Origin of the sequence: uncultured Anaerococcus sp. (assembly GCF_963512375.1) — a bacterium.
Lineage (GTDB): Bacteria > Bacillota > Clostridia > Tissierellales > Peptoniphilaceae > Anaerococcus.
On sequence record NZ_CAUPMI010000001.1, the window covers coordinates 56,785 to 114,455 of the forward strand.

Here is a 57,671-nt window from a genome sequence, read left to right on the forward strand (position 1 = left end):
GAGCTTACATATTAGGAGGCCTTTGCAAATCTTATCTGATTTTTTTGGGTAATTGCGAGGGTCTTTTTGTATTCTTAACTTTTATATTCCTAGTAATTAAGTATAATATATTAGGTTAAAAAACCATAGGAGGAATAATGATACATCAATATAAAGCTAAGGGTTTTAATATTGTTTTGGATATATACAGTGGTTCTGTTCATCTAGTAGATGACCTTACATACGATATTATAGAATCTTACAAGGATTCTGACATAGAAAAGCTAAAAACAGATTTAAGCCTTAAGTACAATGTGACAGATGAAGAATTAGAAGCTGCCTTCAATGAAGTAAGCGACCTTATTGAAAGCGGCCAATTGTTTACAGAAGATAATTTCAAGGACCTTGCCATAGATGTAACAAAAAGACCTACAACTATTAAGGCTCTTTGCCTAAATGTGGCCCATACCTGCAATTTTACCTGCGATTATTGCTTTGCTAAGGGTGGAACCTATCATGGACCTGATGCGATTATGTCAAAAGAAGTTGCCAAGGCTGCTATTGACTTTTTACTAGAATATTCTGGAAGCCACTATAATTTAGATATAGACTTTTTTGGTGGTGAACCTTTGATGAACCTAGGCGTTGTAAAATACACAGTAGACTATGCAAGAAGCAAGGAAGAAGAGTTTAATAAACACTTTAACTTCACCCTTACAACCAATGGCCTACTTCTAAATGACGAAAATATAGACTACTTAAATGAAAATATGAAAAATGTAGTCTTATCCCTGGATGGAAGACGCGAAAAGCACGACCACTTCAGGAAAACTATTAAGGGAACAGGTTCCTTTGACCTTATAGTTCCAAAATTCCAAAAACTTGTCGAAAGACGTGGTGATAAGGAATACTATATGAGAGGAACCTATACAGCCAATAACCTTGATTTTACAGAAGATATCAAGACTTATCTTGACTTAGGTTTTAAGAGGACATCCCTTGAACCAGTTGTTGGCTCACCTGATAATGAATATGCCCTAAAAGATGAGCACCTTGATACCCTATATGATCAATATGAGAAACTTGCTGACATGATGATGGAAGCAATTGATAAGGATGATAAATTTATTTTCTACCACTATATGATTGATCTTGAAAATGGGCCTTGTATCCACAAGAGACTTTCTGGATGCGGTTCTGGTACAGAATATATGGCAGTAACCCCTACAGGAGACCTCTATCCTTGCCATCAATTTGTAGGCAATGAAGACTTCATAATCGGAAATATCTATGATGGAGTCAAAAATAAGGACCTGGTAAATCGCTTTAAAACATGCAACTGCTATTCTAAGGAAGAATGTAGGTCTTGCTGGGCTAATATGTATTGTTCAGGAGGCTGTGCGGCAAATAATTATAATGCCACAGGCGATTTAAACCACACCCACGAATATTCTTGTAAATTATTTAGAAAAAGAATTGAAATGGCTCTCGCCGTGAAAATTTATGAATTCCTTAAGGAAGCTGAAAAAGAAGAAAGTCTTGCTTAAAGACAAAAGTAAAGCCAAGCTTGCGCTTGGCTTTTAGATTACCCTTTTTTCTGAAGCAAGGGCCAATACTTTTATTTCTTTGGCATGAGATGCTTTTAATACTTTAATGATTTCCTTGGCCGTATTGCCTGTTGTTAAAATATCATCGATGATAAGAACAGACTTATCTGTCAAATCTTTTTGGCAAACAAAAGCATCAACTAGGTTGAGACTCCTTTCCTCCCTGCCTAGATTATGCTGAGCCTTGGTGTCTTTTACCTTTATAAATTCATCCAGATAGCTTGGCCTTATCCTTTCTATAAAGTCATCTGTAATCATCCTTATTTGATCAAATCCCCTATCTATTAGGGTTGATTTTGAAGACGGAGATGTCAAGATATAATCAACTTCAAATAAGCCCTTCCTAGTCCCATATTCATAGAGAAATTCAGAAAATACTCTAGAAAGGGATGTATTTCTTTCAAACTTATAATTCCCTATTAGTATTTTAAAAAAATCATCATAAAAAAACATGGCATAAGCCTTGGTATTTCCTACTAGAAACTCATTGTCTACATAGTCTAGTTTATCAAAGCAATCCCTACAGATATGGTATTTGTAGATGTATTCTTCCTTGCAAATATAACACTTGTTTGGGTCTAAAAATAAAAAATCAATCAGCAAGTATAGACTCCATTTCCCCTATCCAATATGCTAGGTTAGTATTTCTCTTATTTGACCTATTATTGTCAACCATTGTCTTTATAAATCGCTTCTCACCCAATAAAATTACCAGACTCTTAGCTCTTGTGATACCAGTATAAAGTAGGTTTCTTGTTAAAAGCATAGGCGCTACCTGCATCATAGGAATTATCACACACTTAAATTCTGAACCTTGTGACTTGTGGACTGTAATAGCATATGATAGGTCTAGATCTTTTATGTCTTCTTTTTTATATTTTATGACCTTACCATCTTCAAATTCTACCTTAAGACTTTCTTCATTTGTGTCTATTTCTTTAATAATGCCAATATCTCCATTATAAACCCCATCGTCATTTTCAACTATATTAATAGCCTTTAAATCATAATTATTCCTAACCTGCATGACCTTATCATAGAGTTTAAAAGTCTTATTATTGATCTTCAAAAAAATATTTTGCTTATTTATAGTTTCTTGGATGGCTTCATTTATAGAATCAACTCCCCAAGCTGTCTTTCTTGATAGAGATAGGACCTGGATATCATTTGTCGGGTCAAGTTTATAGAAATTAGGCAGCCTATCTTTTATTAATTCTAGGAGACTTTCTTTAAAATTTCTAGAATTTGCATTTATAAAGAAAAAATCCTTGCCTGGTTGGTTTAAAAATGGATATTCACCCTTATTTATCCTGTGGGCATTTAAAACTATATTAGATTCTCCTGCCTGCCTAAATATTTTTTCTAGCCTCACTGAATTAATATTGGTTTCTAAAATATCTGATAAGACATTACCAGGGCCTACTGATGGAAGCTGGTCGCTATCTCCCACCAGGATTAGGGCTGTATTTTCCCCTATAGCATCGAGAAGACTTTTCATCAGGTAAATATCAACCATACTCATCTCATCTACAATTATATAATCTTTTTCGATTGGATTTTCTTCATTATATTCAGCTATAGGCATATCTGGCCTGATCCCAACAAGTCTATGGATGGTGTAGGACTCCTTGCCAGTAGATTCTTGCATTCTTTTGGCCGCCCTGCCTGTTGGTGCTGCCAAGGCATAGGATAGGTCATTATCATCAAGAATCTTTGTTATGGCATTGATTATGGTTGTTTTACCAGTACCTGGACCACCAGTTATTACAAGTAGCATATTCTCAAAGGCCTTATTTATCGCTTCTTTTTGTTCCTTGGAATATGGGTCTAAGTCTTCATTTATACTCACATCAAATATGTATTTAGCTTTGATTTTTTTAGCTAAATTCATTGCCACCGATTTTTCTGACTTATAAAGGCTTTTGGCATATACATAAGAATTATCATCTATAACAACAAGCTCAAGTTTTCCAGAAAGCAAATCTTCTTCAACTTGTCTAGCTATTAGGTCTTTATCTACCTTTAGTAAATTTTGAGTTTTAATAATCAAATCATCTAATTTTAAGCTTGTGTGCCCGTTAAAATCAGCCTCATAATCGATCACATAGGAAAGTCCTGCTGATATACGAAAAGATGAATTGACTTTCATTTCCATACTACGAGCAAGGCTATCTGCCATGTTAAAACCAATTCCCTTTATATCTTCTATGAGCTTATAAGGATTTGCCTTTATTATGTCTCTGGTATTTTCCCCGTATTTGTTATAGATTTTCATAGAAAGATTGTAAGAAATCCTAAGCTTATTTAGAAATTCCATAGTTTTTCTAGAATCTCTACTATCTTCTACTGATAAGCTTATATCTCTTAGTTTTTTCTTGCCTATACCTTCTACTTCTAAAAGCTTATCTGTGTGATTATACAAGATATCTAAGGACTCATTTCCAAATTTTTGGTAGATGGCCTTGGCAGTTTTAGGCCCAATTCCTCTTATATTTGAATTTGATAAAAATTTAATGATTGATTCCTTATCAGATGGCTTTTTAAGACTTACATTTCTAACATTTATCTGCTCGCCATACTTATCGTGATAGATCAAATCGCCATCGACTTCTATCCTATCTCCCTCATTAAAAATAGGCATAGTACCAACAATGGTAATATCTGAATCAGCGGTTTCTAGTGTCATCACACTATAACCACTTTCATCATTTCTATACCTAATGTTTGTAACTATGCCTTCTATTTTCATTTATTTTACTCTTACTCTCTTAATATCTGCTCCAAGCTTTGTTAGCTTTTCTACTAAATTTGAATAGCCCCTATCTATGTGGTAGATATCAAATACTCTGGTAGTTCCTTCTGCAACAAGACCAGCCATGACAAGAGCTGCTCCTGCTCTTAGATCTGTTGCCTTAACATCTGCTCCATGAAGCTTTGTTACACCTGCTATAGTTGCCCTGTTGCCAGATGTTGCAATTACTGCCCCCATTTTAGAAAGTTCGTTTACGTGCATAAACCTGTTTTCAAAAACAGTTTCTTGTATTCTACTTTCACCCTCACAAACTGTCATTAGCGCCATAAATTGAGCTTGAGCATCTGTTGGAAAACCTGGATATGGAAGGGTCTGGATGTTTGTTGCCTTAAGCTTGCCCTCGTTGGCCCTTACTATTATCTTATCCTCATCTTCTATTTCTTCGACTTCAACACCCATTTCAACTAGCTTTGCAATAACTGGTCTGATGTGGCTTCCGATAACATTGTTTATCAATACCTCTCCCCTTGTCATTGCTGCAGCTGTCATGTAGCTTGCTGCTTCTATTCTATCTGGAATTATGGTGTGTCTTGTTCCCTTTAGCTTTTCAACTCCACTTATTACAATGGTTGATGTACCAGCTCCCTTGATACTTGCTCCCATTTTTGATAGGAAGGAAGCTAGGTCAACTATCTCTGGCTCCTTAGCAGCATTTTCTAAGGTTGTCTTACCTTTTGCAAGGCAAGCTGCCATCATTATATTTTGTGTAGCTCCTACTGATGGGAAGTCTAGATATATTTCTGTACCTACTAGGCCATTTTTAGCCTCGATTGATATTTCATCATCATTTATAGAGTTAGAAGCTCCTAGGGCCTCAAAACCCTTTAGGTGAAGATCTATTGGTCGACTTCCTATGTTACATCCACCTGGAGCCTTGGTGTAGGCTGCATTAAACCTAGATAAAAGTGGTCCCATTACTACAAAGGATGCCCTCATCTTATCCATAAGTTCAAATGGTGTCTCGCAGGTATTTATTGATGCGGAATTTATACTTAGGGTGTTTGTATCTAAGTATTTGACTTCGCTTCCTAGGTGTTTGAGAACTTCCACCATTATCTCTACGTCCTTAAGCTCAGGAACCCCATCTAATATTATTTCTTCTGTACCCAAAACACAAGCAGCAAGAATTGGAAGGGCAGAGTTTTTTGCCCCCGATATATTTACTTCTCCCTTGAGTGGTCCATTAGAATTTATTACTAATATTTCTTTTTCTGCCATAATTAATCCTTACTTAGTACCAAACAGCCTATCCCCAGCGTCACCAAGTCCAGGTACTATATAGCCATTTTCATTTAATTTCTCATCAAGCTGTGCAATATAAACCTTGACATCTGGATGCTTTTCTTCAAGCAATTTGAAAGCTTCAGGTGCTGCTATAACGCTTAGTAATTTTATAGATTTACAACCATATTCTTTTAGTCTATCTATAGCATCACAAGCTGAACCACCTGTTGCAAGCATTGGATCTACTACAAGGATATCCCTGTTTTCAACATCACTTGGAAGCTTGCAATAATATTCTACAGGTTGAAGAGTTTCTTCATTTCTATACATACCAATATGGCCAATCTTAGCTGCTGGTAAGACTTCTAATACCCCATCAACCATTCCAAGACCTGCTCTTAGGATTGGAACGATACCGATTTTTTTGCCTGTAAGCCTATAGCCCGTTGTCTTTGCAACTGGAGTTTCTACTTCATATTCTTCAAGCTCTAAATCTGAAGTAGCTTCATAAGCTAACATCATAGCTATTTCTGTAACTAGAGATCTAAACTCGTTTGAGCCTGTATTAATATCTCTTAAGATGGAAATTTTATGTTTGATTACTGGATGGTCTAATACTTTTACATTTTTCATATTTCTTATCTCCTATATATAATTCACATCGCCTGCTGCCGATTTTTTCATCCTATTCATTATACTCTTACCCAAATGATTTTCCTTAACACCTTCTGCTAGAATAATATCTACATCCATCCTATCCATCTGCCTTAAGGCAGAAAATAAAACATGGCTCATTGTAGATAAGTCACTCCTATCACCAAAGCTTATAAAATCAAAATTTTTAAATATTTCTTTAGAATCCTCAAATCCTAATATTCCTACCCTATATAATTTTTCTTTATAAGAATTTGCAAGATCATAAATATAATCTTTTGCTCCATCCCCTACAAATACTCTCATCTTAGCCTTTGGAGCGTAATGCTTATATTTTTGTCCTGGAGACTTTGGTCTGACACTTGCATCTACAAGGCTATCATCTAGTCTCACATCAGGGATAATCTCTTTTAGAAACTCATAGGTATAAAAACCAGGTCTAAGTATTACTGGTATATCTTCTGATAGGTCAAGAACAGTAGATTCTATGCCAATATTAGATTCCCCACCATCTAAGATCATTGGTATAATACCATCCATATCAAAAAAAACATCAGCTGCATTAGTTGGTGACGGTCTACCAGATATATTTGCTGATGGGGCTGCAATTGGTGTATTTGCAAAAGCTATAAGCTTATTTGCAATCTTATCTGACGGAAATCTGATGGCTACAGTATCTCCACCTGCTGTTGCTGCATCTGGTATTAGCTTAGATTTCTTAAAAATAAGTGTTAATGGCCCTGGCCAAAGCTTAAAAAGAGCCCTATCCCTATCTCTTATTTCATCTACTAATTTTTCAAGCATTTCTAGGTCTGAAATGTGTAAAATCAAAGGATTGTCGGCTGGTCTATGCTTGGCCTTAAAAATTTTCTGACAAGCCTTATCACTTAGACCATCTGCTCCAAGCCCATAAACTGTTTCAGTCGGAAAGGCTACAAGTTCTCCCTCATTTATCAAACTTGCTGCCTTTTTTATTATTTTTTCATCAATGTTATTTCTATCTAACTCTAAAACTTCTGTTTTCATTTAGCCTTCTTTAATCTAAAATACAATAAGTCGGATCAGCGTGAAGTGTAAGTATCACTCCCGTTTCCTTCCTAATAATTTTTTCAATCCTGTCTATTTCATTATGAAGTTCACTGACAGTCAAATTTCCTGGAACCTCAACATGACAAGACCCTATTATCTGTCCTCTGCCATATTGGTGGATATCCAAATGATGAATGCCCTTTATATATTGGCCAGATAAGAGTATTTCAGAAATCTTTTCTTCTATATTCTCATCAATTCTTTCACCTAATAAATATTTTACTGTTTCATTAAATAAGTCTATGCCAGGTTTTATAACAAAAAACGCCACTACTATACCCATTGCAGCATCAAGGTTAAAGCTTACAAATCTTTGTAAAAATACACCTAAGATAATAGCGCTGGTTGAAATTATATCATTTCTAGCATCAAGCATTACACCTAAGTTTAGGTCTGATTCTAAATCCTTATATAATTTTGCATTTAGTCTGTAAATATAAAGTTTTATCAAGATTCCGGCAAATAATATAATAAAGCTTAGTAAATTAAGGCCATTAGGATTACTATCATTAAAAGACTTTGCAGAATTTATAAAAAGCATAAGTCCCACATAGATAATCACTATCGAAACAAGTAAGGATACCACATATTCTATCCTACCATGACCGAATGGATGTTCTTTGTCGGCTGGTTTTTTGGAAAAACTAGATCCGACCAAGGCCATGATTGAAACTACTGAATCAGAAAGATTGTTAAAGGCATCATTTAAGATAGCTGTAGACTTACTCACAAAACCTAAAATAATCTTACTTATAAAAAGTATAATGTTCATTATTATGCCTATGAGTGATGATACGCTTATTAAATCAAGCCTTACATCTGGATTATCAATATTTTTATAATCCTTTACTAGTCTTTTAGCAAGAAAATCAAACAACTATTCTTCCTCACCTATTTTTTCTAACTTTCTAGTTTGATCTTCTGCTATTAGGGAATTAATCATATCTTCTATGTCTCCATTTAGAAAATCATCTAGTTGGTAAACTGTTTTATTAATCCTGTGGTCGGTGATTCTTCCTTGAGGGAAGTTATAGGTTCTAATTCTTTCAGACCTATCACCAGTACCTACCTGGCTTTTTCTATTATCTGCTATTTCCTTATTTCTTTTTTCTTCTTCTAACTCATAAAGTCTAGCCCTAAGAACTCTCATGGCCTTATCTTTATTCTTTATCTGGCTCTTTTCATCTTGGATGGCTACAACTAGGCCTGTTGGTATATGGGTAAGTCTTACAGCAGAGTCGGTTGTATTTACTGATTGGCCACCATTACCACTTGACCTATAAACATCTACCCTAATATCATTAGGATCTATGTGAAGCTCTACTTCATCAACTTCTGGAAGAACTGCAACAGTTGCTGTGGAGGTATGAATTCTACCACCTGATTCTGTTTCAGGTACTCTTTGAACCCTATGAACTCCTGATTCGTATTTTAATTTAGAATAAGCTCCCTCGCCTCTTACAACAAAGGTAGCATCTTTGATTCCACCCACTCCTTGGGTGTTGACCTCAATATCTTCGGTCTTAAAACCAGCCTTGTCTGCATACATGTTATACATTCTATATAGATCACCAGCAAAGAGGCCTGCCTCATCACCACCAGCACCCGGTCTGATTTCAACGATTACGTCTCTTTCATCGTTAGGGTCCTTTGGTATTAGAAGAATTTGCATCTCATCTTTAAAGACTTCAAGGTTTTTCTTGTTTTCATCAATTTCTTCTTTGAGCATAGCGATCATATCTTGATCATCTGTTTCATTTAAAAGCTCTTGGTTTTCTTCTATTGTATCTTCTGCGTTTTTAATTTCTTCGTATTTTTCAACTACTGGTTTTAGTGAATTATACTCTTTAGAAACTTTTCTAAATTGATCCATATCTGATAAAACTGCTGGATCTGCGAGTTTTAATTCAAGTTGTTTGTAATTTTCTCTAACATGTTCTAGATTTTCAAACATAATTTATCCTTTCTGTGCAATAATAAATCTATCAAAATCGTTAAAATCTTTAATGTTTTTTATATTGATAAAATTTTCTTTCTTTAATAAATCATTAATCTCATCTTTTTGATCATAACCTATTTCAAAAATTAGGTGTCCGTCATCATTTAAATAATTTGAAGCCTCTTTTATAATTTGCCTATAAAAATCCAAACCATCGACTCCACCATAGAGGGCTGATTTTGGCTCGTAAAAAAGCTCCTTATCAAGATTTTTATAATCAACCTTATTAATATAAGGCGGATTAGATACTATCAAGTCAAATTTCCCATCTATATTTTCAAACAAATCAGATTTAATAAAGTCGACATTTTTGATAGCCAAAAGGTCCTTATTTTCGATAGCTAAGCTTATGGCCTTATCTTCTATATCTGATCCGATGACAAGAGAGTCCTTTAGATTATAGGCAAGACTTAGGGCTATAGCACCACTTCCTGTTCCTATATCAAGGATTTTTTCTTTTCTGTAGGGAGATTTTATTATATAATCTACTATTATCTCTGTTTCAAATCTTGGTATGAGAGCCCTAGGATCAACCTTAAGCCTTAGATTATAAAACTCCCAATAACCTATGGCATATTGAAGGGGAATAGATTCTTTCCTCATATTTATTATATCGTTTAATTTTCTAGATTCTTCTTCTTTTAGGTCTAAATTTTGATTTAAGAGTATAAAAGATTTAGGTTTATCTAGAATGTAGGTTAGGGCTATGAGTGTTGTGTTGTAATCTTTTTTTAAAAATTCTGATATCTTCATTATTTTACACAAAAATAAGGTAAGTTGCCTTACCTTATTTTTCTTTCTATTATTTTCTACCGTATTTCTTGTTAAATCTTTCTACCTTACCACCACGTTCAGCAGTTCTTTGTTTACCAGAATAGAATGGATGGCAATTGTTGCAAACTTCTACTTTGATTTCTTCTTCTGTTGAACCTACTGTAAACTCGTTGCCACAAGACACGCAAGTTACCTTAGCTTGGTGATATTCTGGATGTAATTCTTTTTTCATAATTCACCTCTATCTTCCATTTCAATAAGCAATTAAAATTATACCTGCTTTGTATACTTAAATCAAGTTATTTAAGGGATGAATTTATCAGTCTGACAAAATCTTGGTTGGATTTTGTTCTTTTCATCCAGTCAATTAACTCTAGAATAGATTCTGTTGTATTTAGGTCGGAGTTTCTTAGCTTATAAATAGCTTCCATTTCTTCTTTTGAAAGAAGGAGATCATCACGTCTTGTTGATGATTTTTCGATGTTGATTGCAGGGAAGATCCTGCGGTTTGATAGGCGTCTATCAAGGTGGATTTCCATATTGCCGGTTCCCTTAAATTCTTCAAAGATCATGTCATCCATCCTTGAGCCAGTATCTACTAGGGCTGTGGCAAGTATTGTAAGTGACCCACCATTTTCTATATTTCTAGCTGCACCAAAAAATTGCTTTGGACCGACAAGGGCTAGTGGATCTAGACCACCTGATAGGGTCCTGCCTGATTGAGGAGTCATGATATTATAGGCCCTTGCAAGCCTTGTTATAGAGTCAAGAAGTATTACCACATCTTTCTTTTCTTCAACAAACCTCTTGGCACGCTCTAAGACCATTTCTGCTATGTCTATATGGTTTTGTGGTGGCATGTCAAAGGTTGATGCAGCTACCTCAGTCCTCATTAAGACATTTTCTGGATCCCTATATTCATTTACAAATCTTATAAAATCTGTTACTTCTTCTGGTCTTTCATCGATTAAAAGGACCAAAATTTTAAGGTCATCATAGTTTTTTTCTAGGGCTCTTTCTATTTCTTTGATGAGTGTTGTCTTTCCGGCCTTTGGCTGGGAAACTATAAGACCCCTTTGGCCCCTACCTATCGGGCTTATTATATCAATTATTCTGCCAGATAAGTGTTTAGAATCTGTCTCCACACTTATTCTCTCATTTGGATAAATTGGTGTTAAGTCTTCAAAAGGCGGCCTATTAAAGGCATCTCCTGGCTTTATTCCATTTACACTTGATACAAATATTAAAGGAGAAAACTTGTCCTTGTCGTGTTTTTCTCTGGCTATTCCTTCTATGTAGTCACCTGTCTTTAGCCTAAACATCTTTATTTGCTTAGGTGGGACATATATATCATCATCACCAGATTCATAAAGCTGGGTCCTTAAAAATCCAAAGCCATCTGGTAATATTTCAAGTATTCCATCACAATCAAATTTGGATCCCAGGTCATTTTCTCTTGCTTCTTGGTTTTCTTCTTCTTTATTTTTATTTTCTTCTTCTATGAGCTTTATTAATTCATCTTTTCTATATTTACTAATTGATTCAATTCCTAAGTCTTTTGCAAGTTCTCTTAATTCAACTAGTTTTTTATCTTTTAAATTATCCATAATTCTTATAAAAAATCAAGGGGCACGAGGCCCCTATTATTTTTCTACTAATATCGGTATTTAGTTTTGAGCACTATTTGTGCTACCAAACATCTCGATTTTTTCTTCTACTAGGGCTTGTACTGCATCTGTACCGTCTTTTAGAAGTTTTCTTGGGTCAAAGCCCTTGCCTTGTTGGTCTTTACCAGCTTCTATATAAGCTCTTGTTGCCTTAGCAAATTCGATTTGGCATTCTGTGTTTACGTTGATTTTTGATACTCCTAGGCTGATAGCTTTTTTGATTTGATCACTTGGGATACCTGTACCACCGTGAAGAACTATAGGCATTTTAACTGCATCAGAAATTTCTTGTAGTCTTTCAAAGTTAAGTCCTTGCCAGTCAGCAGGATATACACCGTGGATATTACCGATACCGGCAGCTAGGAAGTCTATACCACATGCTGCAAGATTTTTACATTCTTCAACATCTGCAAGTTCACCAGCTGATGTAACTCCATCTTCTTCTCCACCAATTCCGCCTACTTCACCTTCTACTGAGATTCCTTTTTCGTGAGCAAGTTTAACAATTTCTCTTGTTTTTTCAAGGTTTTCATCTATTGGGAAGTGTGAGCCATCAAACATTACTGATGTAAAACCAGCTTCTATACAAGCTTTTGCACCTTCATATGAACCATGGTCTAGGTGAATTGCCACAGGAACAGTTATATTTAGAGCATCGTGAAGATTTTTAACTAGGTCAGCTACAACTTTGAAGCCTCCCATATATTTTGCAGCACCTTCACTTGATGCTATGATAACTGCAGTTTTCTTTGCTTCTGCAGCAAGTAGGATTGCCTTTGTCCATTCAAGGTTGTTTGTATTGAAGTGGCCAATTGCATAACCTTTCTCATAAGCTAAGTCTAACATTTCTTTTGCATTTACTAACATTATTATCTCCTCCGGGCTTATGCCCTATTTATTAATCCATTCATTATTATGATACCCATTTTTGCCTTAGTCTTGCAAATCTTTATGGATATTTTCTATAATTCTTTCAATTGATTCGTTTTTATCTAGTTTTATATTTTCAAGATCAGATCTTTTTGAATATTCAACTATTCCTTCACTTGCATCCTTACCTACTGTTATCCTATATGGAATTCCTATTAGGTCCCTATCATTAAATTTAACACCTGGACGCTCTTTTCTATCATCAAGTAGAACATCTATCCTAGCATCTTTTAGTTTTTTGTAAATTTCTTCACCTAAATCTTTTTGCTCTTCCTTGTTTGGATTTACAATTGTAACAATAGCTTCAAATGGTGCTACAGATGTAGGCCAGATTATGCCCTTATCATCGTGGTTTTGCTCTACAATTGCTGATACAGATCTTGATACACCTATACCATAAGAGCCCATAACGAATGGTTTTGAAACGCCATTTTGGTCTAGGAAATTTGCCCCAATTGCTTCTGAGTATTTAGTTCCTAATTGGAAGATGTTTCCTACTTCTATACCACGAGCTGCTAGGTATTTTCCGCTGCCATCATAGGCTTCATCACCTTCTTTGGCTAGTGTTAAATCTTCTGCAATCTCCCCATCAAAATCTCTCTTATAGTTTGCATTAATATAGTGGTATCCAGCCTTATTAGCTCCAACTACAAGGTTATTTATCTCTGTAAGTGACTTATCAATTATAACCCTTACATCCTTTAAGCCGATTGGTCCTGTATAGCCAGGCTCGGTATATTTTTCTATACTTTCATCATCTGCCATGAAGATTTCATGCTCTGGCACACCTAGGTAGGCAATAAGTTTAGCCATATTTAAGTCCCTATCACCAGGGATAAATACAAATACAAGCTCTCCTTGAACTATTAGGTCGACTGCCTTTGCACATTTGATTTTTTCTTCATTTAAGAATTCGCTTACTTCTTCTATGGTTTTCTTATCAGTTGTTTTTACTAATTCTAATTCTTTTTCTTCTTCTTTTATAACCGGAACTAGGCTTCTTGCCTTTTCGTCTGTATAGGCCTTATCTGAATTTTCTGTATAAAGGATGACTCCTTCACCACTTTCAGCAAGAGCCATAAATTCGTGACTCTTTCTACCACCCATAGCTCCTGTATCACCTTCAACAATCCTGTAGTCAAGCTTCATTTTGTCAAAGGCATATTCATAGGCCTTCCACATATTGTCATAAGCTTTTTCCAGTCCTTCAAAGTCTTGGTCAAAGGTGTAGGCATCTTTCATAAGGAAATCACGGGACCTATTTATACCAAATCTAGGTCTTTTTTCATCCCTAAACTTATCTACTATTTGGTAAATATTAAGTGGAAGTTGCTTATAAGAATTAAGCTCATCTTTTACTAAATCTACGAAAGATTCTTCAGCTGTTGGACCTAGGGCATATTCCCTATCGTGTCTATCTTTAATCTTAAACATCTCAGGACCAAATGTTTCCCATCTACCTGATGCATCCCAAATTTCTCTTGGTTGAAGGATTGATGTTGAAACTTCAATTGCTCCATGGCTATCCATGGCATCTCTTACTATTGCTTCAATTTTATTTATAACTTTTTTACCAAGTGGTAGGAAAGAATAAATTCCTGAAGCTTGACGTCTGATAAAAGCACCTCTAGTTAGAAGCTTGTGGCTTGCTGTTTCAGCATCCACAGGATCTTCTCTTAGGGTTGGCATATAATAATTTGATAATCTCATTTAATTTAAACTCCTCATTGAAAGACCAATTCTTTCTTTTTTCTTATCTATTTCTATAATTTTTACTGTCACTACCTCAGAGTTTGTTAAAACATCGTGAGGATTTTTGATAAACTTATCGGAAATCTCTGAGATATGAACTAGGCCATCTGTTCCTACTCCAATATCTACAAAAGCTCCGAAATCAGTTATGTTTCTAACTTTCCCTTTAAGTATCATACCCTCTTTTAGGTCATCAAGACTCATAACTTCTTTTTTTGTTAAAACCTCGGGGTTATCATCTCTCGGGTCCCTTCCGGGCTTTTTAAGCTCTTTTATGATATCTCTAAGGGTCGGTTCTCCAACTTCTAGCTTTTGGGCAGTTTCTTCTATGTTTATTTCATCTAAGTTTAAGCCTTCAAGTTTTTTGGCTATCTTGTAGCTTTCAGGGTGAACTCCTGTATTGTCCAAAATCTCGGGTGATGATGGAAATCTCAAAAAGCCTGCAGCAAGCTCGTAGGTTTTCTTGCCAAGTCCCTTTACATCTAAGAGGTCCTTCCTATATTTAATCTTTCCATCCTTGAAATCTTCTTCAATTCTTTTTGCAAGATTTTGATTTAGACCTGATACATATGATAAAAGCTTATAGGAGGCATTATTTATACTAACTCCCACCTCATTTACCGCATCTTCTACAACCTTGGCAAGCTCTAAATCAAGCTTTTTACCATCAAGATCGTGTTGGTATTGGCCGACTCCAATATGTTTTGGTTCAATTTTTACAAGTTCTGCCATAGGGTCTTGGAGTCTTCTTGCCATTGAAATAGCCCCTCTTATGGTTACATCAAGGTCTGGAAATTCTTCCTCTCCAAGGGCTGAAGCTGAATAAACACTAGCCCCTGCCTCATTTACTATAGCATAACTTACACCTTCTACTTCCTTAAGAAGTTTGTTTACAACTAGTTCAGTTTCCCTAGATGCTGTCGCATTACCAAGGGCTATTAGGCTAACACCATATTTTTCTATAAGACCTTTAAGGGTTGCTATCGCTTCTTTTTCTTTCTTATGGGGTTCTACCGGATAAATCACTGCCTTATCCAAATATTTTCCATTCTTATCTACAACTGCTACCTTACAACCTGTCCTAAAACCAGGGTCAAGGCCCATTACAACTTGGCCTTTGATTGGCCTTTGCAATAAATAAGGCTTTAGATTGTCTCCAAAGACTCTAATAGACTCATCACTAGCTTCTTCTGTAAGCTTATTTCTAAGCTCTGTTGTAATTGATGGGAGCATCAGCCTCTTGTAGGCGTCATCTATAGTAGCCTTTACCAAGCCTTCTTGGTAAGGATTATAAGTCTTATCCTGACTTATTAGCTTATAGATTAAGTTTTTGTTATATTCATCTGTAAATTCAATTTTAACTGTCAATATTTCTTCTTTTTCAGCCCTATTTATAGCTAAAATTTGGAAAGATTTCAAATCCTTAAGCTTTTTAGAAAAATCATGGTAATTTTCGTAAAGATCATCTTCCTCTGCCTTAAGTTTAGTGATAAGACTTGCCCTAACAAGTCCATCTCTTCTGATAATATTTCTTGCTTCTATTGAATTTGCAATATCTTCTGCAAGTATATCAAGAGCTCTTGTAATTATTTCCTTTTCATCTTCTAGATTTTCTTGCTTATAAGTAGCTGCTTCCTTTAGGGCTTCTTCTTCATCGCTAATCTCTGTAAGAAGCTTATCTAAAAACTTATCAAGTCCAAATTCCCTAGCTATATCAGCCCTAGTCTTTCTTCTAGATTTGAAAGGTGCGTAGATATCTTCTAGAATTGTAAGGGTGTTGGTTGCTAAGATTTTTTCTCTTAATTCATCTGTCAGCTGGCCCTTATTATCGATGGCATTTATTATTTCTTCCTGCCTTTTTTCGATATTTCTAAGCTTGTTGAGATTTTTTTCTATATCTCTTATCTCAACATCTGTAAGATTTCCTGTAACTTCCTTCCTATATCTAGCTATGAAGGCAACTGTTGAGCCTTCATCCAAGAGTTTGATAACATTGTCGATTGATTCTTCTTTAATATTTAATTCTTTTGATAAAATTTCTGTAATATTCATAAATTCCTTATAATAAAATAATTTTTAATATATAAATAATTAATAAATGTGCTGGATAAAATATATAAAATCCCCACTTGCTTGACCTTCCTTTTTGCCCATTATACAAGGATATGAAGGGTATAGATAAGTAAACTATATAGGGAATATAAAGTTCATAACCACTAGTAAATCTTGAAAAGGCAAATGATAAGAAAATCGCAAGACCTGTCATTATTTTACTATTTCTAGCAAAATATAGTAAGCCTATAGCTGTAATTACCCTATAATCATAGTCGCATTTTATGGCTATGGCAATAAAGGATATACATACAAATGATATTCCTATTAGAAAAATTTCTATAGGCTTATTCATTTTCCTTGCCCATTGCCAAATACTAAGCATCAGCCCTCCTAGAAAAAGTGTAAAAAATACATTTTGACTTGTAAAATCAAAGGCCATATCTGAAAAAGCAAGATCATAAAATATTTCCGAAATAAAGGCAAAGATTAATAATCTAGCCAAATATTTTTTTACATCACTTGTAAAGATGATTCCCTGGACCAAGAGGAAGGAAAATATGGGCATGGCTATCCTTCCTATTAGCATGAAACTATCAGCAAGACTTATATATCCCAATCCATAGAGTAAGTTTGTCTGAGCCAGGTGACTTAAAAGCATGGCAAGGGCTGCTATTATTTTAAGTCCACTAGTGCTAAAAAACCTTCTTTCAGAAAACCGGGTCTTTTTTAAATTGTCCTTATCTGTCATTAGCAATTTCCTTTGATGAAGTTTATCTTATATTTTGGGAAAATCAAAGATATAGTTTTGCCAGCCAAATCATGGTCATGTGCCTTTAAATTATAAATATCGCTTGGATCAAAGAAAACCATCTTTAGTTCGCTTGTTTTATTTGTCACAATGCTTAATTCAAACTTATATCTTTGCCTATCCTTATCGTAAGCTAGGAGAATATCCATAAACCTTCCATAATCATAGTCATTTAACATCTCAAATTCCAAATCAACCCTATAATTTTCATCTTCTATAAGCTTAAATTTAGCTTTTTCGCTCTTATAGGATACAAGCTCTTTTGTCTTTAGATCTGTAAGTGTCATAGTAGCTAAGATTTTTTGAGAATTACCAATAAGCTCAATCATATCAGTATTTGATAGGTCTTTTTTGATTTCTTCAAGTGATTCATCAACTTTTTCCCTATTTTTTAAATCTGATATATAAATAGCCTCATTTGGAAGGTCCTTTTTCTTGTGATTATCTTTCCTTTTAGCTTTTTTAATCACTTTCCTAGGTTTAGATTTATTTCTATCTGAAGATAAGTATGCCTTTATATCAGAAAAATTCATCTTATCATCAATAACTATAGACTCCTTTTGGCTTAGATAAAGATAGGTTGAGTATAAAGTCCTAAATACCATATATAGAAAAGACAGGCTTGTTAATAAATTCAAAATCTTTTTGGGAATTATGTTGTTATAGTTTATTAAATTTACTATAAGCATCAAAAAGAAAGGTCTAATTCCTGTAAATTTCATGAAATTTGTAAGGGATGAATCTTTCTTTTCCCTTTTGTTAAGCTTAACAAGCATTATCAAAACCCTTACAAAAAAGTCTATAAAGCCTACTATATAAAGACCTGTAACTATATTAAATACATAAGGGTAGTATGTATATATTTCAAAAGGCAAACTCCTTATGCTTAAGTCAATCAAAAAACTTGTAGCAAGTAAAAATAGGCCGCTCTTTCTAAAGGTTTTGGATGCAATAAATAGGATAATAAGGACCAAAAATGCCCCTATGGCAAATCCTATAAATTGATTATTCATAATCGTGGTATAAATTTGCTCTAAAATAAATGAATAGTTCATATTAGCTCCATTCTGATTATACTAAATTATATAATCCTAATACTATATATTATATAGACGAATTAAAAAAATACTAGTAAAATGTATTTATGCTAGAATAACTCAATGGTAGAGTAACGGTATCGTAAACCGGAGGTTGCAGGTTCAAGTCCTGTTTCTAGCTCCACCTATAAAGGCTAGCTATTTAAAGCTAGCCATATTTTTTTATAAATTTTCTAGATATGCCCCATCCAAATCAAGCTTTAATCTCTTTACTTTCCAATTTGAAAAATTACTTGCCATATATTTATTAATACCATCATAAATATCATCTCTTTTATCAGCTATTAGCATTACAGTAGGACCTGCTCCGCTTAAGTAGACTCCTAGAGCACCACTATCTATAGCCATATCATAAATTTGATCATAGCCTTTTATAAGACCCTTCCTATATGGCTGATGAATTTTATCATCTAGGCATATTTTTATCAGGTCCTTGTCTAAATCTTTTAAGGCATACGATAAGACCGATGCCCTCTGGATATTATTTATAGCATCCTTTAATAAAAGTTTATCAGATATTACATTTCTTGAATCTTCCGTCCTTAGCTTAAAATCTGGAATTAAAGCTATGAATTCTAAATTTTCATCAGGGATGATTTTTTTATGATAAACCCTAGCTCCTTCCATTACGCAAAGCAAGAATCCTCCAAAGATGGCTGGTCCAACATTATCTGGATGACCTTCAATCTCTACAGCTATGTCTAAGGCTAAGTCTTTATCTATTTCCCCATTTATGAAATAAAGGGCTGCATAAATTCCTGCGACTATACAAGTTGATGATGAACCAAGGCCTCTTGTCATTGGTACTAGGCCATCAATTTCTACTTCTACGGGAATCATTTCTTTTTCTAAGTAGGAAAAAGTATACTTATAGGCATCTATGACTAGATTATGATCTCCAAAACCATCACTTTTCTTAAAGCTGAAAGTATTAAAAAGATTAAGTGATAGGCCATAGCTATCAAAGCCACATCCTACATTAGCACTTGTTGCAGGCACCCTTATTATTAATTCATTCATTTTAATTTCCTCAATACTTCCTCTTTTAAGTCTAAAGGATTGATGACATCCTTATGGATTATCTTCATATCTTTTAGAGCTGCTAAGTTATCAGGAACATCCTTACCCATGAGGTCTCCTATTTTTCCCAACTTTTCAAATTCATCATCCCCACCATCAATTCCTAGAGAATTTAGGACCTTATCAGGAAATTTAAGTGGGTTAGCGGTTGATGCTATGATTGTTTTTGTTTGATCCCCTGTTTCTTTTTTATATTTTTCATAAACGCTCACTGCTACTGCTGTATGAGGATCAATCAAATATTTGTTAGACTTGTAGGTATTTTTAATAGCAGCTTTCACATCTTCTTCACTTGCAAAATTTGCATATATTAAATCATCATAGGTCTTATCCCAAAGATAAATTTTATCCTTATTTAAAGCTTCCATGGCTTCGGCTACTTTTTTATAGTCTCCATCAGATAGGTGATATAAAAGTCTTTCTAGGTTTGATGAAATCAATATATCCATTGATGGAGATGATGTTAAAATCAACTTTCTATTTGAATCATAAGACCCAGTTTCGAAAAAATCTGTTAAGATTTTATTGTCATTTGATGCAATGATTAATTTATTAACAGGTAAGCCCATGTTTTTGGCATAAAAAGCAGCTAGAACATTTCCAAAATTTCCTGTTGGAACTGCAATATTTACCTTATCCCCAAGCTTTATTTTCTTATTTCTTACTAACCTTAGATAAGTATAAACATAGTAAACAATCTGAGGAATAAGTCTACCTATATTTATTGAATTGGCTGATGATAGTTCATAGCCCTTATCTAGTATTTTTTTATTAAATTCTTTATCGTTAAAGGCATCTTTTACAGCTGTTTGAGCATTGTCAAAATTGCCTTCTATGGCAAATACATTTAGGTTTTCTCCCTCTTGGCTTACCATTTGAAGCTTTTGTATGGCTGATACCCCATCTTTTGGATAAAAGACCATTGCCCTGACCCCATCTACATCCTTAAAACCTTCGAGAGCTGCCTTTCCGGTATCACCAGATGTAGCAACTAAGATTAAGACCTTCTTATCATCTCCATTTACTTCTAAGGAGGCCTTGAGTAAGAAAGGAAGAATGGATAATGCCATATCCTTAAAGGCATGAGTCCTTCCGTGATAAAGTTCCATTATGAAAGCATCTGTTTCTTCTATTTTTACTACCTCTTCTGGGAATTTTTGGTCATAGGCCTTTTTGACAAGGTCATCTAACTTATCTTCTAAATCATCAAAATACATCTTTAAAATAAAGCTAGCAAGTTCCCTGTAGTCTAGATCTATAAGCTTTGATAAGTCACCTAAAGCTGGGAATGCTTCAGGTACAAATAAGCCCCCGTCATCTGCTATGGACTTAATTATAGCCTGACTTGGTTTTATTTTATTTCTGTCTATTCTTGTGGATACGTATTTCATTAATAATCCCTATCTTCAAGTCTAACAATAAGAGAATTAGGATCAGCCTCTAATTTATCCTTTAAATCTACATACTTGGCATCTTTTATTAAACTTGCCTTTAATTTATCATCTATAACTTCTTCATCAAAATCATCAAGGTTTACAAGATTTCCATCATATCTAAGGTAAAAATCTGCCCTTATATCACTAGAATCTATTTGTCTATCTAAGCCTTCGCCAAGTCTTACCTTAGATTGCCTATCAAAAATAATATCTATGATGTCATTTATGATGGCATTGGCTGTAGGAAGCATGCCTGCGCCTTGGCCATAAAATTTAAGCTCTCCAACCATATCACCAAAGACTGTAACCGAGTTAAATGCACCCCTTACTGATGCAAAATAAGAGTCTGAGTATACTCCTACAGGTGCGACACAGGCTTTAATCTTTCCATCTTCAATATAGGCATCTCCTATTAATTTTATAGTCCTTCCATTATCTTTAAGAATTCTAATATCATCTGCTGTAATTTTTGAAATACCATCTACGAGTATATCATCCTCACTAACTTCTTGCCTAAAAGCCATTGTAGATAAGATTCTAAGCTTTCTATGAGTATCAAAGCCTTCTACATCTGCACTTGGATCAGCCTCAGCATAGCCAAGTTCTTGGGCTTCTTTTAAAACATCGTCATAGTCAAGTCCTTCTTCAGTCATCTTAGATAGAATATAATTGCATGTACCATTTAAAATTCCCCTAACCCTAGTGATTTCATTTTCCATTACAAGGTCCCCAAGAGGTTTTAAAACAGGAATTCCTCCAGCAACTGCTGCTTCGTGAAGGAAGTGAAGATTCATATCCCTAGCAAGATCATTTAATTCAGGAAAATACTTACTAATAGCAGCCTTATTAGCAGATACTACATGCTTACCATTTTTCATCGCCCTAAGCATCATATCCTTAGCCTCATCGACAGATGATGTAACTTCTACTACTATGTCTATAGATGGATCATTTAAAATCTTCTCAAAGTCATTTGTAAGTAACTTTTTATCAATATCGACCTCGTAAGAATCTCTAATTGTCCTTACCAAAACTTTTTTAATTTCAATTTCTGCATTAGTATAAAATTTAATTGAGTCTTCTTTTTCTCTAATTAGCTTTACTATCCCCTGTCCAACTGTTCCATATCCTAATATAGCAAGTCCTACTACTCTTTTCACATCTTACTCCTTAATGTATGATTATTTTCGCTTAAATTTATAAATAAACTATTTTTATATTAAACATCTAAAAATAATTTTTTCGACTTAGGTATTTTTTATAGATAATACTATAATATTATGCTTTACTCAAGTATTATCTTAAGCTATTATTATCAAAAATCAAGTCATCTAAAAATTAGCAAGTAAAAAGACCCCCGTAGGGGTCTCTTATTCTTTATGTACTATAAAATTATTCTTGGTCGATTGCTTCTACTGGGCAAACTGCTGAGCAAGCACCACAATCTATACAAGCATCTGCATCAATTTCAAAAGCTGCATCGCCTTGAGAGATTGCTCCTACTGGGCATTCACCTTCGCATGAACCACAAGAAATACAAGTATTTTCATCTATTCTGTATGCCATAATTTCCTCCTATGTTTGTTATATGATTAGTATACAATGATATTCATAAAATGTCAAATAAAATATGAAATTTTATTAAAATATCTTAAAAAATTTGATTAATTATTCATAATGATAATTATTATCATCTATCCTTGCTTATCTCTTCTAAGCTATAAAACTCTTCAATTTCCTCATCGCTATCATCAAGTCTTGTTCTAACTTTACACAGACCTCTGATATAGTCATTGTCAATTACGATGCCCTCACCATCTTCTGTAATAACTTTGTGGCCCTTTTTAGGATGCTCTTTTTTAGCCCTTAGGTAATTATCTTCTTCAAAATCTAGACAGCACATAAGCCTGCCGCATACTCCTGAGATCTTATTTGGATCTAGGGTTATACCTTGGTCTTTTGCCATCTTTATTGAAAGTGGATTAAATTCAGTCATGAAGCGAGAACAACAAGTCTTCTGCCCACATGTTCCATGAAAATCTTTAAGCTTGGCATGATCTCTTACCCCTATTTGTCTAAGTTCTATCCTATTTTTAAATATTGATGCCAAATCCTTTACTAATGCCCTAAAGTCAACCCTATTTTCTGATGTAAAATAAAAGGTAATCTTGCTTTTATCAAAGCTATATTCACTTTCGACAATTTTCATATCGAGCTTATGATCTCTTACCTTTTTTATAGCAAGGTCCATAGCCTCTTTTGCTTCTTCTTTATTTAGTCTATCTATCTCTAAATCTCTTGAACTTGCCTTTCTTATTACATCTGATAAATCTTTATCAAATTTATCCTCATCAATATCAATATTTGCAAGCGCAACTTCTGCTAGTTCAAGTCCATTTGAGCTTTCAACTACCACCTTGTCTTTACAAGTAAGGTTTAGATCGTTGGCCTTAAAATAGTATATTTTGCCAGCATTTTTAAATCTTATTCCAACTACATTCATTTACCCTGCCTACCTTCTCTATATATATTAAAGAATATATTTTCTATACTCAATTCAAAGTTAATATTATTCCTATAAGAAATTTGAATTTCCTCAAGTTTACTAATTAGCCTTTCTATAGAATTCAAATCCATCATACTAAGCTTTTCTAGATTATATGCATAGCTTGACCTATATGGCTTATTATCCTTATATTTAAAATCAATTAGTCCTCTAAATATTTCAATGATGCTTGAAATTAATTCATCTTTATTTTCCTTATAGGCTAATAAATAATCTCTTTCTTTATAATAAAAGGAGAGATTCCCTTCATAAATCTCTCTAATTATATCGGAAAGTCTCTCAAAATCAATATCTTTTTTATAATTTCTATTAGTTAAGGAAATTATTTGACATCTAGACCTGATAGTCGGAAGAATTTTCCCACTATTATCTGTTGTAAAAATTACTAGTACATAATCTCTTAGCTCTTCTAAGCTCTTTAGCATGGCATTTGCAGCTTCTACCCTTAGGTTTTGGGCATTATGAATTATGTAAATTTTAATTTTCCCATTTGTTGGTCTAATTACCATATCCTTAATCAAGGACCTGATAGTTGTTATATCAATTATTTCCTTATCTATTACAGATAAGTCTGGATTTATATTTGACTTTATAGCATAGGAATCAAACACTTCCTTAGCAAATTCTAAGGAGTAGTCTAGATTGTATCCTATATCCTCTCCTTCTATTATATAGGCATTAGATAAATTATTATTTGCTAATTGCCTTTCTAATATTGTCATATTTGTACATATTTTTCGACATCAATTATAAACACTGTTGCCCCACCTACACTTATTTCTATAGGTACTGTTGTGCTTATTAGTGAGCTTTCACCTGTAGGATTGATTATTGTTGTAGTGGTATTTCTCTTCTTGCAATTTTTTTCTATTATGCCAAGTGCTTCATCTAATTTAACTTCTTCCACACCTATTAAGAGGGTAGTGTTGCCTTTTTTTAGAAATCCACCTGTTGTTGAAAGCTTTGTTATCCTGTAACCTTCATCTGTTAGGGCATCGATTAAAAAATTAACGTCTGCATCTTGTACTATTGCTACTAATAATTTCATTTTATTCCTCCAATAAGCTATAAATAATTTTGATTACATCTTCTGTTAAATCTTCTATAGACTTTCTAGCATCTACCTTCACTATTTCATCTTTATAAAGATCTGCCATTTGCATATAGCCATCAAATATTTTTTTATGAAAAGAAAAGTCTTCATTTTCTAGTCTATCAGCAGAAAAATTCGCTCTTTTTCTTTCTAGAGCTGTCTTATAGTCTATATTGAAAAATATATTTAAATCAGCCTTTAGACCCTCTGTAGCAAAATCATTTATACTCTTTATCTTATCTATACCCAAATTTCTACCTAGTCCTTGATATAATAAAGAACTTAATACGAATCTATCGCAGATTACAATTTTACCATCTCTTAAATCCGGCTTTATTTTTTCTTCTACAAGTTGGGCACGACTTGCCGCAAATAGGAGAGCCTCAGTCTTTGCTGACATTTCTCTATTATCATTATCAATTATTATCGATCTGATTTTTTCTGAAATAGGCGTTCCACCTGGCTCCCTATAGAAACTTACAGGATGAGAGTCATTTTCTAATATCGTCTTAACTTTTTCTAATATGGTTGTTTTTCCAGACCCATCCGGTCCTTCAAAAACTATAAATTTTCCGTTCATGTTATTATTATACTATATTTTCCTAAGATTAGTCTAGGAGTATTTTTTCTCTAAAATTTCCCAATAAAAAAACCATTGTCTATAATAAAGAGCAATGGCTTTAATTATTATTCGTTATCTTCAGATTCTTCAGTTTCATCAACTGTTGGTACATCAGCAGCATCTGTTGCTTCTTCATCGTCGATGATTTCTTCTTCTGATACTTCTTGTAGTGAGCAGATTACTTCTTCTGCATCAGCAAGTACGTTGATGTTTTCATCTTTGAAGATGTCAAGATCAGCAACTGTTTTGTTTTCACCAATTTGTAGGTCTTTGATTTCGATATCTGCAGTTTGTGGGATGTATTTTGGTAGACATTCTACTTCTACTACATCGATATTTTGTACTAGTACGCCTGCATCAGCATTTAGGTCATCTCTACCGATTAGGTTAACTGGAACAGTAACTCTGATTGCTTGATTTTGGTCTATAGCCTGAAAATCTACATGTAAAAATTGATTCTTGTATGGATGTGTTTGAAAATCCTTTATAAGTACTTCTTTACCTTCTCCATTGACATCTAGTGTTATAATTGTAGATGTTCCAGCTTGTCTAAGAACTTTATCAAATTCTCTAGCTTCAAATTGAACATTTACATTTTCTTGATTTTTGGCATAAACTACTCCTGGTATTAGTTCGTTACTTCTAAGTTTGTTAACTTTATTTTTACCAGTAGCTTCTCTTTTTTCTGCTTGTAAAACTAAATTAGCCATTTTGCCTCCTTATTAATTCATACTAGCTAATTATACTCCATCTTTGCCTAATTTACAATAACTTAAAGATTAATATTTTTGATTTATTGATAAATTATGACCTTGCAATACAATATTGCTAATAGGATGAACAAATTAAGGAGAAATTTATGACAAGAAATGGAAAATTTGGTACTGTTGATATAACTGTATTAGGTGATGAACTTAAAGTTGGAGATAAGGCACCTGACTTTGTGGCTAATAAGATGGATCTCAGCCCTTATAATTTTTATGAGGAAGAAGGATATAAAATTAAAATTATTTCTGTTGTTCCATCTCTTGATACTGATGTATGCGAATTACAAACTAAGATGTTTCAAAAAGCAACTGAGTTTTTATCAGATGATGTTATGATCCTTACAGTTTCAAATGACTTGCCTTTTGCTCAAATCAGATTTAAGAAAAATAAAAAAGCCGACCAAATAAAATTTGTTTCGGATTATAATACAAGAGATTTTTCAAATAAATATGGCACCCTAATCGAAGAATTAAAACTTTTAAATAGGTCTGTCTTTGTTATTGATAAGGACAATACTATAAAATATGTCCAATACCTGAAGCAAAATACTGATCTTCCTGAATATGAAGAAGCTATTAAAATCGCTAAGGAATTAAGCAAATAATAATCTAATGCTAAAAGCTCCTCAAGATGAGGAGCCTTTTATTTTGTAATTAAAAATTCTTCGTATTTTTCCCTATCATAGACTACATCTAATTCGCCTATGAAGTTAGAATACTTGTCTGGATAGCAGAAGGATTGCTTAAACCTATATAGGCCATCTTTTGAATCTAGGCTGAAGGTACCTCCTAGGTCTAAATAATCATAGCCTTTTTCTAAACACCATTTTATCTCTTCCCAGATCATATTATAATTTGGCATCTTGTTGCGATGTTCATTTGAACTTGCAGCATATAGGTAATAAACCTTATTTCCATAAGGGATTAATAGAGATGCTGATAAAGCTTTGTCTTCAAAATAGGATACAAAGATTTCTGCACCTAAGTACTCTATTAACCTTTGGTAATAATCTTTTGGTCTATGGCCAATTCCTTGCCTTTCCGCCATGATCTTTGTTAATTCATAGAAAGTATCCAGGCTTTCTTCATCAGTTTTCATGACTGTTTTTATACCAGCTCTTATTGATTTTCTGATATTATACCTACCCTTTGATGAGAAGCTTTCAAATATTTTATCCTCATCATGACATGACAGGTCAATTATCATATTATACCTTGGTTGGGTAAAGGAATGAGTATCAAGGCCTACACTCCTAAAATCATAACCCAGTTTTCTGTAATCATAAACTAATTTTTCATCAAATACTAACTCTGGATCCATCCTTAAAAGAAAGGCGTCGTATTTGTCTTTTAAAGGCTCTGCTTCCTTTATTAGTGCTTCAACTAGCTTTGTATCCCTAAAATCGCATACTGGCCCTCTAGGAGCATATAAGAAGTGTTTACCATTGGTATTTTTAATTCCTATTACAGACATGGCAGCGATTATCTGCTTATTTTCTTCTATGTATACATAGTCATTTGTCCAGTTATTTTTTATTTTTGACCATGCAGTATCTTGCATTGGTCTTGCGTAAGGACTATTTCTTACAAATTCAATATATCTTTTTAAATCATTTTCATTATTTACTATTGGCATTATCTATCATCCCCTCCAACAAGGTAAGTGTGGTTATCGCACCTATACCACTTTTACTTCCTAGGTAATTTATTTCCATTTCACTTATAGAATCTATGTCTATATCTCCTACTATCTTACCATTAATATAAGAAGTTCCAACATCTATTATGAAGCTTCCCTCTTTAAAATAAGTCTTATCATAAAACGCAGCCTTTCCTATTGCAGAAATAAATATGTCAGATTTTTTTATAAAATCTTTTGGATTTTGGCAAGAGCTATTAAGGATATTTACATTTGCTCCTGCACTTGTCAAATACATAGCAAGAGGCTTACCTATTAGGCTTGTTCTATTTGAAATACTTATGTTCTTTCCCCTATAATTTGTACCAAGACTTTCTAAAAACCTAACTACAGCTCTTGGTGTTGCTGGTAGAAAATCTTTATCTCCTTCCATAGACTTTCCTAAAGATTTAAAGGTGAAACCATCCAAATCTTTTATTTTTATCCCTTCTTTTAGATAAGTTAAATCTTCATCTTGACCAAAAGGAGCTAAAATTATAAATCCATCTTCTTTATCATAAGAATTTATAAATGATAAGATTTCATCTTTACTTTCCTTGTCAAATTCCTTGTCTACATAAGAAATCCCAAATTCTTTACATCGTTTTATTATAACATTTTTATAAAATATGGCCTCTTGGCTTGGATTTTTACTTAAAAGCAGGACTTTGTTTTTAAAGTCATATTTATTTAATTTTTCTAGGATTTCATCCCTTATGTCTTTTGTATTTAATAAATTCATTTCTCTCCATTAAAAAACATCCAAAAGCTTGTGCTTCTGGATGCTTGTATGTTTTCTAGAATATTCTTCTAGCTCCTCTGAATGCTTTTTGGTATGATCCGTTAAAGATATTATCCATTCTTACGCCTGTTTGAGGAGTAGATGCGTGTACGAAGCTTCCGTCTGATCCTGTTATGATTCCAACATGGTCAATTGCTCCACCACCAAATGAGAAGAATACTAAGTCTCCTGCTTTAAGGTTATTCGTATCTACTGCATAACCATTGTTAAATTGCGCTTGTGAGCTGTGTGGTAGGCTTACTCCTAATTGTCTATAAGCATATGATGTAAGACCTGAGCAGTCAAAACCTACGCTAGGGTTTGATGAACCCCATACATAAGAATAACCAATAAATTGGCTAGCTATGCTTGCAGCTCCTTGAGCGTTTTGGTTTGCAGCTGGTGCTTTTTGTGTTGATTCTACAGCTACAGCTTGCTCTGCATTTGCTACAGCTTCTCTAACTACTGGAGCTTGTGCTTTTTGTGCAGATTGTTGAGCTTGTGCCTCTTGAGCTTTTCTTGCTTCTTCAGCTTTTCTTGCTTCTTCAGCTTTTCTTGCTTCTTCAGCTTTTCTTGCTTCTTCAGCCTTCTTAGCTTCCTCTGCTTTTTTAGCTTCTTCAGCAGCCTTTGCTTCTTCTGCCTTTATTTGTTCAACAAGGGCACTTGGGTATGTGTTTGATAGGTAAGCTAGGTTTACATAACCTTCGTTTGTTACAAACCAATCACCTTCGACATAACCTACTAGCTTATCTCCAGCCTTGATTGTTCTAAGGATGTTTGAATTGTTGCTAGCATCTTTGCTTGTTCTTATATTTAGACTATTTGTATTTACAAATTTATCAGCTACTACTGGTGCCTTAACTTCTTCTGTTTTAGCTTCAGCTTGTACAGGTTCAGTTTTTACTTCTTCTTTAGTTGCCACATCATCATTAGCTTGATATGTAACTACTTCCTGAGCTGGACTTTCTTTTTGAGTTTCTTCTATAGCAGTATCATTATATTCTACAACTTCTTTAGTTTTGCTTGAATGTTCTTCTATAACTTGATCAAGATTTGAATCATCATAGTTAACTACACCATTTTCATCTTTATCGTCATATTTTACTACTTCAGCTACTTGAGCGTTTGCTTTTTCCTCAGCTACTTTTTTTGCTTGAATGATTTGTGGTTGAACTATTTTTTGAGCAGCTTCTTCTATAAGTATGTTTTCTTTAACTTCTTTGCTTGCCTTAGCTGTATCTCTCTTTTGGCCAGCGATTTTTGTATTTTTAACTTCTTTTGTATAAGCACTTTTTACAAAAGAAGATGACGATTCTACTTCTTTATTCTCCTCTGATATTAGGGAATTTGTGTGTTTATCATTTTGTAAGTCTGTTACTGTTGTAGCATATGCTGTAGCTACAGCAGTTGATGCTGCTATTACTGTAAGCGCCGCACCTATATTTTTCTTATTCATTATTAATAACTCCTCCATATTTGTTATGAATTGTTAAATTTATTGTCTTTATTTTGAAATCTGACTATATCTTATATCTTTTTTACAAAAGTGTCAATAATTAGTTACAAAAAAATTACACTTTATCCGATATATTTTATGTTTATTGAGATATTTTATGAAATTTCCCAATATTTATAAAATGTAACCGGTTAAGGTGTAATTTTTTCCTACAAGTCTTTTAATTTTTTGTAACTAATTTTGTAGTAATTATGTAAAGAGTAAATCTGTAAGCCGTGTTCTGTCGTGGATAATCATCTATCTAGGCTTACTATTGCTAGTAAGCTCAAGCGAACTACCATTTTGCGGACAGGACCGAGCAAGCCCTTTTGCGTCCTTTTGTTCTTGCACCGGATGGGGTTTACATAGCCTGCCTATCACTAGGACAGCTGGTGAGCTCTTACCTCACCATTCCAACCTTACCAGCCGAAGCTGGCGGTATACTTTCTGTTGCACTTGCCTGAAGATCACTCCTACTTGACGTTATCAAGCATCCTTGCTCTATGGTGCACGGACTTTCCTCGTGGCCTAGGCCCCGCGATTATCTAATTTACTCCGTATTGTATTTTATCTTTATTTTTAAAAATTTCAAATAAAGGTTCTAAAAGAGTCTGTTTTTGAGAAGGTAAAAACTCTATCTCCTATTATTTCCTTTATTTCATTTTCTAATTTATATATTATATGGTTCTCGCTAGCAAAGTGGCCCAAATCGGCAATAATTAAGCCCTTGTCGGCATAATCCATGCCTTCATGATACTTTATGTCTCCACTTATAAATAAGTCGCAAGAAAGGCTAATAGCATCGTCTAATAAAGATGCACCTGCACCACCACATATTCCTACCTTTTCTATTTCCTTATTAATATCTCCATAGCAAATAATTTCATTTACATCTAATTTTTCTTTTACTTTGCCTAAAAAATCCTTGGCAGGCATTTTTTCTATAAGACCATATCTGCCAAGGCCAAGTTCTTTACCTTGCTCTAAGCTTTTCATATTTTTAAGGCCTATGATTTCTCCAAGATTATCATTTACCCCACCCTCTGCTATATCAAGATTTGTATGGAAGGCATAAATTGTTATGTCATTTTTAATCGCCTTTTCTAGTCTATTGTAGAAATTATCCCTAAAATCTATGGATTTAGTTGGTGAAAATAAATATGGATGATGGGTTATTATTAGATTAGCTCCATTTTTTATAGCCAAGTCTAGACTTTCTTCTTCAAGATCTAAGGATAAGACTACTCCCCTTAATTCATTTTCTGGATTTCCTATTTGAAGGCCTGAATTATCCCATTCTTCTTGGAGATAGAAGGGATATTTTGCTTCTAACTTTTCTATTAATTCTTTTATTTGCACCTTTCTTCCACCTTTCTTATAGCTTCTAGCCTATCTTCTATCTTTTTGATTGCGTCTTTATCATCTGAATTTTCTTTTATATGATATAGGAAATTATTATTTTTTTCCTTGTCGATTTTTATCTTTTCTAATAGAAGTTTGCTCTTATTTTCAACATCTGTAAAGCCATAATAGTATTCTTCGAATTTCAAATCTCTTGTTTTCTTATTCTTGACCTTCAAAATATCATAATACTTTCTTTTTTCATAGCTTAGAAAATCTAATTCTATGTCAAAATCATTATCGATAAGATATTCTCTGAGTAAAATTGTATTTATATTTGATTCTATAATAAGATAATCTAAATTTCTTACAAATTCAATGCTATCATTTATTATATCGATAATTGTATTTGCTCCCATACCTGCAATGATAGCTACCTGGTTATCTTCGCTTTTAAGGCCCTTAAAACCGTCTGTATGGATAGTTTTAATTGTTTTTGATGTATTATCATCTAACCTATCGATTAGCTTCTGTAAGGACGGTTTTGAGATGTCTGTTGCTGTTATGTCATCTGATATATTATTTTTTGCCAAATATAAAGGAACCAATCCATGATCGGTTCCTACATCTATGACTTTTTTATTTTTATCTAGTATTTTAACTATGTCTAGTAATCTTTTTTTATCTTCCATTTTTATAAAAAGTCTTTCAATAATTCGCTCTTGTTAGGTGATTTTAATTTCCTAAGAGCCTTTGCTTCTATCTGTCTTATTCTTTCACGAGTTACATCAAATTCCTTGCCTACTTCTTCTAGGGTTCTTGGTGTCCCATCAATTAGACCAAACCTTAACTGTAGGACTCTTTTTTCACGCTCCCCTAGGCATGATAGAACTTCGTTTAATTGTTCCCTTAGCATTGAATAATTTGCTGCCTCTCCTGGGTCGATTGCAGTATCATCTTCTATGAAATCTCCCAAGTGGCTGTCATCCTCTTCACCTATTGGAGTTTCAAGACTTACTGGCTCTTGGGCAATCTTTCTAATCTCAGATACCTTATCTACTTCTATGCCCATAGCTTCAGCTATTTCCTCATTTGATGGGTCTCTTCCTAAATCTTGTACCAATTGTCTTTGGATTCTTACAAGTTTATTTATGGTCTCTACCATGTGAACTGGTATTCTTATTGTTCTTGCTTGGTCTGCTATAGCACGGGTTATAGCTTGCCTAATCCACCATGTAGCATAGGTTGAAAACTTAAAGCCTCTATTATAGTCGTACTTATCGACTGCTTTCATAAGGCCCATATTTCCTTCTTGAATCAAATCTAAGAAGTTCATTCCACGGCCAACATATTTTTTAGCAATAGATACAACAAGTCTTAGGTTTGTTTCAGCTAGTTTTTCCTTTGCTCTTTGGGATTCTAAGATTTGTTTTTTTAATATGCTTATCTCTTCATTTGTAAATTCTTCGTTATTAAGCATTTTAAGAGCGAAGTCTCTTTTATCTATCATATAAAGTAAAAAGGATGATTCGTCCTCGCTTAATAGGGCATTAGCTTCAAGACGGCCAGCAAGTTCTGATATCTTTATAAGATTATCTATTACCATTTGGTCATTTGTCTTAATGAAGTCTTTGTTAGCTGCTTTTTTGAGCAAATCATTAAATGATTGATATACTAGGTTTACAACCTCAGAGTTTTCTATTATTTTGAGCATATGATCAAAGGAATCAAAAAGGTCACATAAGATATTTGCTTCCCTCTTGCTTAATTCATCGTCATCAACTGATTGTTGGGCTATATTGCATATTAAAATCTTAGCATTTAATTGCTCAAGCTGGTCTTTATCAAGGTCATCATTCATTACTTGATTAAACAAACGACCCATATTAACCAAACCATCAAGGTCTTCAAATGTCTCTTTGTCTATATCCTGACCTAATGCAAGCTTATCATTAGCATTTCTTAAGATTTTAGCCAGGTCTCCAAAAAATACATCGTTGGCAAGTTTTGTCTTGTTTTGCTTATTAAACTTATTACCGTTTAAGGATTTTCTGGCTATTTCACCAGCTTCCATCCTTCTTGATAAAATTATTTCTTCTGTAGCTGTTAAAAGATTTACCTTACCAATTTCCTTTAAATACATTTTAACGGGATCATCAAGCTTAAGACCTGCTAAATCATCTACAGACTTATCTATATCTTTTTCAATTTCTTCTTCATCAATTTCATCATCATCTTCTTCATCGTCGATTTCTTCCTCAACTTCTTCTTCCTTATCTAGTTCTGTTTCAGATCTTTCTACGATTTCAATTCCTGAAGATGTGATTTTTTCTATTATAAATTTCTGACTTTCTATTTCTAAATCAATAAAATCATCAAATCCGTTTACCTGACTATAAGTTAGTACCCCATCCTGAGATTCACCTATAGCTATAAACTCATCAATAATCTCTTTTAGAACTTCGTCTTCAAGCAATTTATTATCATCGCTGGTCATTATCTCTCCCCTTACTAATTGTAGGCCCAGTTTCTCTTAATTTCTTTATCTTTTGGAGCCTTTCATATAGGCTAATCTTATCCTTTAATTCATTTACCAAGATAGGATTCTTGTCATTCATCACATAGGATAAAATGAAATTAAAATCCTTATCCTGTTTATCAAATTTACTAGCCTCTTTATTTATCAAAAATTCTTTAAAATCTATAAGTTTTTGATTTTTCAAAAATTTATCAAAATATTCAGACTCATTTTTATAATCATCAGGCTGTAAAAAAATAAGCCTTAAAATTTCTAATTCATATTGATTAAAATCTAACTTTTCTTCCTTAACTATAACTTTCTTTTCAATAGGCCTATTATTAAAGAAGCTTCCCCTATTTTGTTTAATATTATACTTTGAAATAGCCTCTTTTAAAGTTGATTTTTCAATGTCAAATAGCTTTGATACGTTATTAATAAAAATTTCTCTTGTAAGATCCTGTTTGATACTTGCTAAAAATTCTATAAATAAATTAAGCTTATCAAACTTTTCATTATCACTCGCTTTAGAATAAGAATCCAATATTTGATTATACCTATAATTATACTGGTCTAAGGCCTTATCCATCCTGTCTAAAAAGGCTTCTTTGCCATACTTTCTAACAAAATCATCAGGATCAAGACCTGCTTCAAGCTCTATGATATTTACACTTATATCTGCCTGGTTAAAAATATCTATAGCCCTTCTTGTAGCCTTAATACCAGCTCCATCAGAGTCATAGCAAACATATATATTATCAGCATATCTTTTGGCAAGTTTGGCTTGTTCTATTGTAAAAGCTGTTCCAAGGCTAGCTACAGCTATATCTATACCCCAATTATTTAAAGCTATAACATCCATATAACCTTCAACCAATATTAAGTCTCTTTTGTTTTGTTTTTTAAAGATATTTAATGCATAGAGGTTGTATCTCTTTTTAAAAATATCTGACTCGGGCGAATTTAAATATTTTGGCATAGCATCATCTATTGCCCTTCCACCAAAACCAATAACTCTGCCGTAAATGTCAATTATTGGATATATTACTCTGTTCCTATACTTATCATAGTAATTTCCATTTTTTGACTTGGCAATTAGACCTAAGGATAAGAGATCTTCTTCCTTATAGCCTTTTGATCTTGCAAAATTTAATAAATCATCCCAAGAATCCTTAGCAAAACCAAGCATAAATGTATTTACAATATTACTTCTTAGGCCTCTTTTTAATAAATAATCTTGAGGTGCCTTGTTAGTAAGTAAATTTTTATAAAAAAACATCATTATATCTTTATTGATGTCATATAGGTGGTTTTTATATTTATTTTCCTGAGGATTATTTTGATAAACTAAATTTATTCCTGCCCTATTTGCTAAAAATTCTAAGCTTTCTGGATAGGATAATCCTTCTTTTTGCATTATAAAAGAAACAACATCTCCTCCTGCTCCACATCCGAAACAGTGAAATAATTGTTTCTTCTTGTCAACTGTAAATGATGGGGTTTTCTCATTATGAAATGGACACAATCCCTTATAGGAGGAGCCCGCCCTCTTTAAGTCGACATATTCACCTATTATATCTATAATATCTGAACTTTCCTTTATTTGATTTGCCATATCATCTGATATTAATCTCATCTTATCACCTAATCAAACTATACTTTTATTAACTTTTATATCAATTTATCTTTTTTAATCATATTATAAACATGATTATATATAAAATTTTATAATCGATATTTCAATTTTTTCTAAAACTAAGATGTATTTTGAAATGGTATTTGTTAAATTTTCCTAAAAAATATAGTATAATATTGACAAAGATAGGTTATTAAACCCATTTTAATACATATTACAAAAGATTAGAGGACTTAATGAACAACACACAAGCATTTTTACAAAATGACAATTCAACAAACCATATAGATATAAGAATTTTAGATGCCCAGGAGAATTCACTTGCAAAAAACGCCACTAGCAGGATTCAATTCCATCCATTTACTTATTTTTATTATCTTGTTGAAGGTTTTGGAAAGCTTTCCATAGAAAGTGAAGTAATTGATTTTAATGCAGGTGACCTTGTTATAATCAATCCAAATATTGGCCACACTCTCTATGTTGACAAAAATGTAAACTCATGCAAGCTTATTGGTTTTGGAATAGAAAGTATCTCTATAGCTGGAATTAAAGATGGTGAAAGTATAGATATAGATTATTTCCACGTTGACAATAAAGATAAGTCCTTACAATTTGAAGGACCTTTTAGCGATATAGTTAGAGAATATAAGGGAAATGATCTTTTTGCTAAATCTTTGGCATCCGCCCTAGCTTCTAGTTTCGTTATTAACCTTTTTAGAAAATACAGGAAGAAAATCAATGTTAAGCACGATAAGAGAGTCAACAGACAAATTGATTACATCAAATCTTACATTGACGCTAACTACCATGAGGATATAAAACTAGAAGACCTATCTGCCATGGCTTATATGAATAAGTTTCATCTTATTTCAGAATTTAAACAATCGTATAGGATTACGCCAATTGAATATTTAATCTTAAAAAGAATTGAAGTTGCCAAAAGCATCCTCATTTCAACAAACCATACTATGGAAGAGGTATCAGCTATTGTAGGATTTAACTCTCAGTCCTATTTTAACCAAGTTTTTAAGAAAAAAGTTGGGGAAACCCCTTCACAATTTAGAAAGAAGCATAGATTATAAGGCTAGTTTACTAGTCTTATTTTTATACTAAAAAAGAGGCCTTAGGCCCCTTATTAGTAATCTACTCCTTTAGAGTATTTATTGGTTGCATTCCATATTAGGTATTCATTTTGACCTGCTTCATAAATTGCATCTATTTGAGCTTGGACTGCGTCAGCATCATATTCCATCCAATTTCCCTCTCCTATCCAAGAAGCTGTAAAGTCTTGGATCCAAGGACGAGACTGTGGTTTATGCTCTAATTTTGAAAATACTTTCTTTTCTTCTTTTAGATATCTTTTTACAAGCTCATAAGGTTCTAAATCTGGTTTTTCAATCTCAAAGGAATATGGACCCCAGTGAGATGGATATATCATCGAACACATTATGTCAGCTTGGTTTGATATTTCTGAAAAGTCTTGACCTATACCACTTGCTCTACCGGCTTGTAGGGCATAACCAAAGACATCTACAGATATTGGCTTACCATAAGCTTGGACAGATTCCCTAGCTCTTTTTACAAAATTTGTAATGGCTGCAACCCTCTTATCTCCTTCATCCATATTTTCTTTTTCATATTCCCCTCTAGAATAATCTAAGCTGTCAGCAAAGGTTTCAAAGCCTTCAGCAAACCTTACATAGTCAAATTGAATTTCATCAAAACCAGCCTCTGCCGCTAGCTCTGCTATATGGATATTATAATCTTGCACTTCTCTTAGGAAAGGATTCATGAAGGCTTCTTGGTGGCCATTAGCCCATAGGCTGCCATCTTCTTTAGTAAAACCCCATTCTGGGTGAATTTTTGTTATGATTGAATCTTTGAAAGTTGTAATCCTTCCTATAACATAAATTCCTCTTGAATGTAGGTCATCTATTAGGGTCTTGGCATTAATAAGCTTAGTATTTGCATACTGGATGTCTTCATTATCAGTATCAAAATCTACTGTTATATTTCCCCAATCGTCTTTTACATCTATTACTACGGCATTTAAGTTACTTTCTTCTATCATTCCCATTATGCCTTCATAAACTTCTGGGATATTAATTGATCCAGTGTTAAAATACAAGCCCCTTACCCCATCTTTTGGATAATATTTGCTCTTTTTATCTTCTAGAGATAAAAGCCTTGATGTATCATAATCCATATTATAATCATCTGGTGTAACACCAATTTCATAAGGTTCTCCTATGGGCTTTTTTTCAGGCTTAGTATTTTTGCTTATTTCTTTAGTTTCTTCTATTTTTGCTTGTTCTTTTATTTCTTCTTTTACTTTTGTTGATGATCCACAAGAAGTAAGTATTAATATTAATGCAAACAAAAATGGAAAGAAAGTTTTTTTCTTAGTCATAGATACTCCTAAATAAAAAAGCGAGCACAGGCCCGCTTTTTTAAATTATTTTTTAATGATTCAAGTTGTCCTAGTAAAGAAACTTTGCTTCTTTACAACAAGTTTCTGGACTCGGCCTTGCCTTGTCTCAGTCAAGCTGTCCCCTCGAAGAAGCTTCACTTCTTCTCACTTAGTTTTCTGGACTCGGCTTTGCCTCGTCTCAGAAATGACGGATTTCATCCGTCACCCGTACAGTGTGGGACTACTTAACGATTTTAGAAACAACTCCTGATGCTACTGTTCTACCACCTTCACGAACAGCGAATCTTAGACCTTCTTCTAGAGCGATTGGCTTTTGAAGTGTGATCTTGAATGTTGCGTTGTCTCCTGGCATTACCATTTCTACTCCGTCTTCTAGTTGGATGTCACCTGTAACATCTGTTGTTCTGAAGAAGAATTGTGGTCTGTAGCCTGAGAAGAATGGTGTGTGACGTCCACCTTCTTCTTTGGTTAGTACGTATACTTGACCTTCGAATTCTGTGTGTGGGTGTACTGAACCTGGTTTTGCTAGTACTTGTCCTCTTGAGATTTCGTCTCTTTGAACTCCTCTTAGAAGTACTCCTACGTTGTCTCCTGATTCTGCTTGGTCTAGTGATTTATGGAACATTTCTACACCTGTTACTACTGCTTGAGATGTTTTCTCTGTTAGTCCTACGATTTCTACTGTATCGCCTACTTTTAGTGTTCCTTTTTCTACTCTACCTGTTGCTACTGTTCCACGGCCTGAGATTGTCATTACGTCTTCTACTGGCATTAGGAATGGTTGGTCGTTGTCTCTTTCTGGGATGTCGAAGTATTCATCTACATCTGCCATTAGTTCAAGAATTTTGTCTGACCATGGACCTTCTCCGCCTTCTTCTAGTGATTTTAGTGCTGATCCTACTACTACTGGGCAGTTGTCGCCGTCGAAGTCGTATTCGTTTAGTAGGTCTCTTACTTCCATTTCTACTAGTTCGATTAGTTCTGGGTCATCTACTTGGTCTTCTTTGTTTAAGAATACTGCGATTTTTGGTATACCTACCTGTCTTGCTAGTAGGATGTGTTCTCTTGTTTGTGGCATTGGACCATCTGCTGCAGATACTACGATTATTGCACCGTCCATTTGTGCTGCACCTGTGATCATGTTTTTAACGTAGTCAGCGTGGCCTGGAGCGTCGATGTGTGCGTAGTGTCTTTTTTCTGTTTCGTATTCTACTACTGATGTGTTGATTGTGATTCCACGTTCTCTTTCTTCTGGAGCTTTATCGATGTGTTCGTAATCGATGTATTCACCTGTGCCGTATTTTTTGTTTAGGGCTTGAGTGATTGCTGCTGTTGTTGTTGTTTTACCGTGGTCTACGTGGCCGATTGTACCAATATTAATATGTGGTTTGCTTCTTTCAAATGTTTGTTTACTCATTAATTCCTCCTAATGTACTCATATACTTTATTTTACCATATTTATAATAAAAATTCTATTATTTTATGGATTATTATTTTTTTAAATTATTTACTTGCAATTTTTTATAGTGCTTGTATAATAGAATGTGTGCCACTTTAGCTCAGTAGGTAGAGCGCTTCCATGGTAAGGAAGAGGTCCTCGGTTCAATTCCGGGAAGTGGCTCCATTTTTTTGCAATAAAACAGACTTATTTATCAAATCTCCACATAAATGGAAATTTTTTAAATAAGTCTGTTTTTTTATTTATACTAGACCCATGGCATAAATTACTGCTATAGCAACTATTACTACTAATAAGGAAATAATAAAACCGTGGATCATTGGATTTATTCCCGCTTTTTTCATATCCCTGTACTTAGTATTTAAGCCAATCGCAGCAAGAGCAGCTACCATCAAAAATTTTGATATGACTTTTAGGTTATTTGATAGACTTTCAGATATAAAGCCCATTGAGTTTAGGCCAACCATTATCAAAAATCCTAATATAAAATAAGGAATTATCGAAGTGATGGAAAATTTCTTTTCTACATAGTCATGACCTAGCTTTTTTACTTCCAATCTATGGTGGATAAGCCTAAATATCAATACTACTGGTATTATTGATAAGGTTCTAGTTAGTTTTACCATTGTAGCAAAATCTCCTGCAGCATCTGAATAGGCAAAACCTGCTGCTACTACAGAACTTGTATCATTTACAGCGGTGCCTGTCCACAAGCCATAGGCCATATCTGACAAGCCTAAGGCCCTACCCATTATTGGAAAGGCTACTATCATTAGCATATCAAATAAAAATGTTGCACTCATTGCATAGGCTATGTCAGTGTCTTCTGCCTCTATGACTGGGGCTATGGCAGCTATTGCAGATCCTCCACAAATTCCTGTACCCGCTGATATAAGGTTACTCATCTTCCAGTTAAGTCCTAGGGCCTTTCCTATAAAATAACCTGCTCCAAAGCAAGTTAATAAGGTAAATACCATTACATAAATTGAAAGCTTACCTACAGATAAAACCATATTTATATTTAGACTAGCACCAAATAAAATGATTGCAAACTTTAATAGTCTTTTTGATGTAAATCTTATCCCATCTTTTAGGACTTTTTCGGTGTCGATTATCGTATTTAAAAACATTCCTATAAATAAAGCTATAACCGATCCGCCAATTATGTGTATTGGTAACAAGTTTTCTAAAAATTGTGAAATAAAAGCAATAAGTAAAGCCAGGCCTATTCCTGGTAAATATAGTAATATTTTTTTCATTTTTCCTCCATTCTTACAAATAAAAAAAGCGTTTAAAAAACGCTAAATTTTCACTTACAATCAGGGCAAAATCCCCTGTAAATCACTTCTGTGGTATCTATAGTATAGTCTTTTAGCATATCAGGTTTTGGAATATCTAATATTTCTAAATCCTGAATTTTACCGCAAGATTCACAAATAAAATGGCCATGGCTAGGTCTTTTAAACTCATACCTCTTTGAATTCATATTAAAGTCAAGTTCTTTTACTAGCTTATTTTTTACAAAAAGGTTTAAGCTATTATAAACTGTAGCTTGGCTAATAACAGGATCCTTTGTCACTAAATCATTAAAAATCATTTCCGCTGTTGGGTGAATAGGATGGGTTATCAAATAATCCAAAATCAATAGTCTCTGGTGAGATACTCTTATTTTTTTATCTTGAAGAATTTTTTTAAGTTTATTAAGTCTTTTATCAGGATCCTCATCCCTTAAACTTTCTACATATTCGTGCATAACTTCCCATACCTTTCTAGCATATAATATACGTGAAAATGTCTATTTGTCAATCATTGGGAATGATTATCTAAATCAATTTCAGCCTTAATCTTTTGGTTATTTTTATAAATAATTTCTATTAACTGAATAACTATACTAATATACTTTAGCATTCCATTTAAAAACTCCCAGCTAGGTGCTGGGAGTTTTCTGATTATTTATTTAATTAAGCTAATTCTACTTCAGCGCCTGCTTCTTCTAGAGCTGCTTTAACTTCTTCAGCCTTATCTTTAGCTACGCCTTCAAGTACGTTTCCTGGAGCACCGTCTACAAGTGCTTTAGCTTCTTTTAGTCCAAGACCAGCTACATCTTTAACAACTTTGATTACGTTGATTTTTGATTGTCCAGCTGATTTAAGAACTACGTCGAATTCTGTTTTTTCTGCTGCTGCTTCACCAGCTGCTCCGCCTGCTGCTGGAGCTGCTACTGCTACTGCTGCTTGTGCAGATACGTCAAATTCTTCTTCGATTGCTTTAACTAGTTCTGAAAGTTCAAGAACTGTAAGATTTTTGATTTCTTCTAATAGGTTTGTTACTTTTTCTGATGCCATTTTTATATTCTCCTTAAATTATATTTTATTATGCTGCTTCGTTTTCTTTTTTGCTTGCCACTTCATTAAGAGCAATAGCAAGTTTAGATATAGTGTTATTAAGATCTCCAGCAAGAGTTCTAATAGGTGCTTGTAATACATTTGCAAGCATTGAGTGAAGTACTTCTGTTCCTGGTAATGTAGCTATTGCCATCATTTGTTCGCTATTTTGGTAGTTTCCTTCAACTATACCTGATTTTAGTGTTAGCTTTTCTGCGTTTTCGTCATTTTCTTTTCTGTAGTCAACTGCTATCTTTGGTCCGTCAACTAATTCTGTGTTTGAGAAGATTAGTGCGTTTGATCCCTTTAGGTCTTCGATTAATTCTGTATAACCAAGTTCTTCAAAAGCAAATCTCATCATTGTGTTCTTGTAAACTTTGTATTCAGTATCTTTTTCTCTGAACTTGTTACGAAGATCTGTGATTTCCTTAACGTCCATACGGTCAAAACCTACTAATGTTACTGATTTAGCATTTTCGATTTTTCCTTTGATTTCATCAACTACTAGCTGTTTAGCTGCTATAGCTTTTTCGCTCACTTTTTCACCTCCTAAGGCTAATGGTAGGTATATAAAAACCCCACTAATATTAGGCATCTCAAAATGCCCATACCGGTGGGGATATGTGTAATTTTCCCACCTATACGCAATTATTAAACATCACTGTCTGCGTAGTCTTTGGTAGCCTGTTTATTTGACTGTTATATTATATCACCAATTTCAAAAAATGCAAATTATTTTTCAACTAATTCTGCAGCTTTTGCTGGGTTTAGTTTTACACCAGGACCCATTGTTGATGATACGGTGATTGATCTGATATATTTACCTTTTGCTGCTGCTGGTCTTGCTTTTACTACTTCTGTTATTAAAGCTCTGATATTTTCAGCAAGTTTTTCAGCACCAAATGATACTTTACCTGTTGGTACGTGGATAAGGTTAGCTTTGTCTGTTCTGTATTCTACCTTACCTGCTTTGATGTCAGCGATAGCTTGTGCTACATCGTTTGTTACTGTACCTGTTTTTGGGTTTGGCATTAGGCCTTGAGGTCCTAGTACTCTACCTAGTCTACCTACTGTTGCCATCATGTCTGGTGTAGCTATTACTACATCAAAATCTAACCAACCATCTTTTTGGATTTTTTCAGCATATTCTTCATTACCTGCAAAATCTGCTCCAGCTGATAGAGCTTCGTCTATTCTATCATCTTTTACAAATGCAAGTACTCTTTGTACCTTACCTGTACCGTGTGGTAGGATTACAGTTCCTCTTACTTGTTGGTCAGCGTGACGGCTGTCAACACCGAGCTTGAAGTGTAATTCTACTGTTTCATCAAAGTTTGCCTTTGCTGTTTTCTCTACTATTTCTATCGCTTCATTTAGTTCGTATTCTTTTGTAGAATCATAAGATGCCTTTGATTCTAAATATTTTTTTCCTCTTTTAGCCATTTAATTCCTCCTGTGGTAAACGAGTTAATCTCTCCCACTAATCTTCTACAGTGACTCCCATACTTCTTGCTGTTCCTGCTATCATGCTTACTGCAGCTTCTAGGCTTGCAGCGTTAAGATCTTCCATCTTTGTTTTAGCAATTTCTTCAAGTTGGCTTCTCTTGATTGATCCAACTTTCTTTTTGTTTGGTTCTCCAGAACCCTTAGCAAGATTTATTGCTTTCTTGATTAATACTGGTGCTGGTGGTGTTTTTGTTATAAATTTAAATGTTCTATCCGTATAAATAGTCATTTCTACCGGTATTATCATTCCTGCTTGGTCAGCTGTCTTAGCATTAAATGCTTGAACGAACTCCATGATGTTAATTCCGTGAGGTCCTAGTGCGGTACCTACTGGTGGTGCAGGAGAAGCTGCTCCTGCTGGTACTTGTAATTTTACTATTGCTTGTATATCTTTTTCTGCCATTTTTACCTCCTTGTGGTGATTCGGGTTTCCCCTCCCACTTATTTAGACAGTACTAAATTTCTTCTATATCGCTATATTCTAAGTCTATTAATGTATCACGGCCAAACATATCTACGTAAGCCTTGATAGTACCCTTTTGCTTGTCGATTTCTTCAATTTTTGCTACGAAATCTTTAAATGGTCCGGCTATAATATTTACACTATCACCTACATTTACATTAATATTAAGGACTGGTTCTTTCTCTTTTACACCAAACTTTCTTACTTCAGCTGGTGTTAGAGCTACTGGATCACCATCTGGTCCAACAAAACCTGTTACCCCTTGGGTATTTCTTATTATATACCAAGACTTATTGGTAATATTCATTTTGACCATTACATAGCCTGGAAATAGCTTTCTAGTTTTGACTTTTTTGTCGTTATTTTTTACTTCGACATATTCTTCAGTTGGTACAGTTACATCTATAATATCTGGATTTTGTTCATTATCTATCATCATCTGAATCTTATCAGAGACTCTATTTTCATATCCAGTATAGGTGTGAACCACATACCATTTTGCATTTTTTTCTGCTTCTGTAAGTTCTGTCTTGTTTTCTTCTTCTTTGATATTTTCGTCAAAATTTAAAGAATCAGTCATCATTCACCTACATTATAAATGAAAGTAGGAAATGGAAGACCTTATCAAGGATCCAAATAGATACTGCTGTTACAGCACTAATAGCTATTACTATTAAAGCATACTCAATGGTAGTCTTTAATGTAGGCCATTGGATCTTTTTGTATTCTTTAATGACTCCACTAAAGAAAGAATCTTTTTTCTTAGCCATTATTACTCCTACTTTGTTTCTTTATGAACTGTGTGCTTTTTGCAGAATGGGCAATATTTGTTAAGCTCAATTCTTTCACTATGAGTTTTTTTGTTTTTAGTTGTATCATAGTTTCTGTTTTTGCATTCTGTGCATTCTAATTTAACTTTAGTTCTCATAAAACACCTCCTATTTACTTATACGGATACTTCCATACAATGAATTATACTACCATCTAAGTCTGTCTTTGTCAATACTTTTAGTCAATTTTTAATAGGTTTTTCAAAAAAATTTCTCTTTTTTTGATAAGAACTTTTCTTAAATCATCTAAATCATGGTTTGAAAAGCAATAATCTGAATAAGAAATTAATATATCCTCTATATCATCAAGCTCATAGAGATTGTCTTCATAAGCTCTTCCCAGATATTCATCTTCCCTATCATAATACATTACTGGTGGATAACCCTTAAGATTTGATGTATCAAAGGCTATATAGGATTCTTTGGCGTAAACCCTATCTTTTATTATTAACATCTTCTCTCTAATATCTATTTCTCGTCCAGATTTGAAATCTTTAATCAAGACTTAATCCATTATCTTTAATTGCTTTTACAATTGCATCAGCAGCTTCGTGGGCGCCTTCTTCAGTTTCTGCTTCAACCATTACCCTAACAAGTGGTTCTGTTCCGGATTTACGGACTAAAACTCTACCTGAGTCAGCTAGGTCAGCAGTTATTTTTTCAATAATAGAAGCTACTCCTTCATTATCTAAGACTGTGTCCTTATCCTTAACTCTTACATTTATTAAGACTTGTGGGTAGATTTTCAAATCTCTTGTTAAAGTTTTAAGGTCAGATTTTGATTCTATCACAGCCTCCATAATTTTAAGAGATGTTAGGATTCCGTCACCTGTATTAGCAAATTTCTTTAAGATTATATGGCCTGATTGCTCTCCACCTAATTCAATGTCTTTTTCATACATTCTTTGGTGGACGTATTTGTCACCTACATCAGTTTTTTCATAACCAATTCCAAGATTATCAAAGGCTTTATAAAGACCGATATTTGACATCACTGTTGTTACTACCTTGTTTGAATCTAGGCCGCCTTCTTTTTTCATGTAAGATGCAAGTACATAAAGGATAGCATCCCCATCTACAATATTTCCCTCTGAATCAACGGCTATACATCTGTCAGCATCACCATCATAGGCAAAGCCAATGTCTAGTTTATTTTTTACAACAAAATCTCTTAGAACTCCTATATGGGTTGATCCTGCATTGTTATTGATGTTAAAACCATTAGGCTCATCATTTATTACGAAAGTATCTGCACCAAGGGCATCATAAACTGGCTTTGCGATTGTAAAGGCTGCTCCATTTGCAGGATCAAGACCTACTCTCACTCCCTCAAAGGACTTTGTCACAGTTTGAATCAAATATGCAATATACCTATTCCTGCCTCCTATATAGTCAACTGTCCTTCCTATATCTTCACCTTTAGCAAGGTCTATAGATTTTATGTCAGAATCTATATATTCTTCTAGGCTTTCAAGGAAGTCATCCTCCATTTTCTCGCCATTTTTATTTATAATCTTTATACCATTATCATGGTAAGGATTATGACTTGCTGTGATCATAATTCCACAATCAAAATCTTCTACCCTTGTTATATATGAAACTGAAGGAGTTGTTGTAACGTGGAGTAGGTAGGCATTTGAGCCTGAAGATGTAATACCAGCTGATAAGGCATCTTCAAACATATATGAAGACCTTCTGGTATCCTTGCCTATTAGGATCTTACCATTGCCATTTTTCTTTTTTGAAAAATAATCTCCTATAAATCTACCGATTTTAAAGGCATGGTATACGTTAAGCCCTTCATTGGCTTCTCCCCTAAATCCATCTGTACCAAAATATTTCATTTATATCTCCTTAAATTTAAGTTCTTTATTTTTTTATATTATACCCTTTTGATAAATTTAAGAAAAATCGGGTACACAAAATAGGAAGGAGTAATGATATGAATTTTGAAAAACTTAACAATGAAAAATTATATATAAATGGATCATATATTGATAGCCAAACAAACAAATGGATAGAGGTTGAAAATCCAGCCACAGGAAAAATTATAGGGAGAGTCCCAAAGGCTAGTGCCGATGAAATAAACCTTGCAGTTGAGTCTGCTTATGAGGCTTTTAAAACTTTTTCTAAAACTAGTCTTGAAGAAAGAATTTCCTATATAGAGAAATTTAAGAATCGGATGATAGATCACCAAGATGAAATTATAGAGACAATCAAAGATGAACTTGGAGTACCAATAAGAATTGCAAAGCCAGGCCAATTTGACAAACAGATGAAAAGAATAGATGTCTTTATCGACCAGGCTAGGAAAATCGATTATAGAATTGATATGAATGGTGGTTATGTAAGGATGGAGCCAATTGGAGTTGTAGCTAGCCTTACCCCTTGGAATTATCCTTTAGGACAAATCGTAATGAAAGTTATACCCGCCCTACTAATGGGATGTACAGTAGTCCAAAAACCTGCCTCAGATACACCACTTACAGCCTATTTTGTGGCCAAGGCCTTTGATGAAATCGGTCTGCCTAAGGGCGTTTTTAACCTAATCACAGGATCTGGAGCGGAGGTTGGAGATATTTTAAACTCCCATCCTAAGGTAGGCATGGTTTCTTACACAGGAAGCCTTGCTGGAGGAGCTTCTTCAGCCAAGCATGCCATGGATACATCTAAAAAAGTTGTTCTTGAACTTGGTGGTAAGTCCCCAGCAGTCTTCATTAAGGGGGCCGATATAAAAATGGGTGTAAAGCAAGTATTAAACAGAGTATACCTAAATGTAGGCCAAACTTGCTCATGCCTATCAAGGGTAATTATAACTGAAGATATTTACGAGGATGTTATAAAAGAATTCCTAGCTCAATATGATAATTATCCAGTAGGTGATCCAAATGATGAAAAAACAGTCGTTGGGACCCTAGCTGGTAAAAAGCAATTTAACAGGGTTAAGGGCTTTATAGAAGAAGGAATCAAAGAAGGTGCTAGCCTTCTTAAAGGAGAAGTGCCTACAGAAAACAAAGTTGGCTATTATGTAAAACCTGTCATCTTTACTGATGTTAAGCCAGGTATGGCCATCCACGATAAGGAAATTTTTGGACCTGTCCTTTCTATAATAAAGGTAAAAGATAAAAAAGAAGCTATAGAAGTAGCAAATGCTGTGGACTTTGGCCTATCTTCCGCTGTCTTTGGCAATGAAGAAGAAGCAGAAGAAATCGCCTATGAAATCAAAGCTGGCGATGTCTACCTAAATTCTAACGGAGGAAGCCCTGAACTACCTTTTGGTGGCTTTAAGCAATCAGGAGTAGGCAGAGAAGGTGGAAAATTTGGACTTATGGAATACCTAGAAGCTAAGTCAATCCACACTGCCTAATATAAATTAAATTATAAATAAAGCTAGCCTTGTTGAATTTATTTACAATTCTCCAAGGCTAGCTTTTTTATTTATAATTTATAAAATATCCTTTAATTCTAATATTGAAGAGATTTTTATATCTACTCCACAAGCCTCCGTTGGATTTCCATAGCCGTAAGTCGCAAAAATTGTCTTCTGTTTGTTCTTAAGGCCTGCCTCCATATCTTCCCTACGGTCGCCAATCATTATATAATCGCTGTCTAGTTCTTTTCTAAGAATCTTATACTTATCCAAATAATCGTAGTCTTCCCCAATAAAATATTTTGAAAAATACCTATCTAAGCCAAACTTTTCCCTGGCGGCATCCATGTAAACTCTCCTACACTTTGATAAAATATAGAGTTCGTATTTTTCTTTTAGATAGGAAAGTGTTTCAATGGCTCCATCATAAAGCTCGCCTACTTCAGTCATATATTTTATAATCCTATCGCCATTTTTTCTTATATAAGGGGTTTTATCAGAATCATCTTTTAAAATTATATCCCAAACCTCTTTTGGCCCCATCCCTATAAAGGATTTGAAGTCAAAATCATCAATTGATAATTTTAAGTCGCTAAGGCTTTCTATAATGGCCTTTTTGTAGGCTATTTCCGTCTTATGGATTGTCCCGTCAAAGTCAAATACTAAGATCATATAAGGTCGACCAAATTTGCCATTTCTATAGCAGAAATAGCTGCTTCTGCTCCCTTATTTCCTGACTTAACTCCTGCCCTTTGGACTGCTTGGTCTACATTATCTGTTGTTACAACTCCAAATATCACTGGTTTTTCGCTATCAAGACCTACAGCTGCCACTCCCTTAGATACTTCTGCACAAACATAATCAAAGTGTGGTGTATCTCCTCTAATTACAGCTCCCAAGCAAATTACAGCATCTATATCATCTTTTTTTGCAAGTTTCTTAGCAGCAAGAGGTATTTCAAAGGCACCAGGCACCCTTACTATAGATATTTCATCATCTTTCACCTCATGTCTTTTCAAGGCATCAAGGCAACCTTCAAGCAACCTATCTGTTATAAAATTATTAAATCTTGCAACCACTATGGCATATTTTTTATTATTTGAAACTAAATTAGCACTAAATTCACGCATTTTTTATCTCCTTAAATTCTTTTAATTCATGTCCCATTCTTATAGCTTTTATTTTTAGGTAATTTCTATCTATATTATTTGACCTTATTTCTAAAGGTTCTCTTTTTTCCACCCTAATCCCATATTTTTCTATTTGATTAATTTTGTCAGGATTATTTGTCATAAGGCTAATTGACTCTACCCCTAGCTTTCTTAACATTTCTGCTGCTATTTTATAATCTCTCATATCCTCAGGAAAGCCTAGCTTTAGGTTAGCATCGACAGTGTCATAGCCTTGTTCTTGGAGTTCGTAGGCCTTAAGCTTGTTAAATAAGCCTATACCCCTGCCTTCTTGGCGTAAATAAAGAAGGACGCCCTGGCCGTTTTCTTCAATTTTCTTGAGAGCCTTGTGGAGTTGACTACCACAATCACATCTTTTTGATCCAAGTACATCACCAGTTAGGCACTCCGAATGAATCCTAGTTAGAACATTTTTAGCTTTGATATCTCCCTTGGTTATGGCTATGTGCTCTTTACCAGTTTTTTCATCAAGGAAGCCGTAAGCAACAAAATTTCCATAATCACTTGGTAGTTTTACTGGATTTGTTTTCTTAAGCCCTACTTCCTCAAGAGATCTCCTATATTCTTGGATTTTTTCTACAGTTGTCATCTTCAGACCAAGCTCTTTAGCCAAGTTCTTAAGGTCATCACCCCTCATCATATGGCCATCATCTGCCATAATTTCACAGCATAGACCTACTTCCTTAAGGCCTGCTAGCCTCATAAGGTCAACTGTCGCCTCTGTATGGCCATCCCTTACCAAGACTCCTCCTTCTTTGGCTATTAAAGGAAAGACGTGGCCTGGCCTTCTAAAGTCTTCTGCTTTTGAATTAGGATTTACAAGCTCTCTGATTGTTTTAGCCCTCTCAAAAGCTGATATTCCAGTAGTTGTATCGACATGATCGATAGAGACTGTAAAGGCTGTCTCGTGATTATCTGTATTATTTTCAACCATTGGGTGGAGGTTCAATCTTTCTGCTACCGCCTTTGATATTGGTGTACAAATGAGGCCCTTGCCGTAAGTTGCCATTATATTTACCATCTGTCCTGTCACATTTTCGCCAGGGCAGATGAAGTCTCCCTCGTTTTCTCTTGATTCATCATCGGTCACTATTACGATTTCATTTCTCTTTAATGCTTTTATTACTTCTTTTATACTATCCATATCAATTTAGCCCCAAAAGTGAGCTTAAGTCCTCCTTATTTTCATTTTTGTATAATTTTTCTACAAATCTTCCGATTATGTCTGTTTCTATATTTACCAAATCGCCAATCTTTTTATATTTAAAATTAGTATTTGCAATAGTTTCAGGAATGAGTGAAACTTCAAAAGTATCTGCTGATTCTTTTGATACTGTCAAAGATATGCCATCTATGGCTACCGATCCCTTGTTGACTATATACTTACAAATTTCCCTTTTTGTTTTAAACCTATAGACATTTTTATTTATTAATATAAGTTTTCCAACCCCATCGATGTGACCTTGGACAATGTGACCATCAAGCCTATCAGCAAAACGAAGGGCCCTTTCTAGGTTGACATATTTTCCAAGCATTGAGGGATTAAATTTTGTCTTATCTAGGCTTTCCTGCATTAAATCTGCCTTGTAATAATCAGGACCAAATTCCTTTACAGTCAGGCAAACTCCATCAGTCATAATAGAATCTCCAAGTTTTAAATCTTCTAAGACTTCCTTACAAGTGACTTTAATCTCTACGTGGTCAGACTTATTTGAAAACTGGCTTACCTTGCCTAATTCAACTGAAATCCCTGTAAACATTTCTCACCTCTAGCATGATGTCTTCATCAAATCTTTCTATATGATCAATTCTAAATTTCTTAGCATCTTTTATAGTCTTGACTCCTTCTCCCATGAAGGCTGATCTAGAATTTTCTCCACCAAGTACGATTGGGGCTATAAATTCATATATTTTATCAACTAGGTCTGCTTCCAAAAATGAAGAATTGAGTAGAGATCCGCCTTCAACTAAAATAGATGAGACATTCATTTTGTATAGTTTCTCAACTAAGTCCTTTAAATCAACCTGGCCATCCTTTTCTTTGCAGGAAATAATCTCAGCATTTAAGTTAGTTTCCTTATCTCCTATGGTTCCTATATAAGTTTTCTTATCTGATTCTAGGTTAAAAATATCAAGGTCAGGATCAAAAGCTAAGTCAGAAGCAACTATAACTCTAATAGGGTCAACCCCATCTTTAAGCCTGCAATTAAGCCTTGCCCTATCCTTTAACAGAGTATTTTTCCCTATAATAATAGCATCATAATCATTCCTAAGCTTGTGGACGTAGGCCCTTGATTTTTCACCACTGATCCGCATAGAATCATAAGTTTCTGTGGCTATTTTCCCATCAAGGCTCATGGCATATTTTAGACTAACAAGAGGTCTCTTATATTTCATATTAAAGAAGAACTTCTCATTTAGCCTCTTGCCTTCATCTTCCAAAACTCCAGTAACAACCTCAATACCAGCTTCCTTGAGCTTTTTAATCCCATCCACTTTTGGATTAGTATCAAGGTTTGCTATAACAACCTTAGCTATGCCCCTTCTTATGACTTCATCAACACAAGGCGGATGTTTGCCAAAATGTGAACATGGCTCTAAGTTTACAAAAAGTGTAGCACCTTTTGCGTCTTCCTTGAGATTTTTAAAGCAGTCAATTTCTGCATGGTCATCATAAAAAGACTTATGATAGCCCTTGCCTATAATTTCTCCATCCTTATATACAAGCGCCCCAACCATGGGATTGGTAAGAACCCTTCCCGCTCCCTTTTTAGCTAGTTTAAAGCACTCTTTCATCAAATTTTCGTAATTCAAATCTCCTCCTTTTGGGGAACAAAAAAGTCCCCTTTCAGGGACTAAAATTAAAAGAAAATTTTTTCACAAATATAGGGAAAAAATATAAACTTCTCTCATCCAGACTCTAACTGTCGGCATCGGAATTTCACCGATTCGGCTTTCGCTCGCAGACTATAACTGCCGGTGGGGAATTACGCCCCGCCCTGAAGATTATTTCTAATTACATTTATATTATAATATAAGGTTTTCCCAATGTCAAATATTATTTTGAATTTATATTTTTCCATAATCTGATATAATAGACTTATGAGAAAACTAGATTATATACCAAGAACAAAGATAAAGATGATTCATGTAGATGGGTCCTATTCCTTCGGGATTGATTCAATCCTCTTAGGAGACTTTGCCAAGATGAAAAAAGGAGCTAACCTTTTAGATATAGGAGCAGGAAATGGAATACTCGCCATGATGGCAAATGACCTTTATGAGCTTAATAGGGTCTATGCTGTAGAAATTCAAAAACACAAAGTAGAAATTTTAAGGGAAAATTTAGCCCTTAATGGCATAGACAATATAGAAATTATCGCCAATGACCTAAATAAAATAGATTTTAAGGAAAACTCTCTAGATTATATCATAACCAATCCGCCTTATTATAAGAAAGGCCACAATATAGGCAATAAGGATGAGGAATTTCTTATCTCCAGACAAGAAATCTATCTTAATTTAGACGATATATTTTCATTTGCCAACAAGACCTTAAAGGATAAGGGCAAACTTTTTATGGTCCACAAGCCGGAAAGAATGGTAGAAATCTTTCAAAAATCAGGCAATCTTAAGGCAAAAAGAATCCGTTTTGTATCATCTACCTTTGATACTAAGCCCCAATTTATCCTCATAGAATTTGTAAAAAATGCCAAAGATGGTCTTAAAATCGAAGACCCAATTATAATTTATAAGGACGGTTCATATACCGACCAAGTTAGAAAAATAAACGGAACCTACAAGGAGGACTAATGGATTATCAAATATATTTTGTGCCAACACCAATCGGCAACCTCGAAGATATGACTCTAAGGGCCATATCTACCCTAAAAGGAGTCGACCTAATAGCCTGCGAAGATACCAGGGAGTCTAAAAAGCTTTTAAATTTCTACGAAATAGATAAGCCCCTAACTTCCTACCACAAGTTTAACGAACAGGCCAAGGGCGAAGAATTAATAAAAAAAGCAAAAGAAGGTATGACAATAGCAGTTATAAGCGACCAAGGCATGCCTGGCATGTCAGATCCAGGGGAAATATTAATTAAAAAATGCATAGAAAATAATATTTCTTACACAATCCTACCTGGCCCAAGCTCAATCCTAACAGCTCTCATAGGGTCTGGTCAAGATATGTCAGCCTTCTCCTTTTATGGTTTTATAGGCAAAAAAACTAAGGAGAAAAAAGATTTTTACGAAAAATTAAAAAACGAAGAAAAGACATCAATAATTTTTGATTCTGTCCACAACCTTCCAAAAACTATCGAAGATTTCAAGGAAATATTCCCAGAAAGAAAACTTACCATAGCTAGGGAATTAACAAAAAAGTTTGAAGAATACAAAACCTACACAATAAAAGACATAGATCCAGAAGAGATCACCTTTAAGGGTGAATTTGTCCTAATTTTGGAAGGCAAAAAGGAAGAAGAATTTGAGGATATTTCAAACTTTGATGAAGAAATAAGACAAATGATTGATGAAGGCAAATCTACCAAGGAAATCGTCAAAAAAATCAAAAAAGAAAGCGGATTTTCAAAAAACGAAATTTATGAATATGTGATTAATTTTAAATAGGAAATCTTATGAAAATAACAAAAAAAGAATTTAAGTATAGGCTTGGTAATGCTTGTAATAGAAATAATCTTATATTTTTTGCTCTAAATCATCCAGAAGCTTCCTTTCCATGGTCTAATAATATAACATATATCATTTACATGGCTTATCTTGTTCTTGTTATATATTTTGTAAGTAAAAAAGATTAAATAAAAAAAACAAAGACCTAGACACTTAATATAGTCTAGGTCTTTCTTTTTCCATAAAAAAACCATCCAGGTTATGGATGGTTAAATTATTATCTGTTTTTTCTATTTTTTCTTTTAGCAGCGTCATTTTTCTTTTTTCTTATAACGCTTGGTTTTTCGTAGTGTTCTCTTCTTCTATATTCAGAAAGTACACCGGATCTTGCGCATTGTCTTTTGAATCTTTTAATCGCACTGTCGATTGATTCGTTTTCTCCAACTCTGATTTCTGTCATCTCTATCCCCCCTCTCGTATCCGCACTTAAGATTTCAAATCAGCCTGGTGGCCATTGTAGGCTTCTTCCGCCTAGGACATGAAAATGCATGTGAGCTACACTTTGTCCCCCATCTTCACCGATGTTATGGACTACTCTGTAGCCATTTTCAGCTATGCCTTTTTCACGAGCTATCTTTTTGATAGTCAAAAATATTTTTCCTAGCAAGGAAGAGTCTGACTCGCTAAGCTCATCTAAAGATTTAATGTGCTTTTTTGGTATAACAAGAAAATGGATAGGTGCTTGTGGATCTACGTCATCAAATGCAATTACATCTTCATCTTCATAGATTATCTTTGATGGAATCTCTCCATCTATAATCTTACAAAATACACAATCCATACTTCACCCCCATTAGTATATATAATACCATAATTGAATTTAAGAGTAAAGTTTTTTATTTAATAATTTGGCCAATAAGTTCATTATTTTCTATGCCAGTAATTTTTACATCAAAAATTTCATTATCTTTTATTGATAGATCTTTGACATTTACCCTTAAATAATTGGTTGAATATCCTGATTTGAAGCCTTTTATATCTGATTTTGATTCAAATAGGACTGAAAGAGTCTTTCCAATTTGCTTGTTTAAAAATTCTTTTCTATTTGTCTCTTCAATTTTTTCTAAATCTTTTAGCCTATCCTTTTTGATATTTCCATTTACCTGACCGCCCATTGTGGCTGCCTTTGTCCCATCCCTTTGAGAATATTTAAATAGGTGAGTTTTGGCAAATTTAATCCTATCTACAAAGTCTAGGGTATCTTTGTGATTTTCATCTGTTTCTGTTGGAAAACCTACGATGATATCTGTTGTAAGGCCTGCATTTGGGAATACTTCTCTAATTAAATCTACCTTTTCTTTAAAGGTTTTTGTGTCATATTTTCTATTCATTGCCCTTAGGATGTCATCTGAGCCTGATTGTAGAGATAAGTGGAAATGATCACAAGCCTTACCTGTGTTTTTCATCCTTTCTAGGAAGTCTTTTGTAATGTGTCTTGGCTCCATTGATGAAAGTCTAATTCTTTTAATCCCATCAACATTAGCCACATTTTCTATTACATCTATAAGGGATGTTCCGTCTTTAAAATCCTTGCCGTAGCTTGCTACATGAATGCCTGTTAGGACTATTTCCTTAAAGCCATTGTCAGCAAGGCGGCTAGCTTCTTTTATTATCGAATCCATAGGACGGCTTACTACATTGCCCCTAGCGTAAGGAATCAAGCAGTAAGAGCAATACATGTTGCAACCATCTTGGATTTTCATATAGGCCCTGGTCATGCCTGTTTGATTAGAGATGGCTAAATCTTCATAAGTTTTTTCTTCAGAAACTGATATTAACTTATCTGTCGCTTCTTTGTTTTGTAAAAAGTCCTCGCAGAGTTCTACTACTTCTTCTTTATTTCTAGAGCCTAGAATTATGTCTACACCTTCTATTTTTGCTACTTCTTCAGGTTTTACTTGAGAATAGCAACCCATTACAGCAATTATTGCATCTGGGTTGTCAGTCCTTGCTCTTGATATCATCTGTCGGCTTTTCCTGTCAGACATGTTTGTAACTGTACAGGTATTTATGACATAGATATCTGCATTTTCTTCTTTTCTTTCAAATCCTCTTGCTTCAAAGATTTCTTCGATAGCTTCAGATTCATATTGGTTTACCTTACATCCTAGGGTTATTATATTAAATGTTTTTGTCATTCAAAAAAATCCTTAACTTTATCAAAAAATGATTTTTCTTCTTTTACCTTGTTTCCACTTGCATCAGCAAAGGCTTTTAGGGCCTCTTTCTGGGCTTTATTTAGCTTCTTAGGTGTTACAATCTTGACATAGAAGTAGAGATTGCCTTGTCTACCTGTGCGTGAATCTTTGATTCCTTCATTTCTTAGGGTAAATCTTTGGCCTGTTTGGGTACCTTCTGGTATTTCAAACTCAACACTCTTCTTTAAGGTTGCCACATCTATCTTGCCACCTAGGGCTGCTGTTGTAAAGCTTATTGGCATTTCATAATAAATATCTAGACCATCTCTTTTAAATATTTCATGGTCACTTACCCTTACTATTACATATAAGTCACCATAAGGGCCGCCATTTTCGCCCATATGACCCTTGCCACTTAGCCTTATGACATTTTGATCTTCTATACCTGATGGTATATCGATTTTAATTTTTTCTGATTTAAATTCTTTTCCAGATCCCTTGCAATTTTTGCATGGTTTATCAATTATTTCACCAGTTCCATGGCACTTATCGCAGGTTACTGTCCTTGACATGGTTCCAAAGGCTGTCCTTGAGACTTGATTTACCACTCCTTGGCCATGGCAATCTGGACAGGTGTGTTTTTCAGAACCCTCTTCTGCCTTAGAACCGTGGCAGACATGGCATTCTACTTCTCTTCTTACCTGAATTTCCTTGCTTACACCAAAGGCTGCTTCTTGGAAGGACAGGTTTATTACTTGCTGGATATCAGCTCCCTTTACAGGTCTTTTGGCCCTGCTTGCCCCATAGCCTTGGCTAAATATATCTCCAAATAAATCGCCAAATATATCGCCAAAGCCACCAAAACCTGATGAAAATCCACCAGCACCAGGGCCACCATTTTCAAAGGCAGCTGCCCCATACATATCGTATTGTTGCTTCTTTTGAGGGTCTGATAGGATTTCATAAGAAAGGGTTGCTTCCTTAAATTTGCTCTCAGCCTCTTCATCTCCAGGATTTAGGTCTGGATGGTATTTTTTGGCTAGTTTTCTATATTCTCTTTTTATATCAGCAGTGCTGGCGTCCTTGCTTACTCCAAGCACTTCATACGGATCTCTCATTTTACCTCCAAATCATAAAAAAAGCTATTTCTCTAGGAAATAGCCCCTTTTATCAATTGTTTTTATTATACTAGCTATAATAAATCTTTCAAAAGATTATTCTTCATCTTCATCGATTACTTCATAGTCAGCATCTACTACATCTTCATCGCTTTGGCTAGAACCTTCTGCTCCAGCTTGGCTTTGCTTATACATCTTTTCACTTACCTTGTAGATTTCATTTGTTAACTCTTCTGTAAGTGCTTTGATCTTATCTAAGTCATCAGCTTTTATTGCATCTTCTAGTTCTTTAGCCTTAGCTTCTATAGCTTCTTTTTCGCCGCCTTCTAGTTTTGCATCTTCTACTGTCTTTCTAGCTTGGTAAACTAGGTTTTCAGCGTTATTTTTAGCATCTATTGTTTCTTTTTTCTTCTTATCTTCTTCAGCAAATTGTTCTGCTTCTTTTACCTTTTTATCGATTTCTTCTTCTGTTAGGTTTGAAGATGATGTGATTGTTATCTTTTGTTCCTTACCTGAACCTTGGTCTTTAGCTGTTACATTTACTATACCATTAGCATCTATATCAAAGGTTACTTCGATTTGTGGAACACCACGTCTAGCTGCAGGAATTCCTGTAAGTTGGAATCTACCA

61 protein-coding genes, 2 tRNA genes, 1 other RNA gene and 1 riboswitch (1 of these 65 running past the window's edge) are annotated in these 57,671 nt (G+C 34.3%); of the genes, 9 read left to right on the forward strand and 55 right to left on the reverse strand.

Going from position 1 to position 57,671, the window contains the following annotated elements:
* The first annotated feature begins 137 nt into the window (after window positions 1-137).
* On the forward strand, window positions 138-1,526 hold the full coding sequence (scfB, locus tag RRB46_RS00340; RefSeq protein WP_297689621.1) for a thioether cross-link-forming SCIFF peptide maturase: 1,389 nt from the start codon (window positions 138-140) through the stop codon (window positions 1,524-1,526).
* Between the two features lie 33 nt (window positions 1,527-1,559).
* Here the strand turns inward: scfB and RRB46_RS00345 are convergent, their stop codons facing one another.
* The 15 genes from RRB46_RS00345 to RRB46_RS00415 all read right to left on the reverse strand — a co-directional run bounded on the left by RRB46_RS00345 (window position 1,560) and on the right by RRB46_RS00415 (window position 18,405).
* Window positions 1,560-2,189 (reverse strand): ComF family protein, encoded by a 630-nt coding sequence (locus RRB46_RS00345; RefSeq protein ID WP_297689653.1) that lies wholly within the window; start codon window positions 2,187-2,189, stop codon window positions 1,560-1,562.
* The gene (locus RRB46_RS00350) at window positions 2,179-4,335 is read right to left on the reverse strand and encodes an ATP-dependent RecD-like DNA helicase (protein ID WP_311537087.1); all 2,157 of its coding nucleotides are present in this window, start codon (window positions 4,333-4,335) and stop codon (window positions 2,179-2,181) included. The genes RRB46_RS00345 and RRB46_RS00350 overlap by 11 nt, the downstream gene beginning before the upstream one ends.
* The gene (murA, locus tag RRB46_RS00355) at window positions 4,336-5,616 is read right to left on the reverse strand and encodes a UDP-N-acetylglucosamine 1-carboxyvinyltransferase (protein ID WP_296126005.1); all 1,281 of its coding nucleotides are present in this window, start codon (window positions 5,614-5,616) and stop codon (window positions 4,336-4,338) included. It lies immediately after the preceding gene.
* 9 nt (window positions 5,617-5,625) lie between these two features.
* Window positions 5,626-6,255 carry a uracil phosphoribosyltransferase gene (gene upp, locus RRB46_RS00360; protein WP_296126002.1) on the reverse strand — a complete coding sequence of 210 codons (630 nt, stop codon included), beginning with the start codon at window positions 6,253-6,255 and terminating at the stop codon, window positions 5,626-5,628.
* A gap of 12 nt (window positions 6,256-6,267) precedes the next feature.
* Window positions 6,268-7,302, reverse strand: coding sequence for an L-threonylcarbamoyladenylate synthase (locus tag RRB46_RS00365; RefSeq protein WP_311537088.1), 1,035 nt, complete (start codon window positions 7,300-7,302; stop codon window positions 6,268-6,270).
* A gap of 10 nt (window positions 7,303-7,312) precedes the next feature.
* Entirely contained in the window at window positions 7,313-8,242 is a 930-nt protein-coding gene (locus RRB46_RS00370; protein WP_296125995.1) for a cation diffusion facilitator family transporter, read from the reverse strand.
* Entirely contained in the window at window positions 8,243-9,319 is a 1,077-nt protein-coding gene (prfA, locus tag RRB46_RS00375; protein WP_296125993.1) for a peptide chain release factor 1, read from the reverse strand.
* Between the two features lie 3 nt (window positions 9,320-9,322).
* Entirely contained in the window at window positions 9,323-10,117 is a 795-nt protein-coding gene (prmC, locus tag RRB46_RS00380; protein WP_311537089.1) for a peptide chain release factor N(5)-glutamine methyltransferase, read from the reverse strand.
* A gap of 49 nt (window positions 10,118-10,166) precedes the next feature.
* Complete coding sequence (rpmE, locus tag RRB46_RS00385; RefSeq protein WP_296125987.1) at window positions 10,167-10,370, reverse strand: 50S ribosomal protein L31; 204 nt, start codon at window positions 10,368-10,370, stop codon at window positions 10,167-10,169.
* Window positions 10,371-10,437: 67 nt separating this feature from the next.
* Entirely contained in the window at window positions 10,438-11,745 is a 1,308-nt protein-coding gene (rho, locus tag RRB46_RS00390; RefSeq protein WP_296125984.1) for a transcription termination factor Rho, read from the reverse strand.
* A 60-nt stretch (window positions 11,746-11,805) separates the two neighbouring features.
* Entirely contained in the window at window positions 11,806-12,672 is an 867-nt protein-coding gene (gene fba, locus RRB46_RS00395; RefSeq protein WP_297689667.1) for a class II fructose-1,6-bisphosphate aldolase, read from the reverse strand.
* 66 nt (window positions 12,673-12,738) lie between these two features.
* Complete coding sequence (locus RRB46_RS00400; RefSeq protein ID WP_296125979.1) at window positions 12,739-14,445, reverse strand: proline--tRNA ligase; 1,707 nt, start codon at window positions 14,443-14,445, stop codon at window positions 12,739-12,741.
* Entirely contained in the window at window positions 14,446-16,539 is a 2,094-nt protein-coding gene (locus tag RRB46_RS00405; protein ID WP_311537090.1) for a Tex family protein, read from the reverse strand.
* A gap of 7 nt (window positions 16,540-16,546) precedes the next feature.
* Window positions 16,547-17,290, reverse strand: a complete 744-nt coding sequence (locus RRB46_RS00410) for a TraX family protein (RefSeq protein WP_311537091.1) — start codon at window positions 17,288-17,290, stop codon at window positions 16,547-16,549.
* Entirely contained in the window at window positions 17,290-18,405 is a 1,116-nt protein-coding gene (locus RRB46_RS00415; protein ID WP_296125971.1) for a hypothetical protein, read from the reverse strand. Before RRB46_RS00415 ends, RRB46_RS00410 begins: the two co-directional genes overlap by 1 nt.
* A gap of 91 nt (window positions 18,406-18,496) precedes the next feature.
* Between RRB46_RS00415 and RRB46_RS00420 the strand changes: the two genes are divergently transcribed.
* Window positions 18,497-18,571: transfer RNA gene (locus RRB46_RS00420), tRNA-Thr, on the forward strand.
* 38 nt (window positions 18,572-18,609) lie between these two features.
* Here the strand turns inward: RRB46_RS00420 and thrB are convergent.
* The 9 genes from thrB to RRB46_RS00465 all read right to left on the reverse strand — a co-directional run bounded on the left by thrB (window position 18,610) and on the right by RRB46_RS00465 (window position 25,954).
* Window positions 18,610-19,467 (reverse strand): homoserine kinase, encoded by an 858-nt coding sequence (gene thrB / locus RRB46_RS00425; RefSeq protein ID WP_311537092.1) that lies wholly within the window; start codon window positions 19,465-19,467, stop codon window positions 18,610-18,612.
* The gene (thrC, locus tag RRB46_RS00430; protein ID WP_311537093.1) at window positions 19,464-20,918 is read right to left on the reverse strand and encodes a threonine synthase; all 1,455 of its coding nucleotides are present in this window, start codon (window positions 20,916-20,918) and stop codon (window positions 19,464-19,466) included. Before thrC ends, thrB begins: the two co-directional genes overlap by 4 nt.
* Window positions 20,918-22,123, reverse strand: coding sequence for a homoserine dehydrogenase (locus RRB46_RS00435; protein WP_311537094.1), 1,206 nt, complete (start codon window positions 22,121-22,123; stop codon window positions 20,918-20,920). The genes thrC and RRB46_RS00435 overlap by 1 nt, the downstream gene beginning before the upstream one ends.
* Window positions 22,124-22,355: 232 nt before the next feature.
* Window positions 22,356-22,529: a 4Fe-4S binding protein gene (locus tag RRB46_RS00440; protein WP_296125960.1), complete on the reverse strand. Its 174-nt coding sequence runs from the start codon at window positions 22,527-22,529 to the stop codon at window positions 22,356-22,358.
* A 124-nt stretch (window positions 22,530-22,653) separates the two neighbouring features.
* Window positions 22,654-23,466, reverse strand: a complete 813-nt coding sequence (locus RRB46_RS00445; RefSeq protein WP_296125957.1) for a stage 0 sporulation family protein — start codon at window positions 23,464-23,466, stop codon at window positions 22,654-22,656.
* A complete protein-coding gene (locus tag RRB46_RS00450; protein ID WP_311537095.1) occupies window positions 23,463-24,251 on the reverse strand; it encodes a DNA polymerase III subunit delta in 789 nt (262 codons plus the stop codon). The genes RRB46_RS00445 and RRB46_RS00450 overlap by 4 nt, the downstream gene beginning before the upstream one ends.
* The gene (locus RRB46_RS00455) at window positions 24,248-24,577 is read right to left on the reverse strand and encodes a cyclic-di-AMP receptor (protein ID WP_106460570.1); all 330 of its coding nucleotides are present in this window, start codon (window positions 24,575-24,577) and stop codon (window positions 24,248-24,250) included. Before RRB46_RS00455 ends, RRB46_RS00450 begins: the two co-directional genes overlap by 4 nt.
* 1 nt (window position 24,578) lies before the next feature.
* Window positions 24,579-25,202 (reverse strand): dTMP kinase, encoded by a 624-nt coding sequence (tmk, locus tag RRB46_RS00460; protein ID WP_296125946.1) that lies wholly within the window; start codon window positions 25,200-25,202, stop codon window positions 24,579-24,581.
* Window positions 25,203-25,309: 107 nt separating this feature from the next.
* Window positions 25,310-25,954 (reverse strand): 50S ribosomal protein L25, encoded by a 645-nt coding sequence (locus RRB46_RS00465; RefSeq protein ID WP_311537096.1) that lies wholly within the window; start codon window positions 25,952-25,954, stop codon window positions 25,310-25,312.
* A 149-nt stretch (window positions 25,955-26,103) separates the two neighbouring features.
* Here RRB46_RS00465 and tpx point away from each other — a divergent pair, with 149 nt between their 5' ends.
* On the forward strand, window positions 26,104-26,616 hold the full coding sequence (tpx, locus tag RRB46_RS00470; RefSeq protein WP_311537097.1) for a thiol peroxidase: 513 nt from the start codon (window positions 26,104-26,106) through the stop codon (window positions 26,614-26,616).
* 38 nt (window positions 26,617-26,654) lie between these two features.
* On the opposite strand, the gene RRB46_RS00475 is transcribed toward tpx, so the two are convergent.
* From RRB46_RS00475 to dnaG, 8 genes are all read right to left on the reverse strand, one after another.
* On the reverse strand, window positions 26,655-27,647 hold the full coding sequence (locus RRB46_RS00475) for a peptidoglycan bridge formation glycyltransferase FemA/FemB family protein (protein WP_311537098.1): 993 nt from the start codon (window positions 27,645-27,647) through the stop codon (window positions 26,655-26,657).
* Window positions 27,631-28,431: a bifunctional 5,10-methylenetetrahydrofolate dehydrogenase/5,10-methenyltetrahydrofolate cyclohydrolase gene (locus RRB46_RS00480; RefSeq protein ID WP_311537099.1), complete on the reverse strand. Its 801-nt coding sequence runs from the start codon at window positions 28,429-28,431 to the stop codon at window positions 27,631-27,633. Before RRB46_RS00480 ends, RRB46_RS00475 begins: the two co-directional genes overlap by 17 nt.
* A gap of 55 nt (window positions 28,432-28,486) precedes the next feature.
* Window positions 28,487-29,926, reverse strand: coding sequence for a C40 family peptidase (locus RRB46_RS00485; RefSeq protein WP_311537100.1), 1,440 nt, complete (start codon window positions 29,924-29,926; stop codon window positions 28,487-28,489).
* A gap of 253 nt (window positions 29,927-30,179) precedes the next feature.
* An RNA gene (gene rnpB, locus RRB46_RS00490) (RNase P RNA component class A) lies at window positions 30,180-30,522 on the reverse strand.
* 31 nt (window positions 30,523-30,553) lie between these two features.
* Window positions 30,554-31,324, reverse strand: a complete 771-nt coding sequence (locus tag RRB46_RS00495; RefSeq protein ID WP_311537101.1) for a Nif3-like dinuclear metal center hexameric protein — start codon at window positions 31,322-31,324, stop codon at window positions 30,554-30,556.
* Window positions 31,315-31,998 (reverse strand): class I SAM-dependent methyltransferase, encoded by a 684-nt coding sequence (locus RRB46_RS00500; RefSeq protein WP_311537102.1) that lies wholly within the window; start codon window positions 31,996-31,998, stop codon window positions 31,315-31,317. Before RRB46_RS00500 ends, RRB46_RS00495 begins: the two co-directional genes overlap by 10 nt.
* Before the next feature lie 2 nt (window positions 31,999-32,000).
* Complete coding sequence (rpoD, locus tag RRB46_RS00505; protein ID WP_311537103.1) at window positions 32,001-33,803, reverse strand: RNA polymerase sigma factor RpoD; 1,803 nt, start codon at window positions 33,801-33,803, stop codon at window positions 32,001-32,003.
* Complete coding sequence (dnaG, locus tag RRB46_RS00510; protein ID WP_311537104.1) at window positions 33,790-35,460, reverse strand: DNA primase; 1,671 nt, start codon at window positions 35,458-35,460, stop codon at window positions 33,790-33,792. Before dnaG ends, rpoD begins: the two co-directional genes overlap by 14 nt.
* Before the next feature lie 236 nt (window positions 35,461-35,696).
* Between dnaG and RRB46_RS00515 the strand changes: the two genes are divergently transcribed.
* The gene (locus tag RRB46_RS00515) at window positions 35,697-36,542 is read left to right on the forward strand and encodes an AraC family transcriptional regulator (RefSeq protein ID WP_311537105.1); all 846 of its coding nucleotides are present in this window, start codon (window positions 35,697-35,699) and stop codon (window positions 36,540-36,542) included.
* Between the two features lie 53 nt (window positions 36,543-36,595).
* Here the strand turns inward: RRB46_RS00515 and RRB46_RS00520 are convergent, their stop codons facing one another.
* Window positions 36,596-37,870 (reverse strand): putative glycoside hydrolase, encoded by a 1,275-nt coding sequence (locus RRB46_RS00520; RefSeq protein ID WP_311537106.1) that lies wholly within the window; start codon window positions 37,868-37,870, stop codon window positions 36,596-36,598.
* Between the two features lie 241 nt (window positions 37,871-38,111).
* The gene (gene tuf / locus RRB46_RS00525; RefSeq protein WP_311537107.1) at window positions 38,112-39,308 is read right to left on the reverse strand and encodes an elongation factor Tu; all 1,197 of its coding nucleotides are present in this window, start codon (window positions 39,306-39,308) and stop codon (window positions 38,112-38,114) included.
* Between the two features lie 131 nt (window positions 39,309-39,439).
* Here tuf and RRB46_RS00530 point away from each other — a divergent pair.
* A tRNA-Thr gene (locus tag RRB46_RS00530) sits at window positions 39,440-39,515 on the forward strand.
* A 77-nt stretch (window positions 39,516-39,592) separates the two neighbouring features.
* On the opposite strand, the gene RRB46_RS00535 is transcribed toward RRB46_RS00530, so the two are convergent.
* The 11 genes from RRB46_RS00535 to glmM all read right to left on the reverse strand — a co-directional run bounded on the left by RRB46_RS00535 (window position 39,593) and on the right by glmM (window position 46,377).
* Window positions 39,593-40,609, reverse strand: coding sequence for a putative sulfate exporter family transporter (locus RRB46_RS00535; protein WP_311537108.1), 1,017 nt, complete (start codon window positions 40,607-40,609; stop codon window positions 39,593-39,595).
* Window positions 40,610-40,659: 50 nt separating this feature from the next.
* A complete protein-coding gene (locus RRB46_RS00540) occupies window positions 40,660-41,103 on the reverse strand; it encodes a Fur family transcriptional regulator (protein WP_297688604.1) in 444 nt (147 codons plus the stop codon).
* Between the two features lie 208 nt (window positions 41,104-41,311).
* Window positions 41,312-41,695: a 50S ribosomal protein L7/L12 gene (gene rplL, locus RRB46_RS00545; RefSeq protein WP_296129122.1), complete on the reverse strand. Its 384-nt coding sequence runs from the start codon at window positions 41,693-41,695 to the stop codon at window positions 41,312-41,314.
* Between the two features lie 28 nt (window positions 41,696-41,723).
* On the reverse strand, window positions 41,724-42,272 hold the full coding sequence (rplJ, locus tag RRB46_RS00550; RefSeq protein ID WP_296129118.1) for a 50S ribosomal protein L10: 549 nt from the start codon (window positions 42,270-42,272) through the stop codon (window positions 41,724-41,726).
* 194 nt (window positions 42,273-42,466) lie between these two features.
* A complete protein-coding gene (rplA, locus tag RRB46_RS00555; RefSeq protein WP_311537109.1) occupies window positions 42,467-43,177 on the reverse strand; it encodes a 50S ribosomal protein L1 in 711 nt (236 codons plus the stop codon).
* A 37-nt stretch (window positions 43,178-43,214) separates the two neighbouring features.
* The gene (gene rplK / locus RRB46_RS00560; RefSeq protein WP_106460589.1) at window positions 43,215-43,643 is read right to left on the reverse strand and encodes a 50S ribosomal protein L11; all 429 of its coding nucleotides are present in this window, start codon (window positions 43,641-43,643) and stop codon (window positions 43,215-43,217) included.
* Between the two features lie 52 nt (window positions 43,644-43,695).
* On the reverse strand, window positions 43,696-44,283 hold the full coding sequence (gene nusG / locus RRB46_RS00565) for a transcription termination/antitermination protein NusG (protein ID WP_296129112.1): 588 nt from the start codon (window positions 44,281-44,283) through the stop codon (window positions 43,696-43,698).
* Between the two features lie 7 nt (window positions 44,284-44,290).
* The gene (gene secE / locus RRB46_RS00570; protein WP_296129108.1) at window positions 44,291-44,473 is read right to left on the reverse strand and encodes a preprotein translocase subunit SecE; all 183 of its coding nucleotides are present in this window, start codon (window positions 44,471-44,473) and stop codon (window positions 44,291-44,293) included.
* An 8-nt stretch (window positions 44,474-44,481) separates the two neighbouring features.
* Window positions 44,482-44,631, reverse strand: a complete 150-nt coding sequence (rpmG, locus tag RRB46_RS00575) for a 50S ribosomal protein L33 (RefSeq protein ID WP_296129105.1) — start codon at window positions 44,629-44,631, stop codon at window positions 44,482-44,484.
* An 80-nt stretch (window positions 44,632-44,711) separates the two neighbouring features.
* Entirely contained in the window at window positions 44,712-44,987 is a 276-nt protein-coding gene (locus RRB46_RS00580) for an aspartate 1-decarboxylase (aspartate alpha-decarboxylase) (protein WP_311537110.1), read from the reverse strand.
* Window positions 44,988-45,027: 40 nt separating this feature from the next.
* Entirely contained in the window at window positions 45,028-46,377 is a 1,350-nt protein-coding gene (glmM, locus tag RRB46_RS00585) for a phosphoglucosamine mutase (RefSeq protein WP_311537111.1), read from the reverse strand.
* Between the two features lie 98 nt (window positions 46,378-46,475).
* On the opposite strand from glmM, the gene RRB46_RS00590 reads away from it, so the two are divergent.
* Entirely contained in the window at window positions 46,476-47,900 is a 1,425-nt protein-coding gene (locus RRB46_RS00590; protein WP_296129100.1) for an aldehyde dehydrogenase family protein, read from the forward strand.
* Window positions 47,901-47,978: 78 nt separating this feature from the next.
* On the opposite strand, the gene RRB46_RS00595 is transcribed toward RRB46_RS00590, so the two are convergent.
* The 5 genes from RRB46_RS00595 to ribD are packed head-to-tail and all read right to left on the reverse strand — an operon-like array spanning window position 47,979 to window position 51,907.
* Window positions 47,979-48,575: an HAD hydrolase-like protein gene (locus RRB46_RS00595; RefSeq protein ID WP_311537112.1), complete on the reverse strand. Its 597-nt coding sequence runs from the start codon at window positions 48,573-48,575 to the stop codon at window positions 47,979-47,981.
* Window positions 48,572-49,033: a 6,7-dimethyl-8-ribityllumazine synthase gene (ribE, locus tag RRB46_RS00600; protein WP_106460596.1), complete on the reverse strand. Its 462-nt coding sequence runs from the start codon at window positions 49,031-49,033 to the stop codon at window positions 48,572-48,574. The genes RRB46_RS00595 and ribE overlap by 4 nt, the downstream gene beginning before the upstream one ends.
* Window positions 49,026-50,237: a GTP cyclohydrolase II gene (gene ribA, locus RRB46_RS00605; RefSeq protein WP_311537113.1), complete on the reverse strand. Its 1,212-nt coding sequence runs from the start codon at window positions 50,235-50,237 to the stop codon at window positions 49,026-49,028. The genes ribE and ribA overlap by 8 nt, the downstream gene beginning before the upstream one ends.
* Before the next feature lies 1 nt (window position 50,238).
* Window positions 50,239-50,853 carry a riboflavin synthase gene (locus tag RRB46_RS00610; RefSeq protein WP_311537114.1) on the reverse strand — a complete coding sequence of 205 codons (615 nt, stop codon included), beginning with the start codon at window positions 50,851-50,853 and terminating at the stop codon, window positions 50,239-50,241.
* Window positions 50,831-51,907 carry a bifunctional diaminohydroxyphosphoribosylaminopyrimidine deaminase/5-amino-6-(5-phosphoribosylamino)uracil reductase RibD gene (ribD, locus tag RRB46_RS00615; RefSeq protein ID WP_311537115.1) on the reverse strand — a complete coding sequence of 359 codons (1,077 nt, stop codon included), beginning with the start codon at window positions 51,905-51,907 and terminating at the stop codon, window positions 50,831-50,833. The genes RRB46_RS00610 and ribD overlap by 23 nt, the downstream gene beginning before the upstream one ends.
* 83 nt (window positions 51,908-51,990) lie before the next feature.
* Window positions 51,991-52,104: riboswitch (FMN riboswitch) on the reverse strand.
* Window positions 52,105-52,195: 91 nt separating this feature from the next.
* Here ribD and RRB46_RS00620 point away from each other — a divergent pair.
* The 3 genes from RRB46_RS00620 to RRB46_RS00630 are packed head-to-tail and all read left to right on the forward strand — an operon-like array spanning window position 52,196 to window position 53,912.
* Entirely contained in the window at window positions 52,196-52,906 is a 711-nt protein-coding gene (locus tag RRB46_RS00620; protein WP_311537116.1) for a methyltransferase, read from the forward strand.
* Complete coding sequence (rsmI, locus tag RRB46_RS00625; protein ID WP_297688621.1) at window positions 52,906-53,724, forward strand: 16S rRNA (cytidine(1402)-2'-O)-methyltransferase; 819 nt, start codon at window positions 52,906-52,908, stop codon at window positions 53,722-53,724. The genes RRB46_RS00620 and rsmI overlap by 1 nt, the downstream gene beginning before the upstream one ends.
* 8 nt (window positions 53,725-53,732) lie before the next feature.
* Entirely contained in the window at window positions 53,733-53,912 is a 180-nt protein-coding gene (locus tag RRB46_RS00630) for a hypothetical protein (RefSeq protein WP_297688623.1), read from the forward strand.
* A gap of 89 nt (window positions 53,913-54,001) precedes the next feature.
* Here RRB46_RS00630 and rpsU read toward each other — a convergent pair whose 3' ends face one another.
* The 5 genes from rpsU to dnaK all read right to left on the reverse strand — a co-directional run.
* Window positions 54,002-54,184: a 30S ribosomal protein S21 gene (gene rpsU / locus RRB46_RS00635; protein ID WP_015778089.1), complete on the reverse strand. Its 183-nt coding sequence runs from the start codon at window positions 54,182-54,184 to the stop codon at window positions 54,002-54,004.
* A gap of 39 nt (window positions 54,185-54,223) precedes the next feature.
* Complete coding sequence (locus RRB46_RS00640) at window positions 54,224-54,565, reverse strand: histidine triad nucleotide-binding protein (RefSeq protein WP_296129069.1); 342 nt, start codon at window positions 54,563-54,565, stop codon at window positions 54,224-54,226.
* A 55-nt stretch (window positions 54,566-54,620) separates the two neighbouring features.
* The gene (gene mtaB, locus RRB46_RS00645) at window positions 54,621-55,922 is read right to left on the reverse strand and encodes a tRNA (N(6)-L-threonylcarbamoyladenosine(37)-C(2))-methylthiotransferase MtaB (RefSeq protein ID WP_311537117.1); all 1,302 of its coding nucleotides are present in this window, start codon (window positions 55,920-55,922) and stop codon (window positions 54,621-54,623) included.
* On the reverse strand, window positions 55,919-57,040 hold the full coding sequence (gene dnaJ, locus RRB46_RS00650) for a molecular chaperone DnaJ (RefSeq protein ID WP_311537118.1): 1,122 nt from the start codon (window positions 57,038-57,040) through the stop codon (window positions 55,919-55,921). Before dnaJ ends, mtaB begins: the two co-directional genes overlap by 4 nt.
* A 96-nt stretch (window positions 57,041-57,136) precedes the next feature.
* On the reverse strand, window positions 57,137-57,671 hold the final stretch of the coding sequence (gene dnaK / locus RRB46_RS00655) for a molecular chaperone DnaK (protein ID WP_311537119.1). It continues 1,280 nt past the right edge of the window; 535 of the gene's 1,815 nt are visible here — the last part of the coding sequence; its start codon lies off the right edge, out of view; its stop codon occupies window positions 57,137-57,139.

Bases quoted from the DNA above. Each gene is read 5' to 3' on its own strand.
- RRB46_RS00620 (WP_311537116.1), top strand. From the start codon at position 52,196: ATGAGAAAACTAGATTATATACCAAGAACAAAGATAAAGATGATTCAT.
- tuf (WP_311537107.1), bottom strand. From the start codon at position 39,308: ATGAGTAAACAAACATTTGAAAGAAGCAAACCACATATTAATATTGGT.
- murA (WP_296126005.1), bottom strand. From the start codon at position 5,616: ATGGCAGAAAAAGAAATATTAGTAATAAATTCTAATGGACCACTCAAG.
- rpmE (WP_296125987.1), bottom strand. From the start codon at position 10,370: ATGAAAAAAGAATTACATCCAGAATATCACCAAGCTAAGGTAACTTGC.
- RRB46_RS00365 (WP_311537088.1), bottom strand. From the start codon at position 7,302: ATGAAAACAGAAGTTTTAGAGTTAGATAGAAATAACATTGATGAAAAA.
- RRB46_RS00590 (WP_296129100.1), top strand. From the start codon at position 46,476: ATGAATTTTGAAAAACTTAACAATGAAAAATTATATATAAATGGATCA.
- mtaB (WP_311537117.1), bottom strand. From the start codon at position 55,922: ATGACAAAAACATTTAATATAATAACCCTAGGATGTAAGGTAAACCAA.
- RRB46_RS00410 (WP_311537091.1), bottom strand. From the start codon at position 17,290: ATGACAGATAAGGACAATTTAAAAAAGACCCGGTTTTCTGAAAGAAGG.
- rplK (WP_106460589.1), bottom strand. From the start codon at position 43,643: ATGGCAGAAAAAGATATACAAGCAATAGTAAAATTACAAGTACCAGCA.
- RRB46_RS00480 (WP_311537099.1), bottom strand. From the start codon at position 28,431: ATGAATTTATTAAATACAAAAGACATAAGGGATGAAATCCTAGAAAAA.
- rpmG (WP_296129105.1), bottom strand. From the start codon at position 44,631: ATGAGAACTAAAGTTAAATTAGAATGCACAGAATGCAAAAACAGAAAC.
- RRB46_RS00485 (WP_311537100.1), bottom strand. From the start codon at position 29,926: ATGAATAAGAAAAATATAGGTGCGGCGCTTACAGTAATAGCAGCATCA.
- prmC (WP_311537089.1), bottom strand. From the start codon at position 10,117: ATGAAGATATCAGAATTTTTAAAAAAAGATTACAACACAACACTCATA.
- dnaG (WP_311537104.1), bottom strand. From the start codon at position 35,460: ATGAGATTAATATCAGATGATATGGCAAATCAAATAAAGGAAAGTTCA.
- thrB (WP_311537092.1), bottom strand. From the start codon at position 19,467: ATGAATGAATTAATAATAAGGGTGCCTGCAACAAGTGCTAATGTAGGA.
- ribA (WP_311537113.1), bottom strand. From the start codon at position 50,237: ATGGATAGTATAAAAGAAGTAATAAAAGCATTAAAGAGAAATGAAATC.
- RRB46_RS00595 (WP_311537112.1), bottom strand. From the start codon at position 48,575: ATGATCTTAGTATTTGACTTTGACGGGACAATCCATAAGACGGAAATA.
- RRB46_RS00415 (WP_296125971.1), bottom strand. From the start codon at position 18,405: ATGAACTATTCATTTATTTTAGAGCAAATTTATACCACGATTATGAAT.
- RRB46_RS00455 (WP_106460570.1), bottom strand. From the start codon at position 24,577: ATGAAATTATTAGTAGCAATAGTACAAGATGCAGACGTTAATTTTTTA.
- RRB46_RS00520 (WP_311537106.1), bottom strand. From the start codon at position 37,870: ATGACTAAGAAAAAAACTTTCTTTCCATTTTTGTTTGCATTAATATTA.
- RRB46_RS00540 (WP_297688604.1), bottom strand. From the start codon at position 41,103: ATGCACGAATATGTAGAAAGTTTAAGGGATGAGGATCCTGATAAAAGA.
- RRB46_RS00515 (WP_311537105.1), top strand. From the start codon at position 35,697: ATGAACAACACACAAGCATTTTTACAAAATGACAATTCAACAAACCAT.
- RRB46_RS00400 (WP_296125979.1), bottom strand. From the start codon at position 14,445: ATGAGATTATCAAATTATTATATGCCAACCCTAAGAGAAGATCCTGTG.
- thrC (WP_311537093.1), bottom strand. From the start codon at position 20,918: ATGAAATACGTATCCACAAGAATAGACAGAAATAAAATAAAACCAAGT.
- scfB (WP_297689621.1), top strand. From the start codon at position 138: ATGATACATCAATATAAAGCTAAGGGTTTTAATATTGTTTTGGATATA.
- ribE (WP_106460596.1), bottom strand. From the start codon at position 49,033: ATGCGTGAATTTAGTGCTAATTTAGTTTCAAATAATAAAAAATATGCC.
- secE (WP_296129108.1), bottom strand. From the start codon at position 44,473: ATGGCTAAGAAAAAAGATTCTTTCTTTAGTGGAGTCATTAAAGAATAC.
- RRB46_RS00500 (WP_311537102.1), bottom strand. From the start codon at position 31,998: ATGGAAGATAAAAAAAGATTACTAGACATAGTTAAAATACTAGATAAA.
- rsmI (WP_297688621.1), top strand. From the start codon at position 52,906: ATGGATTATCAAATATATTTTGTGCCAACACCAATCGGCAACCTCGAA.
- RRB46_RS00405 (WP_311537090.1), bottom strand. From the start codon at position 16,539: ATGAATATTACAGAAATTTTATCAAAAGAATTAAATATTAAAGAAGAA.
- rplA (WP_311537109.1), bottom strand. From the start codon at position 43,177: ATGGCTAAAAGAGGAAAAAAATATTTAGAATCAAAGGCATCTTATGAT.
- RRB46_RS00610 (WP_311537114.1), bottom strand. From the start codon at position 50,853: ATGTTTACAGGGATTTCAGTTGAATTAGGCAAGGTAAGCCAGTTTTCA.
- rplL (WP_296129122.1), bottom strand. From the start codon at position 41,695: ATGGCATCAGAAAAAGTAACAAACCTATTAGAAGAAATCAAAAATCTT.
- RRB46_RS00465 (WP_311537096.1), bottom strand. From the start codon at position 25,954: ATGGCTAATTTAGTTTTACAAGCAGAAAAAAGAGAAGCTACTGGTAAA.
- RRB46_RS00445 (WP_296125957.1), bottom strand. From the start codon at position 23,466: ATGAATGTAGTTGGAATAAGATTTAAAAATGCTGGCAAAATATACTAT.
- rho (WP_296125984.1), bottom strand. From the start codon at position 11,745: ATGGATAATTTAAAAGATAAAAAACTAGTTGAATTAAGAGAACTTGCA.
- RRB46_RS00535 (WP_311537108.1), bottom strand. From the start codon at position 40,609: ATGAAAAAAATATTACTATATTTACCAGGAATAGGCCTGGCTTTACTT.
- RRB46_RS00440 (WP_296125960.1), bottom strand. From the start codon at position 22,529: ATGGCATACAGAATAGATGAAAATACTTGTATTTCTTGTGGTTCATGC.
- nusG (WP_296129112.1), bottom strand. From the start codon at position 44,283: ATGACTGATTCTTTAAATTTTGACGAAAATATCAAAGAAGAAGAAAAC.
- RRB46_RS00350 (WP_311537087.1), bottom strand. From the start codon at position 4,335: ATGAAAATAGAAGGCATAGTTACAAACATTAGGTATAGAAATGATGAA.
- RRB46_RS00630 (WP_297688623.1), top strand. From the start codon at position 53,733: ATGAAAATAACAAAAAAAGAATTTAAGTATAGGCTTGGTAATGCTTGT.
- RRB46_RS00475 (WP_311537098.1), bottom strand. From the start codon at position 27,647: ATGCCAATAGTAAATAATGAAAATGATTTAAAAAGATATATTGAATTT.
- RRB46_RS00450 (WP_311537095.1), bottom strand. From the start codon at position 24,251: ATGACAATATTAGAAAGGCAATTAGCAAATAATAATTTATCTAATGCC.
- RRB46_RS00640 (WP_296129069.1), bottom strand. From the start codon at position 54,565: ATGGATTGTGTATTTTGTAAGATTATAGATGGAGAGATTCCATCAAAG.
- upp (WP_296126002.1), bottom strand. From the start codon at position 6,255: ATGAAAAATGTAAAAGTATTAGACCATCCAGTAATCAAACATAAAATT.
- glmM (WP_311537111.1), bottom strand. From the start codon at position 46,377: ATGAAATATTTTGGTACAGATGGATTTAGGGGAGAAGCCAATGAAGGG.
- fba (WP_297689667.1), bottom strand. From the start codon at position 12,672: ATGTTAGTAAATGCAAAAGAAATGTTAGACTTAGCTTATGAGAAAGGT.
- RRB46_RS00580 (WP_311537110.1), bottom strand. From the start codon at position 44,987: ATGTTAATAATAAAAGATAGGGTTTACGCCAAAGAATCCTATATAGCC.
- tmk (WP_296125946.1), bottom strand. From the start codon at position 25,202: ATGAACGGAAAATTTATAGTTTTTGAAGGACCGGATGGGTCTGGAAAA.
- rpsU (WP_015778089.1), bottom strand. From the start codon at position 54,184: ATGACAGAAATCAGAGTTGGAGAAAACGAATCAATCGACAGTGCGATT.
- tpx (WP_311537097.1), top strand. From the start codon at position 26,104: ATGACAAGAAATGGAAAATTTGGTACTGTTGATATAACTGTATTAGGT.
- dnaJ (WP_311537118.1), bottom strand. From the start codon at position 57,040: ATGAGAGATCCGTATGAAGTGCTTGGAGTAAGCAAGGACGCCAGCACT.
- prfA (WP_296125993.1), bottom strand. From the start codon at position 9,319: ATGTTTGAAAATCTAGAACATGTTAGAGAAAATTACAAACAACTTGAA.
- rpoD (WP_311537103.1), bottom strand. From the start codon at position 33,803: ATGACCAGCGATGATAATAAATTGCTTGAAGACGAAGTTCTAAAAGAG.